Origin of the sequence: Microbacterium sp. NPDC057741, assembly GCF_042798735.1 — a bacterium.
Lineage (GTDB): Bacteria > Actinomycetota > Actinomycetes > Actinomycetales > Microbacteriaceae > Microbacterium.
In genome coordinates, this window is record NZ_JBHVJW010000005.1 from 221,026 (window position 1) to 277,390 (window position 56,365).

Genomic DNA, 56,365 nt, shown 5'->3' on the forward strand with positions numbered 1-56,365 from the left:
GGCCAGAACTTGGCGGCGACCTCGGGGATCTTCGCCCAGAAGGTGAGCAGGTCGCCCCACACGATGTCGCTCACCGCGACACCGGCGATCACGACGAGGATCGCGATGATGCCGCCGGAGACGTTGCGGACGCGGGCGGCGGTCCAGGGGCGACGCATCGCGGCGTCGACGCCTCCGTACCTCGTCTCGCTTCGCTCGCTCAGCACCCGATCTCCCGCTCCTCGCGTCCGTGTGAACAGCCGGACGAACACTCCCCGGCCCGCGTTCTCGCCCAGCATCGCGACGCGCACGGAGCTGGAGATGATCTCCATCACCACGCAGAGCAGGAAGATCACCAGGGCGATACCGAGGCCCAGGCCGTAGTTCAGCGACTTGAAGGCCTGCGACATGGCCATGCCGAGACCAGCGACGCCGACGTAGCCGAGCACGACCGAACCGCGCAGGTTGATGTCGTTGCGGTGCAGCACGGTGGCCACCCAGCTGGGCAGCACCTGCGGCAGGACACCCGAGAAGAACTCCTGCATCCGCGTTCCGCCTGCGGCGCGGATCGCGAGCCGCGGTCCCTCGTCGATCTGTTCGATCGCGTCGGCGAACATCTTCGAGATCATGCCGATCGAGTGGATGCCGATGGCGAGGATGCCGGGCAGCGTGCCGAGCGAGAACATCAGCACGAACACCATGGCCAGCACGACGTCGGGCAGTGCACGCGTGAAGACGCCGATGAAGCGGGCGATCGCGTGTGCGGTCCGGTTCGGCGTGGTGTTGGATGCCGCGAGGTAGGCGATCGGCACGGAGAGCACCGCTGCGAGCAGCGTTCCGGTCAGCACCAGTCCGACCGTGAGCACGGTGAGCTGCAGCAGCTCCTCGGCGGGCGGGAACTTCAGTCCGCCGACGCGCGCGAAGAAGTTCTGCGCGTTGCCCCAGCTGTCGGACAGTCCGGCGAACGAGATGTTCAGCTCGGCGAGAGATGCCACGGCGAGGCCTGCGATGACGAGCAGTGTGAGCGCGGCGGAGATGCGCTCCGGGCTGATGCGACGTCGAGGTGCGCGGGCGTCGATGTCGGCCGGCGGCGGGGTGGCGGGCCGCTGCACCCGTGGTGCGGTGAGCGTCATGCCACCGGCTCCGCGGCGAGCAGCTCGGTCTCGAGCGCGTTGAGCTCGGCGGTGGTGGTGGCGACGCGGCCGTAGATCTCCATGACCTTGGCCTTGTCGAGATGATCGGTCGTGGTGTCGAGCACGACCTCGCCGTGTCGCAGGCCGACGATGCGGTCGGCCCAGTCGATCGCGAGGTCCACCTGGTGCAGGCTGCACAGCACGGTGAGGCCGTCCTCGGCGGCGATCTCACGGATGAGTGCCATCACCTGCGAGCTCGATTCGGGGTCGAGCGAGGCGACGGGCTCGTCGGCGAGCAGCACCTCGGGGTTCTGCATGAGGGCGCGGGCGATGGCCACGCGCTGCTGCTGGCCGCCGGAGAGGGTGTCGGCGCGCTGGTAGGCGCGGTCGAGCAGGCCGACCCGGTCGAGGTGCCCGAGAGCGCGACGGCGGTGGGCGCGCGAATAGCTGAACAGTCCGAGCCGCGGTCCGCGGAGGCCGGCGAGCGATCCGGTCAGCACGTTCTCGAGCACGGTGAGTGAGCCCACCAGCTCGAACTGCTGGAAGATGAAGCCCACCCGGCTGCGCAGCCTGCGCAGGGCGCGTCCGCGCAGGCGGGTGACGTCCTGTCCGAGCACGTTCACACGGCCGGAGGTCGGCAGCTCGAGCGCGTCGAGGTGCCGCAGCAGCGTGGACTTGCCGGACCCCGAGAGGCCGAGCAGCACGACGATCTCGCCGCGGCCGACGCTGAGGTCGACGTCTGCCAGGGCGGTGGTCTGGTCGAAGCGCTTCGTGAGCGCCTCGATGCGGATGACCTGGTCGGTGTTCATGAGAAGTCTCCATTCCCGGCCGTCGAGCGAGCGACGAAGGAGTGAGACGAAACGTCTTCAGTAGAGGAGGACGCTTCGTCTCACTCCGTTCGCTCAACGGCCGACGGGCGTCAGCCCTGGCACTGGGTCGCGTTCGTCTTCTTGCAGATGTCGCGGATGACGTCGTAGTACTTGTCGTCGACCGGCTTGGTGGCGTAGAACGTCGCGCGGAAGGCATCCGAATCGGCGCTGGTGACGCCGGCGGCGATGATGTCGTCGATCGTGATCTCCGACAGCGATTCGGTGAGCGTCTTCTTCACGTCGTCGGGCAGCGCATCCGCGTAGACGAGCGGCGCGCCGGGCACCATGGTCTGGTCGATGACGGTCACCTTGTCGGACTTGGCGACCTCGCTGTCCTCGGCGAAGCCCGCCTCGCACTCCTTGCCCTCGCCGACCTTGGTGACGCTGACGTCGTGCTTGCCTGCGAAGACCGGGGTGACGTCCTTCTCAGGGTCGACGCCCGCCTCGAGCAGGTTGTAGGACGGGAAGAGGTAGCCCGAGGTGGAGGACGGGTCGACGAAGCAGACCTTCTTGCCCTTGAAGTCGGCGAGGCTCTTGATCGACGAGCCCTTGGGCACGATCGCCTGCGAGTAGTACCCGGGCTCCTGGCCCTCCTTGGTGACGATCGAGGAGATCGGGGTGAGCTTCGCGCCGTTGTTGGTGGCGGTGATGTAGGTGAAGCCCGAGAAGGAGGCGACGTCGACCTTGCCGGCGATCGCGGCCTCGATGAGTGCGGCGTAGTCGGTGGACTCGTGGTACTCCACCTTCTTGCCGGTCTCCTTGGCGATGTAGTCCATCAGCGGCTGATAGTTGGTCTCGGTGTCGACCGAGTCGGGCACGACGCCGAAGACGAGGGTGTTCGCGTCGACGGCGTAGCCGCCTTCCGCCTTGGGCTCTTCGGAGGAGCCGGTGGCACCGGCCGAGCCGGAACAGGCTGCGAGGCCGAGGGCGAGAGCCGCGGCACCGACCAGGGCGGGGAGAGCACGGAGCTTCATGAGGACCTTTCGGGTGTGTGTGGTGAAGGAACCGCGACCAACACTGACACCCGAATGCGCGAGAAATGTACCTATCTCGGCACTGTTCGCCGGTCGTTCACCCAAGATTTCCCGGGGTGAACATCCGCAGAACAGGGCTCCTGCGCACCGACCTGCGCAAGTAGTATGCCTATGTGTCCGAAGCTGTCTACCTGCGCATCGCAGAGGATCTGCGCGAGCGCATCGCCTCGGGTCAGTTGCGCCCCGGAGACGATGTGCCGACCGAGGCCGAGCTCGCCGACCGCTGGAACACCTCGCGCGGTCCGATCCGCAACGCCCTCGCCGCGCTGCGCGCCGAGGGCCTCGTCGAGACCACCCGCGGACGCCCGGCCAGGGTCGTCTCGAAGAAGGCGACGCAGGCCGTGGACATGTCGGTACCGTTCACGCGCTGGGCTCGCGATCTGGGTCTGCGACCCGGCGCGCAGACCCAAGAAGTGAGCCTGCGCCGTGCCGCCGACCTCGCCGAACCGCTCGGTGTGTCCCCCGACGATCAGATCGTCAGCGTGCTGCGGCTGCGACTCCTCGACGGCCGCTCGACCATGGTCGAGCGCCTGAACTACACCGAGGATGTCGGGCGTCTGCTGTTCCAGACCGACCTCGACGCGGTCTCGATCACCGAGTTCCTCGGCGACAACGGGCATCCGATCGTCGGCGTGCAGCACGAGATCGACGCGATCGCGGCGGACGAGAGGGATGCCGCGCTTCTGCGCGTGCCGCAGGGGTCGCCGATCCTGCGTCTGAGCCGCGTCTCGCGCGACGCGGAGGGCCGCATCTTCGAGGCATCCCAGGACCGCTACCTCGGCGACGTCGTGCGCTTCACCGTCTCCGGCTCCGGCATCTCCGCCGACGGCCAGTACCTGCGCGCGGTCGCAGGCTGAGGGGTCTCACACCGCGATCAGCGCCACTCCCGCCACGACCACGACGGATGCCCCGATCCGCCAGCCTGGCCGGCTCTCGCGCAGCACGAACGCGCCGAAGAGGCTGACCAGCACGACGCTCACCTCACGCAGCGGGGCGACCAGCGCGACAGGGGCGATCCTGATCGCCTGCAGCACGAGGATGTAGGCGAGAGGCGACAGCACGCCGAAGGCGATGATGCGCCGCCATTGCCTCCGCCACAGTGCACCCACCGCATCCCACCGCCGGCCGACCGCGACCGCGATCGTGAAGAACGGGATCTCGGCCGCGGCGCAGCCGACCATGAACGCCACCGGAGACAGGTGCCAGGTGCGCAGCGCGAAGGCATCCCAGATCGTGTACCCGGCGATCGCGACGCCGGTGAGCAGCCCGAAGACGAGCGCGGGGTCGAGACCGCGCCGACCCGTGGCAGGGCCCCGGTCGACCAGCCCGATCGCGACGACACCGGCGATCACCAGCAGCACGCCGACCAGGGCGATGGGCCCTGGCCGCTCCCCCAGCAGCAGCATCGCGATGATCACCGAGAGGAACGGGCCGGTGCCTCGCGCAGTCGCGTAGACCGTGGAGAGGTTGCCGGCCCGGTAGCCGCGCTGCAGCACCGTCATGTAGATCACATGGAGCACGCCCGAGACCCCGATGCCGAGCGCGATGCCTGCGACGTCGTCGGTGCCGAAACCACCGGTGAGCGGAATCGCGCCCGCCCAGATCACGGTGCTCGCGACCGCGCCCCACCACAGGAACGCGACGCCGGCACGACTCACGTCGTGCGCGATGATGTTCCACGCGGCGTGCACGACGGCCGCGGCGAGCGCCAGAGCGATGGCGATACCGGACATCCGAAGACCCTTCTGCCCGCCGCGGGCGCGACGAACGGGTCCTCCAGGCTTTTGTCCGTTCAGATGACGGTCCGCCGTTGGGCGGAAGACCGTGGCGCCGCTCGGACCAGGCGGGCGGATGCCCCGGAACCCTAGGCGCTGTCGAAGACCACCCTAGCCGTCACGATTACGATCGAAGGCATGCCCGTCTCTCCTGCCGCCCTCGCGCACGCCTCCGACCTCGCCGACTTCGTCGCCGCCTCCCCGTCGAGCTACCACGCGGCCGAAGAGGTCGCGCGCCGGCTCCAGGATGCCGGCTTCACCCGGCTGAACGAGGCGGATGCCTGGCCCGCGCAGCCCGGCGGGCGCTATGTCGTCGTGCGCGACGGCGCGGCCATCGCCTGGGTCGTGCCGACGGATGCCTCGGCCACCACGCCCACGCACATCCTCGGCGCGCACACCGACTCCCCCGGCTTCAAGCTGAAGCCCAAGCCGACCACCGGCGCCCGCGGCTGGCTGCAGGCCGGCGTCGAGGTCTACGGCGGTCCGCTGCTGAACTCGTGGCTGGACCGCGAGCTGCGCCTCGCCGGCCGTCTCGCCCTCTCCGACGGCCGCGTGGTGCTCGCCGACACCGGAGCGCTGCTGCGCCTGCCGCAGCTGGCGATCCACCTCGACCGCGGCGTCAACGACGGCCTCGCCCTCGACAAGCAGGTGAACACCCAGCCGGTGTGGGGCCTCGGCGACCCGGCAGACGCGGATCTGCTCGCCGAGCTCGCGGCATCCGCCGGCGTCGACCCCCGCGACATCCGCGGCTTCGACGCCGTCGTCGCCGACTCCGCGCGCGGCGCGGTGTTCGGCAAGGACGATGCGTTCTTCGCCAGCGGACGCCTCGACGACCTGGCATCCGTGCACGCCGGCGTCGTGGCGCTGCTCGCCGCCGCGGGCCCTTCGTCAGGCTCAGGAACCGGCTCGAACATCATCCCGGTGCTCGCCGCCTTCGACCACGAGGAGCTCGGCTCCGAGTCGCGCTCCGGCGCGGCCGGCCCGTTCCTCGAGGACGTCCTGGAGCGCGTCTACGAGCAGCTCGGCGCGGATGCCGCGGACCGGCGGCGCGCGTACGCCGCCTCGTGGCACCTGTCCAGCGACGTGGGGCACTCGGTGCACCCGAACTACTCGCAGCGGCACGACCCGGTGGTGCAGCCGCTGCTCGGCTCGGGCCCGATCCTGAAGATCAACGCCAACCAGCGCTATGCGACCGATGCCGTGGGCGCCGCCGCCTGGGCCTCGTGGTGCGAGGCATCCGGCGTCGCGTCGCAGGAGTTCGTGTCGAACAACGCCGTGCCCTGCGGGTCGACGATCGGGCCGATCACGGCGACGCGCCTCGGAATCCGCACGGTCGACATCGGCATCCCGATCCTGTCGATGCACTCGGCCCGCGAGCTCGCCGGCGTCAGCGACCTGCATGACCTGTCGCGCGTGGCGGAGGCGTTCTTCGCCGGCTGACGATCTGGCCGCAGGGCTCTGCGCGGTGCCAGGATGTGAGCATGACCGCAGAGAGCACCTCGACGTCGACGCTCATCGAGCGCACCGGGATCGAGATCATCCCCGAGTCCGATCGCACCGCCAAGCCGCGCGACCTCTTCTGGCCGTGGTTCGCGGCGAACGTCTCGGTGTTCGGCATGTCCTACGGCTCGTTCGTCCTGGGCTTCGGCATCTCGTTCTGGCAGGCGACGATCGTCTCGGTGATCGGCATCGTGGTGTCGTTCTTCCTGTGCGGGCTGATCGCGATCGCCGGCAAGCGCGGTTCGGCGCCGACCATGGTGCTGTCCCGGGCGGCGTTCGGAGTGCACGGGCAGAAGGTGCCCGGCATCGTCTCCTGGCTGACCTCCATCGGCTGGGAGACGTTCCTCGCGATCATGGCGGTGCTCGCCACGGCCACCGTCATCACCCAGCTCGGCGGCGACGGCGACAGCGTCGCGCTGAAGATCATCGCGACGATCATCGTGGCCGCCCTCATCGTCACGGCGTCCGTGCTCGGCTACCACACGATCATGAAGCTGCAGTCGGTGCTGACCTGGGTGACCGGCGTCGTCACGATCCTCTACATCATCCTCACCATCCCGCACATCGACTTCGCCGCGGCACTGTCGAAGCCCGACGGCAACATCGGCCAGGTCATCGGCGCTCTCGTCATGGTGATGACCGGCTTCGGCCTGGGCTGGATCAACATCGCTGCGGACTGGTCGCGCTACCAGAAGCGCACCGCGCCCGACGGTGCGATCATCTTCTGGAACACGTTCGGCGGCTCGATCGCACCGGTGATCCTGGTGATCTTCGGTCTGCTGCTCGCGGGCTCCGACGACAAGCTGTTCCTCGCCGTGCAGAACGACCCGATCGGCGCGCTCGCCACACTGCTGCCGATCTGGGTGCTCGTGCCGTTCCTCGTCACGGCGGTGCTCGCGCTGGTCTCCGGCGCCGTGCTCGGCATCTACTCGTCCGGGCTGACGCTGCTGAGCCTCGGCATCCGCATCCCGCGCCCCGCCGCCGCGGGCATCGACGGCGTGATCCTCACCATCGTCACCATCCTGGTGGTGTTCGGCGACGAGGGCTTCCTCGGCCCGTTCCAGTCCTTCCTCATCACGCTCGGCGTACCGCTGGCGGCTTGGGCGGGCATCCTCATCGCCGACATCCTGCGCCGCCACAGGGACTACGACGAGGACGCGCTGTTCGACGCGAACGGACGCTACGGCGCCTGGGACTGGACCTCGATCATCACGATGCTGGTCGCGTCGGTGATCGGCTGGGGCTTCGTCGTGAACAACTTCGCGGTAGACGCCTCGTGGAACAACTGGCAGGGCTACCTGCTGCCGCTGATCGGCGGCAAGGATGGCGCGTGGGCCTACGCGAACCTCGGAGTCTTCTTCGCGCTGGTGCTCTCGTTCCTGGTGACGTGGTTCGCGCGAGCGGCGAAGATCCGCCGCCAGGAGGCCGACGCGTGACCGCGGTTCCTGAGCGCCCTTCGTCACTTCGTCTCGCTTCGCTCGCTCAGCACGGCGCTCGCTCCGCTCACTCAGGACCCGGAGCACAGCGACGAGACGAAGGATGGCTGGTCGTCATCGACCCGCAGAACATCTTCGCGGCGCCCGATTCCGACTGGGGTTCGCCGTTCTTCGCGGAGGCCTTCGCGAACATCGGCCGGCTGGCCGGCGCGTTCGGCGAGAACGTCCTTGTCACCAGATGGATGCCGACGGCCGACCGCTCCACGGCCTGGGGCGACTACTTCGCGGCGTGGCCGTTCGCGGACAGACCGGCATCCGACCCGCTGTTCGACCTCGTCCCCGAGGCGCACGACCTGTCGCCGCATCCCACGCTCGACCTGCCGACATTCGGCAAGTGGGGGCCCGAGATCGAAGCGATCGTCGGGCGCGGCGCGCGCGTCGTCCTCACCGGCGTCTCGACCGACTGCTGCGTGCTCTCCACGGCTCTCGCCGCGGCGGATGCCGGGGCGCATGCCACGATCGCGGCGGACGCCTGCGCAGGCTCGACCGCTGACAACCACGCAGCGGCGCTGCACGTGATGGGGCTGTATCCGCCTCAGCTGACGGTCTCGGACACAGCGGCGGTGCTCGCGAGCCGTTAGGCATTTCATCATTGTGACGACCGTCGCAATCATGTTACTCTCGCGACATGGCTGATCAGCAGAACGAGCGCGACCTGGAAGAGGGGATCGTCACCGATCTCAAGGATCGGATGACCTACGGGTCGTACCTCGACCTCGACAGGCTGCTCGGGGCGCAGCATCCGGTCTCGGTGCCCGAGCACCACGACGAGATGCTGTTCATCATCCAGCACCAGACCACCGAGCTGTGGCTCAAGCTCGTGCTGCGCGAGCTCGATACCGCGCGGGTGCGCCTCGCCGAGGACGACCTGCGGTCGGCACTGAAGCACATCGCAAGGATCAAGCACATCCAGGAGGTGCTGACCCAGCAGTGGTCGGTGCTCGCCACGCTCACTCCCACCGAGTACGCCGAGTTCCGCGGCGAGCTGGGCAACTCCTCCGGCTTCCAGTCCGTGCAGTACCGCGCCGTCGAGTTCGCGCTCGGCAACAAGAACGAGAAGATGCTCGGCCTGTTCCGCGACCACCCCGAGAACCTGGCGATGCTCACCGCCGAGTTCGAGCGCCCGACCCTGTACGACGAGTTCCTGCGCTATGTCGCCCGACGCGGACTGCCGGTGCCGGCATCCATCCTGGAGCGCGACGTGCGCCTGCCGTACCGCGAGACTCCGGAGCTGGTTCCGGTGCTGCGCGACGTGTACGAGAACCCGAAGGAGCACTGGGAGCTCTACGAGGCCTGCGAGGAGCTCGTCGACGTCGAGGACAACTTCCAGTTCTGGCGCTTCCGGCACCTGCGCACGGTCACCCGCACCATCGGCATGAAGCGCGGCACCGGCGGATCGACCGGCGTCGACTTCCTGCAGCGGGCGCTGTCGCTGACCTTCTTCCCCGAGCTCTACACGGTGCGCACCGAGATCGGCAAGGACGAGCGGATCGGCCTGTGATCCACTCCGTCCGCTATCACCGCGACGGCGGGTCGCACGAGGGCTCGCTCGTCTCGGATGCCGCCGGCGTTCGACTGCGGGCGGAGCCGGCGCCCGCCGGATCGCCGCGGCTCGACGGCATCGTCACCGGTCGGTTCACCGATCATCACGTGCATCTCCAGCTCGTCGATCCCGCACTGCTGAGGACCTCCCGTCTGGGGCGGGTGGTGGACCTCGGCGCAGACCTCGCCTCGATTCGCGCGCTGTCCGCGCAGACCGATCCCGCTCTGTCCGGTGTCCCCGCTCCCCCGAAAGCCGTGTCCGCTGTCGCGACCGACACCGACGGGATCCCCGTGCCGACGGTCGCCCTCGACGGCGTCGCCGACGATCCCGACCGTCCTGCACCGGCATCCGCCGCGCCCTCGCCGGGACTGCCGCTTGCCGGGCGATGCGTGATCGACTTCGCCGGACCGTTCCTCACCGCACCCGGCGGTTATCCGTCCGACCGGACCTGGGCACCGAACGGCGCGGTCGTCGAGTTGCGCGACGCCGCCCATGCCGCTGCGGTCGTCGCCGAGCTGGCGGAGGCGGGAGCCGTCGCCCTGAAGGCCGTCGCGCACTCGGAGGCAGGCCCCGTGCTCGCCGACGATCTGATGCGCGTGCTCGCCGAGCTCGCCGACGAGCACCGGCTTCCGCTGATCGTGCACGCCGAGGGCCGAGGTCAGGCGCAGCGCGCCGCAGCGCTGGGGGCAACGGCGCTCGCGCATGCGCCGTTCACCGAGCGGTTGGACGACGACGAGATCGCCCGGCAGGCGGCGTCCGTCGCGTGGATCTCCACGATCACCGTCCACGACGAGGAGCACGGCGCGATCGCGCTCGACAACGTGCGCCGCTTCGTCGCAGCCGGCGGCACGCTGCTCTACGGCACCGACATGGGCAACGGGCCGACGCCGGTGGATCTGAACGCCTGCGAGGTCGCCGCTCTTCGTGAGGCGGGAGTCGAGGGCCTTCTGCTGCTGCGCGCTCTCGCGCCGCTCGATCCACTGACCCCTGGGGCGTCGCTGCTGCTCGTGCCCGAGGACGACCCCGCCTCCGCCCGCCTCCTGACCCGCACCGACCGGCCGAGCGACGTCGCCGCGCCGGCATCCGTCTGATCGAAGAAGAATCCGAGGACCGACATGACCGAATCCCCCGAGGACCTGCACCGCCGCGTCGCCGGGCTGTCCGCCCCCGACCTCGCCTCCGAGGCCGCCAGGCTCGATGCCGCCGACCCGCTTACGCACCACCTGGCCGCATTCGCGGAAGCGCCGGGAGTGACCGCCTATCTCGACGGCAACTCTCTGGGCCGGCCGCTCGCCGACATGCCCGAGAAGGTCGCGCAGTTCATCCGCGAGGACTGGGGCACCCGACTCATCCGATCCTGGGACGAGCAGTGGATGGAGCTGCCGATGCGCCTCGGAGACCGGATCGCATCCGTCGCGCTCGGCGCCGCCGAGGGCCAGACCGTGGTCGCCGACTCGACGAGCGTCATGCTGTACAAGCTGATCCGCGCGGCCGTCGCCGCGCGCCCCGGCCGTGACGAGATCGTCATCGAGGCGGGCAACTTCCCCACCGACCGGTTCATCGCCGCCGGCATCGCGGACGAGGTCGGCGCGACGCTGCGCTGGGTGCAGCCCGACGAGATCACCGGGGTGTCGGTCGACGACGTGCGCGCCGTCACCTCGGACCGCACCGCGCTGGTCGTGCTCAGCCACGTGGACTATCGCTCCGGTGCGCTGGCGGACATGCCGGGCATCACTGCGGCCGTGCACGAGGCGGGTGCGCTCATGCTGTGGGATCTGTGCCACTCCGTGGGCGTCGTGCCCATGCAGTTGGACGCCTGGGGCGTCGACCTCGCGGTCGGCTGCACCTACAAGTATCTGAACGGCGGGCCGGGCTCCCCCGCGTTCGGCTACGTGCGCAGTGAACTGCAGGGCTCGATCACCCAGCCGATCCACGGCTGGTGGAGTGCCGCCGACATCTTCGCGATGGGCCCTTCGTACCAGCCGGTACCCGGCATCCGGCAGCTGCTCAGCGGCACCCCGCCGGTGATGTCGATGCTCGGGATGCAGGGCATGCTCGACCTCATCGACGACGCCGGCATCGGCGCCGTGCGCGCGAAGTCGATCTCGCTGACCGACTTCGCGGTGCGCGCCTACGACGAACTGCTCGCGCCGCTGGGCGTGCGCCTGCTCAGCACGAGGGATGCCGCGGGCCGAGGCGGGCACATCACGATCGGCCACGACTCGTTCCAGCGCGTGACGCAGGAGCTGTGGGGGCAGGGCGTCATCCCCGACTTCCGCTTCCCCGACGGCATCCGCCTCGGTTTGTCGCCGCTGAGCACCTCGCACGAGGAGACGCTGCGCGGCGTCGTCGCCGTGCGCGACGCGCTGAACAGCGGTGACTGAGGTCAGCGTGTCCCGGGTCCTGAGCGAGCGAGGAACGAGCGAGACGAAGGACGTTCCTGTGCTCGATGACATCGATGCGCGGCCCGGCAGCACCACCTCGCTGCTGCGCACGACGATCGGACTGTACCTGCGCCGGCTGGACGGCGAGATCACGTCGGCCGCGCTGGTGCGGGTGGCCGGCGATCTCGGCATCCTCCCGGCTCCCGCTCGCACAGCGATCGCTCGCCTCAAGCAGAAGGGGCTGCTGCTGTCGCAGTCCGGCGGGTACGCCCTGAATCCCGCGGCGATCCGGATGCTCGAACGCGGCGACCGCCGCATCTTCGAGGTGCGCCGGATGCAGGCCGGAGCCCCATGGTGCCTGATCTCGGCGACCATCCCCGAGGCCCGGCGAGACCTGCGACACCAGCTGCGCCGGCGGTTGCAGTTCATCGGCGCGGGATCGGTCGCGCCGGGGCTGTGGATCGTCCCCTGGTATCTCGACGACGAGGTCGGCCAGCTGCTCGACGAGCTGGGTGCGCGGGAGTTCGCAACGCGCTTCCGCGCCGACGATCCTCGTCCGGCTGCGCCGCTGCCCGAGGCCGTCGCCGGATGGTGGGACCTCGACTCTCTCCGCGCCGAGCACCTGCGATTCCAGGCATCCGTCGACGCGCTGCCGGACGAGCCCTTCGCCGCCTATGTGCGACTGATCGACAGTTGGCGCGTGCTGCCGTACGTCGATCCGGGCCTGCCCGCCGAGCTGCTGCCGGCGGACTGGCCCGGCGAGCGCGGCTTCGCCGCCTTCGCCGACCTGTCCGCCCGCCTCGCCGCACCGGCGTGGCAGCACGTCCGCGCCGTGACCGCCTGAGACGAGTCTCCCCTCACGATGACCAGCTTTCGTCCACTGTCCATCGACCCCGAGAATCGCCGGGTCGGTCTGCACGGGCGATGGGTACGCTCGCTGCCACGCCCCGCTCTCGAGGTGCAGAATGAGACGTATGTCCATGTCCCCTGAGCTCATCGCGACCCTCTCGGTCGGCGTGACCATGGTGATCGGCATGTTCAGCGGCTTCGCCTGCATGATCCAGCGCATCGATCGTGGCGACGATCGGCTCGGGGCCTCGATCAACGCGCGCATCGACAGACTCGACGACCGAGTCGACAAGCTCGACAACCGGATCGACAAACTCGACAACCGGATCGACAAGCTCGACAACCGGATCGACAAGCTCGGCAACCGGATCGATGGCCTGACCCAGGAGCTCACCGAAGTCAAGATCACGATCGCACGGCTCGAGGGACCCCCGCCCCGGCTGGCGTTCACGCGCTGAGCCGGGACAGAGGCGCCTCGATTCAGCCGAGCTCGGCGATGAATGCGGCGACGTGCTCGCGCAGGCGCAGCATCCGCAGGTCGCGGGCGAGCTCGCGGTCGTAGCCCTCGTAGGCAAGCGGCGGCAGCCTGCGCACGTTCGCCGAGCAGCCGAAGTTCTCGCAGACCAGGGTGCCGATCGTGTTGCCGTTACGACCAGCCGCGCCGGCCTTGCGCGCCGAGAAGAACTGCACGTCGTTGCGGAGCGTCACGTCGTCGCACCAGGAGCACTGGGCGCGGCGCACGACCCGGTGCTCGGCGCGCTGCAGCAGCACGCCGATCGGGCGCTTGTCGATCTCGGCGACGATGTACGCCCGTTTGGGCATCTTCGGATCGAACCAGCCCAGGAAGTCCAGACCGGCGAAGTCGATCTCGTCGAAGTCGGCGGGCAGGGTGAGCGATGAGGCCTCTTTGCGGGAGGCGTTGAGGAAGGAGGCGCGGATGGCGCGCTCGTCGAGGGGAAGCATGAAGGTGCCTTCTATGAGATGAGGTGAATGGGTGCGATGGAGCACCGGTGACGGGAGTTCCGCCGCCGGCTGATCGTCAGCCTCTGCCGCCGGCGCGCGATGCGCCGACGACCACCTTCAAGAAATGCACCCGGAGAGTCTACGCCTCCCCACTAGGGTGAACGCATGACGCCGTCTGCTGGAACCGGGATGCCGCTGCGCGATTACCGCGTGCATCGCTATGTCAACGCGTTCTGTCCGCGGTGTCATGAGGAGAAGCCCGACCAGCCGCTGTCCGAGGTGCGCCGGCTTTCGGGCTGGCTGGCCGACCGCGACGGCACCGTGTGGCTCGAGCGCGGATGCCCCGAGCACGGCCTGATCTCGACGATGTACGACGAGAACGCCGAGATCCTCCGGTATCTCGAGCAGTGGACCGCGCCGACGAAGGTGCACACCCCCGACACCGCCGGCAACTTCAAGCCGGTGCCGCAGGCGTATGAGGACGGCCTGCCCGAGATGCAGACGCAGCACACCTGCATCCTGCTCGAGGACATCACCGACCACTGCAATCTGAAGTGCCCCACCTGCTTCGCCGAGTCGAGCCCTGCGATGGCCGCCGTCGCACCGCTGGCAGAGGTGCTGGCATCCGTGGATGCGAAGCTCAGCCGCGAGAACGACCGTATCGACGTGCTCATGCTGTCCGGCGGGGAGCCGACGCTGTATCCGTGGCTCGAGCAGCTCATCGAGCATCTGGTCGCCCGGCCGATCGTGCGCATCCTGCTGAACTCGAACGGCCTGCGCATCGCGAACGACGACGAGTTCGTCGGGTTCTTGAAGAAGCATCGCGAGCGCGTCGAGGTGTACCTGCAGTACGACGGCGAGGAGGCGGACTCGGTCGCCTTCCACCGCGGTGCCGACATCCGCCGCTTCAAGGAGCGGGCGCTCGAGCGCCTCGCGGATGCCGGGGTCTTCACCACGCTCACGATGACGGCGACCCTCGGCGTGAACGACCACGAGATCGGCGCGGTGATCCGCCGGGCGCAGGCCACGCCGTACGTCGGCGGGGTGACGATCCAGCCCGTGTTCGGATCGGGACGCTCGGCCGGCATCGATCCGGACGACCGGCTCACGCACACCGGGGTGCTCGCGCGCCTCGGCCCGCAGACCGACGGCGACATCACCTGGCAGGACCTCACGGCGCTGCCGTGCAGCCATCCGCACTGCTGCTCGGTCGGCTACTTCCTCAAGGACGACTCGGACGAGTGGAAGTCGCTGGTCGCCCTGATCGGCCACGAGCGGCTCAAGGAGTTCCTCGACCTGAACCCCGACCTGCTAGCGAACCGCATCGCGGATTCGAACGTGAACAAGGCGATCCGCGACGTGGTGAAGAGCTCGCTGCTCGATCTGCTCAGCGAGCAGTCGTCGCTCTCGCATCCGTCGATGGGCGACATCTGGCGCGACATCTGTGTGAACTGCGACCTGGGCATCGGCACGCTCGCGACACTCGCTGCTTCGCGGCTGCCAGGGCAGCACGGCCGCATGCGTGCGATGCTCGCCGAGCGAGTGCTGCGCATCACCGTCAAGCCGTTCATGGACATCAACACGATGATCGAGGAGCGGCTCACGCAGTGCTGCGTGCACGTGGCGACCGTGAACGAGCAGACGAACGCGCACCAGTGCGCGCCGTTCTGCGCGCTGCAGGCCTGGGCGCCGCTGAGCCGTACCCGCATCTCGACGGCGACAGGCCGTCCCGCCGAGTCGACGACCGACGTACGTCCGACCGGCGGGCGCACCCGATTGCCGGTCCTCGGACGCTGAGCGAGCGAAGCGAGACGAAGCGGATGACCCACGACTACAGCCACCTGAACCAGCGCGACCCGTCCGTGCCGGACGCGAAGCCGTTCGACCCGCTGCGGCTGTGCGTGTTCACGACGATCGCGCTGATCTCCTGCGTGCTCGGCCCGATCGCCGTGCTCGCCTTCGCGCTGATCGCGATCGCCGGGTACGCGAAGGCCCGCCGCGGCGGCCTGATGCGCTCGCGCTGCAAGCTCGGCGACACCCGGCTGGTGCTCGCGTACCTGTCGGTGATCGCCGTGGCCGCGGCCGTCGCGATCCCGTTCTGGGTGATGCTCTGGATGCGGATGCTGGGAGGCTGACGTGTTCCCGACCCTGCACGACATCGCACCGTGGCTGCCCCCGCTGGGCACCCACTCGGTGTTCGTCGCGCTGGGAATGCTCGCCGCCGGAGCGATCTTCCTGATCGAGCGGCGACGCCGTGGCATCACCGATCCTCGACTGGTCTACCTGGTGATGGGCGCGATGGTGGGCGCCGCGATCATGTCGCGCCTCGGCACCTGGGCGCAGCACCTCGACCCCTCGAAGAACCTCAGCCTGGGCGAGCAGCTGCTGCGCGGCAACGCCTCGGTGCTCTCGGCCATGGTCGGTGCCTGGCTGGGCGTGCACGTCGCGAAGAAGATCGTGAAGTACCCGGATCGCACCGGCGACCTGTTCGCCCCGGCCTTCGCGCTCGCGATGGTGATCGGACGGATCGGATGCCTGCTCACCGAGCGCCCCGGCACGCCGACCGGCGGCGACTGGGGCATCGTGCTCGATGCGGATGCCGCCGCACGAACCGGCTCGATCGCCGGCGTGCCGCTGCATCCGAGCTTCGTCTACGAGATCGTGTTCCAGGCTCTGGCGTTCGCGGTGCTGTGGTTCTGGCTGCGGCACCGCCCGATCGCCGCCGGCGAGACGCTGACGATCTACATCGCCGCCTATGCGGTGTTCCGGTTCTTCGTCGAGTTCGTCCGCGGAAACGACGTCGCCTGGATGGGGCTGACCCGGCCCCAGCTCTTCCTGCTGGTCACGATCCCGCTGCTCGCGGCGCGAATCGTCTGGATGCTGCGCAGCGGGCGCTTCCGCACCGCTGCGTCACCCTCTGAGGAGAGGACGGTGCCCGCATGAGCACGCCCGAGAACCCCACGCCCGATCCGGCCGCGCAACCACCCCAGCCGCCGCAGCCGCCCGCCTGGGAGGTGCAGCCGCCCGCCGGGCCCGCCCTGCCGCCGCCGGACCCGGCCCCACCGGCACAGCCGGACGCCCCGGCACCGCCGGCGCCCGATCCTGCGGCGTTCCCGCCGCCGTACGGTCAGCCCGCTCCCCCGTATCCGCAGCAGCCGTACCCGCAACCCGGATATCCGCCGCAGGCGCCCGAGGCGTACCCGGCGCAGGGCTACGCCGGCGGATATCCGCAACCCGGCCCGCCGCCGGCTCCGAGCAACACCGGCAAGATCGTCGGCATCACCTGTGGCTCGCTCGCCGCTCTGTTCTTCATCGCCGTCGCCGCAGGCTTCATCGTCATCATCGGCCCCTGCTTCGGTCTGTTCGGCGGGTATTGAGGGGGGGGGACGACGACGTGACCGACAAGCCCGGCGATCCGGACCAGCCCGACGAACCTGTCCCGCCGCCTACCGCGCCCGGCCCGGAACAGGCTCGTCCTCCGGAGACGCTCCGCCCCCTGGGCTGGGCCGGCGGCGCTCCGCCGCCCACCGGCGATCCCATGAGCCCAACGGAGAAGTCCGCCCCCGGCATCGGTGCCGGCGCCGGGATCGGATGCGGGCTTCACGTGATCGCCTTCGTGATCTGGCTCGCCCTCATCTCTGTGATCGCCTCCGGCGAGGCTTCGATCCTCACGTCGACCATCCCAGGCAGACTGGCACCGTTCCTCGTCGTCGCGGCGATCTCGCTCGGGCTGCTGATCCCCGCACGGACACGGCGGATGGGCGCCGGCATGACGATCGTCGCAGCGGCCTCCTGGCTCATCGTGATCGGCCCGTGCCTCGGGTTCCTCGGCTGAGGACAGCGAATGACGGGCGACGAGCACATGCCTTCGGAAGCACCAGCACGCCGGCATTCCGCCCTCCAGTTCTGGGCAGGCATCGCGATCGGCGTGCTGCTCCACCTCCCCGCCCTGATCTACGTGATGCGCGCCCCGAACGCCATGACCGCTGAGGGTCTCGGTTGGTCGCTGCTGCCGACAGCTGTCGCGGCAGCACTCGGCATCACGCTGCTGTTCTTCCGGGGGAAGCGGCCCGTCGGAGCCGGCGTGGTCACCGCGGCATCCGTGCTCTGGCTGATCTTCCTCGGGCCGTGCGTGGGCCTGCTGTTCATGTTCGGTACGTTCGACTGAATTGTTGCGCTCCGTTTCGCCCCTGATCGCGCGTTCCAGGAAGCGGACGTACTCTCGGTGAAACCGATCGTCAGGAGATCCACCGTGACCAGCCAGCACACCCGCCTTTCGCCCCTCGAGGTGCGTGAGCGTGCGGCGTGCATGTGCGACCACGGATTCGCCTGCTCCTCCTTCGCCCCAGGGCACGCTCTGCACCTGATCCAGGCCCGCATGGCGTCGGCGACGCCGCTGGGCTGGACGGACGCGATCGTGGTGGAGGCCGACCCGGCCTCCGGCATCCTGTCACTGCGGACGCTCGAGGGCGACCTGCATGTGATCTGGAACAGCGGCGGAGCCGCGCTCGAAGCACCGGCAGGCAGCCCGGTCGCACTGCATCGCGACTACGGCGTGCTGGCGTACGGCCGCGTACAGTTCAACGTCGCCGCCGTCTGATTCTCAGGCTCCGAACGGCCGCCCGTCCACGCGGGCCGCTTCGTATTCGACGTCGACGGTGCTGAGCACCTGCGCGAAGACGTCGGCGTGATCGACGCCGACGCCGGATGCCGCGGTGATGCCGGGGCCCTCCGCGCCGATCCACGCCGTCCGCTCGGCATCGGTGTCACCACCGTGGTGCCCCTCGTCGAGGTGCCCGTGGTCGGTGAGCACGATGATCGTCCAGTCCTCGTCGGCGCGCCCGGGACGGGCGTCGATCGCCGCGCGCAGCACGCCCAGCTGACGGTCGCAGGTCTCGATCGCGGCGCGGTAGCGCGGCGTCACACCCTCGGCGTGCCCCACGGCATCCGGCAGCACGAAGTACGCGAAGACGATGGTGTGATCGGCGGCGAGCAGCTCCTGAGCCGCCCGCCCGCACACCGCCTCGTCGATCGCGGCGATGCCTTCCAGCGACTCCAGCTGCCCCACGGGCGGACGGTAGCCGCCGGCGAAGAGCGGCCCGCCGGACATCCTCGTGAACAGCGGTGCCCACTCCCCCGCGGCGAACACGGTGGCGCCAGGGCGCGCGCTCCGGAACACCGTGAAGAAGTCGGGATGCTCGGCGAAGCGATTCGGGGCGAAGTCGTTGTCGATCACACCGTGCCGGTCGCTGTGCACGCCGGTCGCCATGGTCGACCACACCGGCCCCGAGATCGTCGGATCCTTCTCGTTCACCCGCACCGCGCGCACGAACCCCCGAGCCCCGAGCGCATCGAGATGGGGAGTTGCGGCCCGTCGCCGTTCGTCGTCGCGAACCCCGTCCCAGCCGACGACGAGCACGCGCGAGGTGCGCGGCCCGGTGGATGCGCTCATGCGGCCGGCTCGACCGGATGCTGCTGGATCCCGGCTCCGGCCGGTCCCTGACGGATGCCCAGCCGTTCGAGCACGGCTGCGGCGGCTGCCGCCCTGGCCTCGAACTCGGGCCACGATGACGACGACACCGACCAGGCCTTCTCCGCGACTGCGAGCAGACGCGGGAACAGCATGCCCTCGATGTCCTGCTCGGTGATCACGGTCTCGGTCCAGAGCGGCGCCTCGACGCCGAGGATCGCCTCGGCGGGGACGCCGTCCAGCACATCGGCCGGGTCCCAGGAGTAGGCCTGCTCGAGAGAGATCGCCGGCGCGGACCAGGTCAGGCCGACCGGGTGCTCGGCCGTGGGCTTCATGTCGAGATAGACCAGGTCCGAGGGCGACAGGATCACGCCTCCGAGTGCACCGAAGGTGCGCGCGTTGCGCTGCGACTCGGGCTCGACGCTGCGCCCCCAGTACTGGCCGACCGTGCCGGGCTCGAGGTCTTCGCCCTTGCCGGCCTCATGCCAGGCGATCGGCGTCTTGCCCTGCGCGGCGACCGCCCGAGTGGCACGCGCGAGGAAAGCGACGAACTGCGCCGCATCGGTCGCGAACGCCTCGTCCCCTCCGACGTGCACGTACTCGCCCGGCGTCTCCGCGGCGACCCGCGCGATCACCGTCTCGACGAAGCGATCGGTCTCCGCGGCGGTGAGGTCCAGCGTCGAGAACCCGACCTCCGTGCCCGTGTACGGCTCGGGGACGACGCCCGCCGGCGCGAGATCCGGGTATGCCACGAGTGCGGCGTTCGTGTGACCGGGCAGGTCGATCTCCGGCACGATCACGACGTGGTGCCGCTGGGCGTGGGCGACGATGCGGCGGTAGTCCTCGATCGTGAACGCCCCACCCGCTCCGCCGCCGACCTGGGTCGCCGCGCCGGAGCGCGTGAGTTCGGGCAGCTCGGGGATCTCGATCCGCCAGCCCTGGTCGTCGGTGAGGTGCAGGTGCAGCCGGTTGAACTTCAGCGCGGCGATGCGCTCGATGAGCCGCAGCACGACGTCGGCGTCGAAGAAGTGTCGTGAGACGTCGAGCATCACGCCGCGGTACCCGTACCGCGGCGCGTCCTCGACGCGGAGCGCGGGGATCTCTCCGCCGCCCGCGTGCACGAGCAGCTGGAACAGGGTCTGCAGACCGTTGTGCGCACCCTCCGCGTCGCCGGCGGTGATGACGATGCCGGCATCCACCGTCAGCGTGTACCCGCCGGCGGCCGGCCTGTCGGCGATGTCGATGACGACGTCTCCGGCGCGCGCCCCGCCCTCCGCGGCCCCGAGGTCCAGGCCTGTCGCGGCACGGATCACGCTCCGTGCCGAGTCACGGGACTCCGCGGAGAAGGCGATGATCCGCGACCGCGCGGTCAAGGCGGTCGCAGCGCCGTCGGTGCTGTCGATCATCGTCGGTGCAGGGATCAGGCCGGGGAGGGTGTCGGGCATTCTGTCATCTCTCTTCGTCGTGAGGTCTTGTCGGAGGGAGGGGCCGTCAGCCCTTGACCGCGCCGGCCGTCATGCCGGTCACCAGCTTGCGCTGGACGATCAGGAAGAACACGATCACGGGCACCGAGAACACCAGCGACGCGGCCATCTGCGAACCGTAGTCGGTGCCGGTCAACGGCGAGCTGAATGACGCCAGCCACACCGGCAGCGTGTACATCGACTGGTCCTTCATGAACGTGTACGCGTAGATGTAGTCGTTCCAAGCGGCCGAGAACGCGAAGACGCTGCTCGCGATCAGGCCTGGCACCATCAGCGGGAAGAGCACCGACCAGAGGATGCGCCAGGTCGAGGCGCCGTCCATCTGCGCGGCCTCCTCGAGCTCGACGGGGATGTTCATGAAGAAGCCGCGCAGCACCCAGATCGAGAACGGCAGCGCTGTGGCGATGTACGCGAGGATCAGCCCGCCGTACGTGCCGACCAGCCCCAGGTCGTTGTAGATGAGGAACGTCGGGATCAGCAGCGCGGTCGAGGGCAGCATCTGCACGACGAGGATCGCGACCATCATCCCGCGGCGCCCGCGGAACCGGAATCGGGTCAGAGCGGCCGCTGCGAAGAACGCGATCAGCACGGAGAAGAACACCGCGGCGACCACCACGATCACGCTGTTGCGCAGGTTCACGAGGAACGTGGTACCGACGAGCGCGGTCACGAAGTTCTGCAGGTCGATCGAGGTGGGCAGGAACACCGGAGGGGTGGTCATCACCTCGGAGCGCGGCTTGATCGCGGTGATGACCATCCAGTACACCGGGAAGGCCCAGACGACGGCGAAGATCCCGCCGACGATGTTGATGCCCCACCGCACCTTGCGGCGGCGACGCGGTCGCGAGACGGTGTGGTCGGTCACAGGTCCTCCCCGGAGCGGATCAGGTTGCGGATGTAGAGGGCGCTGAACAGCATCAGCAGCACGGATGTCACTATCGCCGCGGCCGAGCCGCGGCCGATGTCCATGCCGACGAACGCCATCTTGTAGGAGTAGATGCCGAGCGTGGTCGTCGCGCCATCGGGGCCGCCCTGCGAGACCAGCCAGATCTGGTTGAAGACGTTGAAGTCCCAGATGATCGAGAGCACGGTCATCAGCAGCAGAGTGGGCTTGAGGAACGGCACGACGACGTTCCAGTAGATGCGCCATTCGCCGGCACCGTCCAGGCGGGCGGCCTCGGCGTAGTCGGGCGACATCTGTGACTGCGCCGCGTAGAGCGTGACCGCGATGAAGGGCACGGCCTGCCAGACCACGAGCATCCAGATGCAGAAGAACGCGAGCGACGGATCCTGAGCCCAGTTGACGTTGGTCACGTCACCGAAGATCCGCAGCTTCGTGAGCAGCCAGTTGACCACTCCGTAGCCGGGCTGGAACAGCCACAGCCAGACCTGAGAGGAGGCCACGTTGGGCATCTCCCACGCCATGATCAGCACGATCGTGACGATGTAGCGCATGACTGTGCCGAGTCGGGTGAGCATGTTCGCCACGCCCATGCCGATCACGACGCTGCCTGCGACCATCGCCGCGGTGAACAGCAGCGTGCGCACCAGCGCCCACCAGAACTCCGGGTCGCTGAGGAGCCGGGTGTATTGGGCGAATCCGACCATGTCGAACTGGCCGGTGAACAGCGTGGACTGGTCGAAGTCGGTGAACGAGGTGAAGACCAGGAAGCCGATGGGCGTGGCGATCAGGGCGATCACCACGAGTCCGGCGGGTGTGAGCAGCCAGAACGGCGCCCCGCGCGACTTCATCCCGGTCGTCGCCTGCACACGCCGCGGGCGCTGTGGACGCCGCGGGCGCCGGGTGATCCCGGTGCCCGCGGCATCCACTGAGGATGCGGGTTGGGTCATGACGGTCATGCGGTCCCCTCGATCTCCGATTCCTCAGCCGTGCAGCGGTCTGTCACTTGCCGTTGAGCACCTGTTCGAGGCGCGCGTCGAACTGCTTCGACGCGTCCCCGATGCTCTTCGAGCCGACGGCGATGGTCTGGAAGAACTGCTCAGTGGCGTTCTCGCCCTCGAACGCTGCCCAGCGGGTCGCCGGGGGCGTGGAGCGCGAACGCAGAGCGGCGTCGAAGAAACCGGTCTGGATCTCGGGCAGGCCCTTCTCCTTGACGGCTTCGATGGCCTCTTGGCTGTTCGGGATCCACTTGTCCTTGCCGTAGATGAAGTCGACCGCGATGTCCTTGCTCGTCGCGATCTTGATCCACTCGCGAGCGAGCTCCTGGTTCTTGCTCTTCGACGCGATCGACCAGTCGCTGCCGCCCAGCAGCACCGGCTGGTTCTCGCCGGAGGCGCCCGGCATGGCGAAGGTGCCGACGTTGTCGGCGTTCAGTTCGGGGTTGATCTTCTCGATCGGCGTCAAGGCGGCGCCGATGCCGATGATCGCCGCGGCGTGGCCGTCCGCGAAGATCTGGTTCTGCTCTGGCTTGTCCGTCGCGAGGGTGCGGGAGCCCTTCGCCGAGTAGGTGTTCTGGAAGTCCTGGAACTCCTTCAGACCCGCCTGACTCGTCGGGCTGGACGTTTCGCCCTTCCAGGCGCCTTCCTTTCCTGTCGCGATCTCGCCACCGGCATCCCAGATGAACTGGTAGCCGACGAAGTCGGACTGTCCGGGCAGGTACAGCGGCGAGAAGTTCGGGTCGGGGTTCTTCGCGCGCAGCGCGTCGAGGTCCTTCTTCAGCTCATCGTAGGTGGTGGGCGCTGCCGTGATGCCGGCCTCCGCCCACATCTTCTTGTTGTAGATCACCGCGCGGGCGCCGGCGTACGCCGGGACGCCGTAGAGCTTGCCGTCGATGGTGGCGGGCTCTTCGAGACCCGCCAGCCAGGTCTGGCCCTGGCGCAGGTCGTCGGAGTACTCACTGAGGTCGACGATCGCGCCGCTCGCCGCGTAGGTCGGCACCAGCGTCGTGCCGATGTCGAGGGCATCCGGCGGCGTGCTGCCCGCCAGCGCCGTCGTGATCTTCGTCGTGATGTCGTCCCAGGTCTGCGCCTGCACGTCGACCTTCGCGCCGGTCTCCTTCTCGAACCTGTCGTTGATCGCCGCCAGGGTCTCGTCGGTGAACTCGCCCTGCATGACCCAGACCGTGATCTTGTCGCTGCCGGACCCCGACGACGAACCGCTGCCGCTGCCGCATGCGCTCAACGGAAGAAGCGCTGCCACCGCGATCGCCCCGATCGCCATTGCATACTTGCGTCGCACTCTGTCTCCTTTGCTCATCGTGCTCGCGGCACCTCGCCGCATCATCGACTGCGGTGTACGTTATCTTAACCGGTTCAGATGCGCCACTCGATGCAGCCGAACCACCACCGCTGACCTCTGAGGAGGAGGATTTCCGGTATGTCCACGACAGTTCCGCGCACGGTGCGGGTCGCGACGTTCAACATCCATCACGGAGCCGATCCTGCCGGCGTCGTGGACCTGGAGCGCACCGCACGGGCGATCGAAGAGCTCGACGCGGACGTCGTGCTGCTCCAGGAGGTCGACCGGAACTGGCAGCGCAGCGGCGGTGCGGATCAGGCGACCACCCTCGCCGAGCGTCTCGGCAGGCATCACGCCTTCGGCGCGGCGCTCGAGCTGCCCGCCGAGCAGCGCGGCACGGGCGCCAGGGAGTACGGGCAGCTGATCCTGTCCCGGCATCCGTTCTCCGCCGTGGGCCGGATGCCACTACCCAGCCAGGGGCGGAGCGAGCCGCGGATGCTGCTGCGCGCCGACATCGAGATCGACGGAACCGTCACGACCTTCGCCGTCGCGCACCTGGATGATGCGGATGCTGACACCCGGCTCCGCCAGGGCGAGGCAGTGCTCGACGAACTCGCCGACATCGAGGGAGTCGTGTTCGGCGGCGATCTGAACGAGGATGCCGATGGCCCCGCGCACCGGCTGCTGGCATCCGTCTGGACCGACGCCTGGCGAGCCGCCGGTGACGGACCGGGAACCACGTTCCTCGGCGATGACGCGGACCCCGAGCCCGCGCGGCTCGACCACCTGTTCTGCTCGGCAGCGCTGCGCTGCGCGGGGGCGCGGGTCGCCGTCAGAGCCGCCGGGGTCTCCGATCACCTTCCCCTCGTCGCGGAGTTCACGCGGTGATCACGCAGGGCGGCGCGTGCCGTATGGTGACTTCACAGTGAGTGCGCGACAGGGAGGCCGGATGGCGAAGCGGGTCACGATCGGGCAGCTCGCCGAGGAGCTCGGCCTGTCCAAGGCCGCAACCTCATATGCGCTGCGCGGCAGCGACCAGGTGAGCGCCGAGACCCAGCGACGCGCCAAGGAGCTCGCCGCCAAGCGCGGCTGGACCCCGAGCGCGGCGGCGCGAGCGCTGACTTCGCCGCTCGTCGGCGCGATCGGCGTGGTGATCCGGCGCGACCCCCGTCTGCTGGGCAACGAGCCCTTCTTCGTCGGCCTGATCGCCGGCATCGAGGAGGAGCTCGCCGACACCGACGATGTACTGGTGCTGCGCATGATCGGTGCGGACGGCGACCGCGAGGAGGAGATCTACCGCCGGTGGGGCGGCGAGCGCCGCGTGGACGGCGTGCTGCTCTTCGACGATCGCCTCGACGACCCGCGCCCCTCGCTGGTGCACGAGGCTGGCATGACCTCGGTCATGCTCACCAGCCGCGACCACGGAGACGGACAGGGCATCGTGCTGGACGACCCGCACGGCGACGCGCAGCTCATGCTGGACCACCTCGCCGCGCTGGGCCACCGCAGCGTGCTGCACCTGTCCGGGCCATCCGCCCTCGTGCACGAGACCGAACGACGCGCGGCGCTGAACCGCGTCGCGGCGGGGCACGGGATGTCGGTGACCTCGATGAGCACGGACTACGCGGCCGAGGAGGGCGAGGAGCTGCTCGCCCGGATGCTGCGTGAGAACCGGCCGCTCTCCGCGGTCGTCGCCTCGAACGACCTGCTGGCGGTGGGTGCAGCGAAGGCCCTCGAGGATGCCGGGCGCCACGACGTCGCGGTCGTCGCCTGGGATGACTCACTGCTGTGCAGCCTGCGCAGCCGCCCGCTCACCGCGCTCGCCCGCTTCCCCGAAGAGCGGGGACGACGCGGTACGAAACTGCTGCGCGAGATTCTGCGCGGTGGCGAGGGGCGCACCGTCGCCGCCGCGCCGAGCGAGCTGAGGGTGCGCGCCACGAGCACCCCCGCCCGCTGACCCCACCTCGTCAGGAACGAACGCGTTTCCGTCAGATGCTAGCCTGAACCGGTTCAGATCAACTTTCCGAACACCATCCACTGGAGGAACACGATGCGCCGCCCATCCCCGATGCTCACCACCGGCGAGCGCCCCGTCATCTGGCTGGGCGCGAACTTCTGGTCCAAGTCCGGCGGTCCGCGGATGTGGACGGCGTACGACGCCGACCTCGTGCGGGAGGAGCTGCGCGTGCTCGCCGAGCACGGTCTGAACATGACCAGGTCGTTCTTCTACTGGCCCGACTTCCAGCCCACGCCGTACACGCTGGACGAGGACTGCATCACCCGGTTCGCCGACTTCCTCGATGCGCACATCGAGGCGGGGATGACCACCGTGCCCACCTTCATCGTCGGGCACATGTCCGGCGAGAACTGGGATCCGGCCTGGCGCGAAGGCCGCGACCTGTACCGGGACTCCTGGTTCCTCGGTCGCCAGGCCTGGTACGTGCGCGAACTCACAGCGCGCTTCCACGCACATCCCGCGGTCACGGGCTGGCTGCTCAGCAACGAGGTGCCGATCTACGGCGGCGAAGCACCTCGCGAGGCGGTGCACGCCTGGGCCGACATCCTCATCGACGCGGTCCGTGCCGGCGGCGGCACCCAGCCCGTATCGGTCGGCGACGGCGCCTGGGGCATCGAGACCACCGGCAAGGACAACGGATTCGCGCTGGCCGATCTCGCGGAGCGCTCGGACTTCGTCGGCCCGCACGTGTACCGCATGGAGAACGACCAGATCCGGCAGAACCTCAAGTCGGCGTTCGTCACCGAGCTGTGCCACATCGGCGAGCGCCCCGTCGTCCTCGAGGAGTTCGGCGTCACCAGCGACTACGTCTCCCCCACCGGCGCAGCCGACTACTACCGCCAGCAGCTCTACAACACCCTGCTCGCCGGAGCCACGGGCTGGATCGCCTGGAACAACGCCGACTACGACGACCTGGCCACGCAGCGCCCCTATTCGCACCATCCCTTCGAGATGCACTTCGGCATCACCGATCGCACCGGCGCTCCGAAGCCTCCGCTGCTCGAGCTGCAGCGCTTCGCCGCCGACCTCGCCGCGATCGATGTCGCCGAAGTCGGCCGCGAAGACGCCGACGCCGCGATCGTGGTGCCCTCGCACCTGGCGGCGGACTATCCGTTCACCTACCTCGAGGAGCGGCAGACGATCGTCCGCACCACCGAGCAGGCGTACCTCGCCGCGCACGCCGCGCACCTTCCCGTCGCCCTGCTGCGCGAGCGCGAGGACGGCGGACTCGACGACGACGCGCGACTCTACCTGCTGCCTTCGATCAAGCAGCTCTGCGCGACCAGCTGGACGCAGCTCGGCGAACTGGCCGAAGGCGGCGCGACCGTCTACGCCTCGTACTGCGTCGGTGAGGCCGCCGAGCAGCGCGGGCCCTGGTGGGCGTACACCGAGGAGCTCTTCGGAGTGCGGCGCGAGAACGTCTACGGAATCGTCGAGCGCGTCTCGGACGAGGTCGTCGGCATCCGCTTCGTCGAGGACTTCGGCGGAATCGCCGCGGGCACCCGCCTCGAGGTGCGCGCGGGCGGCACCGAGCATTCCCGGGCCTACCTGCCCGTCACCCCGACCTCCGGCACCGTCGTCGCCATCGACGACCACGGCCGTCCCGCCCTCGTCGTGCAGGAGCGCGGCGCCGGCCGCCTCGTGCTCGGCACCTATCCGCTGGAGTACTTCGCCGCGGTGAACGCGCACGCCAACCCGGACGACACCTCGCGGCTGTATCGTGCGCTCGCCGACCTCGCCGGCATCCGTCCGGCCGTCGACCCGGGCGATCCGCGGGTCTTCGTCGACACGCTTCGTCACCGCGACGGCGGGCGGTTCGCCTTCTTCGTCAGCCAGCACGACACCGAGGTGTCGATCGAGCCGCGCTCGGAGCACCGGCTCGTCGCCCTCGACGGCGACGACGGTTCGCGGATCGACCTGCCGCCGTTCGGCGTCGCGATCCGGCGCATCATCACGGACTGACCGCGTGCGCCACCGGCCCTCTGGGCGATCAGGGGGCCGGTTCCGGCATCCGCCTCAGGATGCCGCCATCATCATCGAGTCGCGCATCGCCATGCACGCGTCCATGCAGGCCTTGCACGACTGAGCGCACATCCTGCAGACCTCGCTGTGGTTCGCGTGCTCCATGCACTTGTCCATGCAGTACTGACACATGGCGATGCAGGCGTCGAGCATCGCCATCATGACCGGCGACGTCATGCCCTGCATCCGCATCATGCCGCGCATCATGGTGTTGCACATGTCGGCGCAGTTCATGCAGGCCGGAGCACAGTCCATCATCTGCATCGAACAGACCGTGCACGCCTGCTCGCAGGCCGAGCATGCGTCCATACATGCCTGCATCACGGACATGTCCATCATCATGTCCATGTCGGCCATCTTCATGTCCTTGGACATCATGTCCATCATCATCGCGTCCATCTCGCCCGCACCCTTCTGCTCAGAATCGGCGGGCGACTCGTCCGCCTGACGCCAGGGTACGCCGACGGCTCGGCCACGTCGATGGTCGATTCCGGTCGATCCACGACGACGCTCCGGTCGCAATCGAGCACAGTCCTGAGCAGGAACACTGTGCCGGATTGCGACCGGAGCGTGGGGCGGAGCGATCAGCGGAGCTTCTTCTTGTAGATCGACACGGCGAAGGCGTAGGCGACGACGAGGATGCCGACCAGCCAGGCCAGTGCGATCCAGATCTCCGAGCCCACCGGCTGCCCGGCGAACAGCGCCCTGATCGTGTTCACGATCGACGTGACCGGCTGGTTCTCGGCGAACCAGGCCACCGGCCCCGGCATCGTCTCAGTCGGCACGAACGCCGAGCTGATGAACGGCAGGAAGATCAGCGGGTAGCTGAACGCACTCGCCCCATCCACCGTCTTCGCCGACAGCCCGGCGATGACTGCCAGCCAGGTCAGCGCCAGCGTGAACAGGATCAGGATGCCGGCGATGCCGAGCCACGCGCCGAACGATGCCCCGGTGCGGAAGCCCATGATGAACGCGACTCCGATGACGATCGCCACCGAGATGATGTTCGACACGAGCGAGGTCAGCACGTGGGCCCACAGCACGCTGGAGCGGGCGATCGGCATGGACTGGAACCGCTCGAAGATGCCGCCCTGCATGTCCAGGAACAGCCGGTACGCCGTGTACGCGATGCCGGAGGCGATCGTGATCAGCAGGATGCCGGGGAGCATGTAGTTGATGTACGACTCGTCGCTGCCGGTGTTGATGGCGCCACCGAGCACGTACACGAACAGCAGCATCAGCGCGATCGGGGTGACCGCCGTGGTGATGATGGTGTCGGGACTGCGCAGGATGTGCTTGAGCGACCGCCCGGTCAGCGTGCCGGTGTCGGCGATGACGTGACTGGTCATGATGCGTTCCCTTCTTCTGCCGGCTCCCCGACGAGCGCGAGGAAGACCTCTTCGAGCGTGGGCTGCTTCTCGACGTACTCGACGGTCGCCTGCGGAAGCAGGGCCTTGAGCTCGGCGAGCGTGCCGTTCTGGATGATGGTGCCCCTGTGCAGGATCGCGATGCGGTCGGCGAGCTGCTCGGCCTCATCGAGGTACTGAGTGGTCAGGAGCACGGTGGTGCCGTTCTGCGCGAGCTGCTTCACGGTCTGCCAGACCTCGATGCGGGCCTGCGGGTCGAGACCTGTGGTGGGCTCGTCGAGGAAGATGATCGGCGGGTTGCCGATCAGGCTCATCGCGATGTCGAGCCGGCGGCGCATGCCGCCGGAGTACTCGCCGGCCTTGCGGCCGCCGGCATCCGTGAGCGAGAACCTCGCGAGCATGTCGTCTGCGATCGCGCCGGGGTTCTTCAGGTGGCGCAGCTTGGCTACCAGCACGAGGTTCTCACGCCCGGTGAGCACCTCATCGACCGCCGCGAACTGCCCGGTCAGGCTGATCGCCTCGCGGACGTCGCCAGGAGCGGATGCCACGTCGAAGCCGTGCACGGACGCCGAACCGGCATCCGACTTCAGCAGCGTCGAGAGGATGCGCACCAGTGTCGTCTTGCCGGCTCCGTTCGAGCCCAGCAGGGCGAAGATGCTGCCGGCGGCGACGTCGAAATCGACGCCCTTCAGCACCTCGAGGTCCTTGAACGACTTGCGGATTCCCTTGACTTCGATGGCTGCGGTCATGATCGCTGTTCCTTGTCTGCGTCGTCGATCGCCTTCGCGAAGCGCGAGCGCTCCTTGTCGATCCATTCCTTGCCGGCGTACGCCTTGGCGAATGTCTCGGCGAAGTCGACCGGGTCGGACCCGACGATGTCCCGCACCGGGGTGCCGTCGGCGGCGGCCGCCTCCCAGAGGTCGGCCATGTCGGTGAACATCTGCATCAGGGTCTCGCCGTCAGTGATGCCACCGGCATACATGAGGTAACGGTGCATCGCGAGCGCCGACGCCCGGTACGGCTCCGGCAGCCCCTCGATGCGGGCCTTGTCCTGCTTGTACTGCTTCTTCTGCTCGAGCGATCCGGTGATCACTTCGATCCACTTGGCGGCCACGTCAGGCTCCTTCTTCGTTCGTCGCGTTGCTGTCTTCGGTGTGGAGCTGGGTGAGTCGGTCTGCGAGGAAGCTCCACGTCCTCCAGAACTCTTCGAGGCTCTGCCGGCCCTGCACATTCAGCGTGTAGACCTTGCGTGGCGGGCCCTTCTCGGACGGCACCTTCTCGACGTCGACCATGCCCCGCTGCTCGATCCGCACCAGCACCGCGTACACGGTGCCCTCGGCGATGTCGGCGAATCCGCGATCCCGCAGAGAAGCGGTGATCTCGTATCCGTAGGCGGGACGCTTCGCGAGGACCGCGAGGACGACGCCTTCCAGGACGCCCTTGAGCATCTCGGTCTCCTGCTTGCCCATCGGAACTCTCCCTTCAGTACTCGGTGTTGCTGACTACCAGTACAAAGTAACACTGAGTACTGGTACTTAGCAACACCGAATACCAAACTTTTTCCGAGCGTCCTCGGCCGGGCGTAGTCTCAGGCCCGTGGCATCCCTCACCGGCACCCAGCGACTGGTCGTCTCGATCGCCGTACTCGCATCGTTCGTGACGTTCCTCGACGGCACCGTCGTGAACGTCGCACTGCCCGCCATCAGCGAGGAGCTCGGGGGCGGCATCAGCACCCAGCAGTGGGTGGTCGACGCGTATCTGATCACGCTCAGCGCCCTCATCCTGCTGGCGGGTTCACTGTCCGACGCCTACGGGCGGGTGCTGATCATGCGCATCGGGCTGATCGCCTTCGGCGTGGCATCCGTCGCGGTCGCTGCCGTGCCCGATCCGCTCGTGCTGATCATCGCCCGCGCCGCGCAGGGCGCGGCCGGCGCCCTCCTGGTGCCGAGCTCACTGGCTCTGATCACGGCGACCATGCGCGGGCCCGTGCAGGCGCATGCGATCGGAGTATGGACGGCGTTCACGACAGGGGCTCAGCTCGTCGGGCCGCTGATGGGCGGACTGTTCGTCGATTTCCTCACCTGGCGGCTGGTGTTCCTCATCAACGTGCTGCCGATCGCAGTCACGCTCTACCTGCTGACGAGGCTCCGGCTGCCCGAGCACCCGCGCGGCACGACCGTGGACTGGTTCAGTGGCATCCTCTGCGCGGCGGGGCTGGGCGCGGTGGTGTTCGCACTGATCGAGCAGCCCCGACTGGGCTGGTCCTCCCCCGCGATCTGGCTCCCGCTCGTCGTGGGGATCGCGATGCTCGCAGGATTCCTGATCCGACAGGCACGGGTGCGGCATCCTCTTCTTCCTCTGGACATGTTCCGGGTGCGCAACTTCGGCTGGGGAAACCTCGCGACGCTGTTCATCTATGCAGCACTGTCGCTGAACGGCTTCGTCGTCGTGGTCTACCTGCAGCAGGGCGCGGGCCTGGGCGCGACCGAGGCGGGACTCGCGAGCCTGCCGATCACCATCCTGATGATCCTGCTCAGTTCGCGCGCGGGCGCCTGGGCCGGTAAGTACGGTCCGCGGATCTTCATGACGGCAGGTCCCATCCTGATGGGCCTTGGCGCACTGCTGCTGCTCACCGTCGGCATCGAGTTCAACTACTGGTGGCAGGTGCTGCCGTCGATGCTCGTGATGGGCCTCGGTCTGTCGATCACGGTGGCGCCGCTGACCGCCGCGATCCTCGGGTCGATCGACGAGAGCCGCAGCGGCATCGCCTCGGCGGTGAACAACGCCGTCTCCCGTGTCGCCGGACTGCTGGTGGTCGCGATGATCTCGACGATCGTCGGAGGGATGCTGGATCTCGCAGGGTTCCACAGCGCAGCGCTCGTGACCGCCGGGCTGATGATCGCCGGCGGGCTCGTCTCGTGGATCGGCATCAGGCGGAACCCCGTCGAGGCGGATGCTGCAGCGGAGGCCTGAGCGGAACGACAGAGGCCGGCGCACCCCTGCGGATGCGCCGGCCTCTTGTGAAGGTCAGTGCGCGATTCAGACCGGCTTGGTGTAGGTGTCGCTGCTGAAACCGGTGACGAAGTAGCCGATCGGGTTGAGCAGGAACAGCAGGAAGAACGAGAACGCGCCCCCGTGACCGAACGCGCGGCCGTTGCGGAGCGCGACGATGATCGCGATCACGATGTTCGCGATCGGGACGAAGAAGAGCAGCCCGAACCAGGCGGACAGCCCCGCGACCTTGACCAGCACGAACAGGTTCACGATCGGGATGATCGCGAGCCAGCCCGGGTACCCGGCCTTGGTGAACGTCTTCCAGTAGGCGGCGATCGAGGCGACCCAGTAGATCAGCGCGACGACCATGGCGAAGGCGCCGAACCCTGCGTAGACGCCCTGGTTGATCGGCTCCATGTCGGAGAAGAAAGTCATAGGGAGAGCATAGGGTGCCGCAGCCGATTCTGTGAACCACCTGAACGCACTCGGAGTCCTCTCACCGCCGCGCGACGAGCGACTCCTGCACCTGCCGGTACGCGATCTCGTCGAAGGCGACGATCCGGGCATCCTCGACCCGTGTCGGGGTGCCGAAGATCGTGTCGATCGCCGCCGAGATCGCATCGTCACGCGGCCACCCGTAGACGCCGGCGCTGATCAGGGGGAAAGCGATGCTGCGCACGCCGAGCTCGTCGGCGACCTCGAGCGCCCGCCGGTAGCAGGACTCGAGCAGCAGGCGGTCGCGCTGGCCGGCATTCCAGTTCGGACCGACCGTGTGCACCACCCATCGCGCGGGCAGGTCTCCGGCCGTCGTCCAGCCGGCATCGCCCGTCGCGAGCCCGTCCGGGAAGCGCCTGATGCAGTCCTCGAGAATGGCCGGCCCGCCGGCGCGGTGGATCGCGCCATCGACGCCACCGCCTCCGCGCATCGCGTTGTTCGCGGCGTTGACGATCGCGTCGACGTGCTGAGTGGTGATGTCGCCACGGACGGCGGTGACCTCCGGCATGCCTTCAGTGTCGCGCCGGCACGCCTGCCCGCGCCACCCCACGTCGACGGCCGGCCACCCAGCTCCCGCGCATGATCGCCATAGACTGGCGGCGCATGTCCGACATGACCGTATCCGCGCCGTCCCGCACCGTCTGGGGCGTCATCTGGCGCGTCGGCCTGTCCCTCGCGATCAGCGCGGTGATCTGGCTGACGATCGGCCTCCAAGCCGACGGCTTTCCGCTGCCGGTGCGGCTGTGGTTCTGGATAGGCGATCCGCTGCTCGGCCTCGCTTCGCTGCTCGGCGTGGTGCTGTTCGCCCGGCGGACGCCTGTGATCGTCGCCATCGCGACGGCGACCGCGGTGCTGCTCTCCGCGGTCGCGATCGGCCCGGCGCTGTGGGCGCTCGGCTCTGTGGCGACCCGCAGGCGCTGGCGCGAGATCGCGGTCGCCGGCGCGGTCGACCTCGTCGCCCTGCTGTTCATCGCACTGCCGTATCCACTCGATGACCAGGCGCTGCCCTGGTGGGGTCGCGCCATCGTGATGGCGCTCGGCCTCGGCGTCGTCGCCGCCACAGGCGTCGGGATGGGACAGCGCCGCGCCCTGCTGATCGGGCTGAGAGAGCGCGCGGAACAGGCCGAGCGGGAACAGGCCGCTCGTGCCGACGCCACCCGCGCCGAGGAGCGCAACCGCATCGCGCATGACATGCACGACGTGCTCGCGCATCGCATATCCCTTGTCGCGATGCACGCCTCGGCGCTCACCTTCCGCACCGACATCCCCGGGGAGGAGCGGGAGTCGGCGCTCACGACCATCGCTGAGAATGCCCGTCTTGCCCTCGACGAGCTCCGCGATGTCCTCGGTGTGCTGCGCACACCGACGGACGGGACACCGGACCCTCCGCAGCCGCAGCTCTCCGACATCAGCACGCTCGTCGATGAGACCAGGGCCGCCGGCATGTCCGTGGATCTCGTGGAGGCGATCGAGGGCGAGCCGCCCGCCGCTGCCGGCCAGACCGCGTACCGGGTCGTGCGCGAGGCGCTCACCAACGCGCGCAAACATGCACCAGGGGCATCCGTGACGGTGTCCGTCGCCGGCGAGCCGGGTGAGGGCATCGCGATCCGGGTGCGCAACCAGGCGTCCGCGCAGGCGTCCGGCCTGCCGGGCTCAGGACTCGGACTCGTCGCTATGAGGGAGCGCGTGGAGCGCACCGGCGGACGGATCCAGCACGGCGAGGCCGATGACGGCGCCTACGTGCTCAGCGCCTGGCTACCATGGGCGACGTGACCGAACCGCTGCGCATCGTGCTCGTCGACGACGACCCGCTGGTGCGCGCCGGGTTGACGATGATACTGGGCGCCGACCCCGGACTGTCAGTGGTGGCGCAGGCATCCGACGGCGCCGAGGGCGTCGACACGGTCCAGCGGGAGGCCCCCGACGTCGTCCTGATGGACATCCGGATGCCGATCATGGACGGCCTTGCCGCGACCGAGCAGATCCTGCGGATGCCGCATCCGCCGCGCGTCGTTCTGCTCACGACGTTCGACAACGACGACATGGTCGTGCGCGGACTCCGCACCGGAGCTGCCGGCTTCCTGCTCAAGGACACCCCGCCGCAGCAGCTCATCGACGCGGTGCGGTCCGCGGCATCCGGAGCCCCCGCCCTCTCGCCGCGCGTCGCCGCGACGCTGATCGCGGCGGCCACCGCCCCCGAGCGCACCCGCGACGAGGATGCCAGGACCGCTGCCCGTGCACAGCTGGAGCTGCTCACCGAGCGGGAGCACGAGGTCGCCGGCGGGGTGGGTCGCGGCCTGTCGAACGCGGAGATCGCCGCAGAGCTGTTCATGTCGATCGCCACGGTGAAGGCGCACGTCGGCCGCATCATGGCCAAGCTGTCGGCGGAGAACCGCGTGCAGCTCGCGCTGATCGTGCACGACGCCCAGTTGTAGACCTGGGTAGGGGGTCGGTGCAGACCCAGGGCTCTCCCGCCGTGGAACGCTCGGAACGACGATGGATACATGGTCAGCGGGACGCAGACCGGTTCACCTGAAAGGACATCGTCATGAACACCGACACGTCGACCCGATTCGCGGCTCTCGACTTCGCGCAGGAGCCCTCCTTCGCGTACAAGGCCGAGTCGGGGTGGCAGCGATTCTGGAACCGCGGCGGATGGTGGCGCGCGGTGCTGGTCGCCGTCGTGTATCTGGCGCTGTATCTCGGCGCCGGTCGGCTCACCAGCGCGCTGTTCGCCGACCGGATCGATCCGTCCGATCCGCTCGCCGATCCCGCCACCGTGTTCTTCGGAACGGCGCTGCCGATCCTGATCGGCTCCGTCATCCTGCTGGTCTTCGGCGCATCGCTGCGGTGGCTGCCCACTCTCTTCGGCCGTCAGCCGGTACGGGGCCGGGGCTGGATGTGGATCGCGCCGTTGGTGGTCGTCGCGACGGCGCTGCTGCGCTCCTTCGGCACGGACTTCAACCGGTTCTCTCTCGGCACCGTCCTGACGATCTTCGCGACCGGCGCCCTCATCGGCCTCGCCGAAGAGCTGCTCACCCGCGGCTTCGTCGTCGAGCTGCTGCGTCGCCACGGCTACACCGAGCGAGTCGTCATGCTGCTCTCGGCGCTGACCTTCGCGCTGCTGCACTCGGCCAACTTGCTCACCGGGCAGACGCTGGCGCAGGTGCTGCCGACCCTGGGCTTCACGTTCGTGTTCGGCATCGCCATGTACCTGACGATGCGCGTGACCGGCAGCATCGTGTGGGCGATCGTGCTGCACGCGATCACCGACCCGACGACCATGCTCGCGAGCGGTGGCATCGACAACATCGGTGCCCACGTCAGCACCCTCACCACGCTTTCGCAGGTGTCCCTGCCGATCTACGTCGTGCTCTCGATCGTCGCCCTGTTCCTCGTGAAGGGCCGGGTCAAGACCCAGGACGCCGTCCTCATCGCCTGACGATCACTGACCAGCGCTCCGCGGCCACTCCCACCCTCCCCAGGCCGCGGGGCGCTTCTTCATGTCCGTTCTGGTCTCGCAGACGGCGGATCGATCTGCAGATGGCTGTGGACACGCGGCCGCGTCGTCCGCCATCCGTCGAATGGTCCGCCATCCGCACCCCGCGCTCAGGCGCCGAACCGCTGCTGCAGGTCGGCGTAGCTCGCCACCCCGTCGAGGAACCCCAGGGTGCCGGACTCGTACAACTCCCGCCCGGCGGCCTCGACCGCGGAGAGCGCGACGCGGGCAAGGCTGCCGCCGACGCTCACCCGCTTCACGCCGAGCGAGACCAGGGTGGATGCGTCGATCACCGGCGTCGTCAGGCCCGCGACCATGTTCAGCGGCGCCGGGATCTCCCGGACCAATCGCGCGATCACGTCTGCATCCCGGACGCCGGGCACGAAGATGCAGTCCGCGCCGGCATCCAGATAGCGGGATGCCCGATCGAGGGTCTCCGTGAACGGGTCACCGGTGAAAGACGAGAAGTAGGTGTCGGTGCGGGCGTTCAGCACGAACGCCCCGGCGGGCGCAGCGTCACGCGCGGCCGCGATGCGTTCGGTCGCCTCGCTCGCGTCAAGGAGGTCGCCACCGGCGGCATCCTCGATATTCGCCCCGACGACCCCCAGCTCGAACGCGCGGGCGACCGTGTACCCGACGTCCTCGGGCCGGTTCCCGTACCCCGCCTCGAGGTCGGCCGTCACCGGCACCGACACGGATGCGACGATGTCGGCCAGCCGCTCGAACACCGCGTCAGGCCCCAGGGCGCCGCCGTCGGGCATCCCGGACGACCAGGCGATGCCCGCGCTGGTCGTCGCGATCGCGGGAAAGCCGATCCGTTCCAGGATGCGGGCGGACCCGGCATCCCACGCGTTCGGGATCGTGAATCCCGGCCCGCGGTGCAGTGCGATCAGCACGTCAGCCCGCGCGGACCTTCCGTCATCCTGCATGACGTCCATCGTCGGCCCCCAGTCGCCGGTAAGCCCCCTCGTCTATTCAGGTACCGTGCGGGGCCCGCGTCAAGAGCGGGGCCGCAGAACGCAGACGAGGCGCCCTGGAATCAGATCCCGGGGCGCCTCGGTCAGGATGGCGGAATCAGCTCGCAGCGGGCGCGGCCTCCGCCTTCTTCCTCGCGAGCTCGGGGTACGCACGGCCGCGGATGAAGATCAGGAGCACGCAGGCACCGATGATCAGCAGGATGGTCGCCGGCGCTGCCAGGGACAGGATCTGGTTCGTGTGCGGGCGCTCCGCGTCGATGCCGCCAGTGGCAAGGAAGTTCGTCGGATCGGTGAGTCCGTGCAGGACGATCGCCCAGACGATGCTGCCCGTCACCCGCATCGTGAGATACATCAGCACACCGAATGCGAACGTGTAGCCGATCGTGCTGCCGACCAGCTGCAGCGACTGACCCGAGAAGATGTTGCCGGAGTGCAGCAGCGCGAAGAACAGCGCCGACACGAAGGCGACGAGCCACTCATTGTGGCCTGCACGACGCATGATCTCGACGACGAGACCGCGGGTGAGCAGTTCTTCGGAGAGGCCGATGAAGAGGCCGCAGGCGAGGATCATGATGATCGTACCGACCGAGTACGCCGAGTAATCGGTGCCGATCAGGCGGATCACGATCGGGAGCAGCACGAGCACCACAGCGATCCACATCCACCACCGGCCGCGAACCGGCTGCTTCGTGAACAGCGGCTTCGGCAGCCAGCCGACCGACCACGAAAATGCGAGCAGGAGGACGGAGCCGACGATCACCGGCATACCGAACGTGAAGAGCGCGCTCAGGGGCGAAGCGAACGGCCCGTCCTTCGTGGCCGACTCCGCCACGCTTCCCCACAGCACGGGAATGACCTGGTAGAGCACGTCGTAGATGATGACCAGGATCAGTGCCTTCCACCAGGCGCCCTTGTTCCAGAACCGGCGCCAGCCATTCTCTGTGGTGGTAGTGATGTCGGACACGGTGCTCCCTCGCGGTTCAACGGAATCAGCGTCGAAAGAGTATCGCCAGGGATAGCCACCGGACGAGTGTTTCGCCCAGGGACTCAGGTGTTCACCCAGGTGATTTCCGTCCGTCAGAATGAGACGCACATGTATCCCTCGACCAAGTTCCGTCCACCGGCCTCCGGTCCGCATCCGATCGTGCGCGACGACGTGCTCGAGATGCTGCGCGTCGCTTCCGCCCGAGCGCTCGTGGTCCGCGCCCCGGCCGGATATGGCAAGACCACGGTCGTGTCCCAGTGGCTCCGGACCATGCCCGCCCACGGCCGGATCTGGGTCAGCCTCGACGCAGACGACAACGATCCCGCGGGGCTGTGGGGAGCGATCGCCTCCGCTGCGTCCCGCGCGGGTGCGTGCGACGAGTTCCCGGTGGACGCATCGGACGCCGGCGCTGTGCGCCGCTCGATCATCGTGCCCCTGATCGATGCGATCGCCGCGTCGCCCGCATCGTGGACTCTCGTTCTCGATGACGTCCACCTCGTCGCCCGTGAGGACACCACCGCGAGCCTGGACTGGTTCCTCGGGCGGATGCCCGAGAACCTGGTCGTCGTCCTGATCACCCGTGTCCCGCTCGACCTGCCCGCGCTGCAGCGTCTTCGCGCCCGTAGCGAGGTCGTCGACCTGCAGGTGGAGCAGCTGCGCCTGCTGCCTGCCCAGACAGCAGAACTGCTGCACGCCGCGGCAGGCCCGGAGGCAGCGGATCCGGCATTCGTGCAGGACATCACCGGCGGTTGGCCCGCCGCTGTGGCGCTCGTCGCGGCGGCGGTCTCACGCGGCCTGGCTCCGGCTCGTGTCGTGTCTCAGAGCCCCGATGATCCGACCGGCATCGGAGCGCTGATCGGCGAGGGCCTCGCCGGCGGCGACCCGGACGACGAAGACCTGCTGCGGGAACTCGCAGTCTTCGAGCGGTTCACCGCCGAGGTGCTCTCGGCCGTGCTGCAGGATGACCGGGCGTGGACCGTCGCCATGGATGTCGCGTCCCGCTCGGGTCTGATCGCAGCGCTGGACGATGACGGACGCTGGTGGCGCATGCATCACCTCGTGCGTGAACAGCTGCTGGCCGAGTACGGCCGAGCGGACCCCGCGGGTCGAAGGGCGCTGCACCGGCGCGCCGCCGGCTGGTTCGGGGAGCAGCAGGACATCGCCTCCACCGTGCACCACTTGCTCGGCGCCGAGGACTACGAGGCGATCGCCGACGTGCTCTTCAATGTGCACGCCACCTTCCTCGTCCCGCGGCAGGAGCTCGGGCTGAGCTGGCTGGACCGCATCCCGGCATCCGCGCTCGGCGAGGACCCGCGCCTGGCGTTCTGGGAAGCCTGGGCGACCGCCACCGGCGGCGACCGGGCTCGGCGCGACCGTGCGCTCGCGCGCGGCCGCCTCTCATCCGGTGCGCGCCCCGTCGCCCCGTTCCGCGACTGGGACGAGATAGAGGATTTCATCCGCGCCTCCGCCTGTTACGACGACGTCGGCGACGCGCGCCGCGCCGCTGGCCGCTTCCTCGCCGGCCACGACCCGGCATCGCCGTTCGCGGCGATCGTGCGCACCCGGCTGGCGACGATGCTGTATCTCGCAGGGCAGAACTCGGCGGCGCTCCGGGAGCTGGACGCGGTGGAGGAGATGCAGCCGCTCGCCCGCCCGCTGCAGCTGTTCGTACCGGCGTACCGTGCGCTGTGTCTGCTCGAGCTCGGCGACCTCGCCGGTGCGGCGACCGCGATCAAGCGATGCGCCGCCGCGCGGAAAGCCTTCGCGATCGGCATGGACCACGTCTACCTGCCGGCGGAGCAGGCTCTGGCCCGCTTCCAGATCGAGAACGGCGACCCGGCCGCCGGACGGGCGACCGCCGAGCAGGCGCTCGAAGTCGCCGCCCAGCACGATGACTCCGTTCTCGTCGTGCCCCACCTGCTCATCGAGACGGCGCGCGCCGATCTCGCGCTCGGGCACCCTGAACGCGCAGCTGTCACCCTGAATCAGGCCGCGCACGTCATCGGCGGGGCCGAGGATGCCGGAGCGCTGCCCGAGCGGATCGCCGCACTGCGTGCACGCACAGGCACTCTGCCGGCACCGTCTCGCATGCAGGAGGGGCTGAGCCGGCGGGAACTGGAGGTGCTGACGCTGCTGCCCACCGGGCTGAGCGCCGCGGAGATCGCCTCGGAGCTGTTCATCTCGGTGAACACCGCACGCACTCACATAAAGTCGATCCATCGCAAGCTCGACGTGACCAGCAGAGCGGATGCCGTGGCCACGGCCCGCCGGGCCGGACTCATCCTCGCCGAGCGCGCAGAGACGGGGCAGCCGGCATGACGGAGGAATCGACGACGACCGCTGCGCGCAGCATCCTGCGGCGCCTGCCGGTCACGCTGCTGTTCCTCGCCGCGCTGCTTGCAGCAGGAATCGCGTCTGGCGCGCTGTGGAGCCCGTTCCGCGACGGTCCGCTCTGGGACCACCTGGCATACGGCCTGCCGGCGCTCCAGGCCGGGCGCTGGTGGACGCCTCTGACCGGCACGTTCCTCGCCGCCCAGCCGTTCGGGTACCTGCTGCTCGTGCTCGGCGCGGCAGCCGTCGGCTTCCTGGAGTGGAAGCGCGGATGGCGCGTCGCTCTCGCCTACTTCGCCGGCGGCCAGCTGTTCGCAGTCCTCTCCACGGCGCTGCTGCTCTGGCTGCTCTCGTTCGCGTCCTCATGGCCATGGGCCCAGGCGCAGGCCGCGGCCCTGGATGTCGGACCGAGCGGAGGCCTGTATGCGTGCCTGGCCGCATCACTGGTGCTGCTCCCCGCGCCGTGGCGCAACCGCACCTGGCTTGCACTGCTCTCGTTCGTGTTCGTCGCGCTGCTGTTCTGGGGAACGGTCGAGGACCTCGAGCACGCCGCCGCTGTGCTTCTGGTCCTCGGCGTCGACCGGTCGCTGACGCTGCGACGCGCGACGGTGCGCGAACAGCGGTTGCTCGCGTTCTGGGCGCTGATCGTGCTGGTCGTGATCTCGACGATCGTCGACTACGTGCCCACCTCGGGGCCGTTCGGCGAGACCGTTCCCTCCGAGACGCTGCAGTGGAGCGTGCTGATCGACGCGATGGTCACACTGCTCGTGCTCAACGGACTGCGCCGCGGACGACGCTGGGCGTGGCTGCTGTCGCTGCTCTACGCCGCGCTGAACGTGCTGCTCGGCGCCCTGATCGTTCTCCTGCTGATGCTGTCCGCGGGAAGGGATCTCGAGGACCTGGGCCTGAACGCGCGGATGGCTGTGGCCACCAGCATCCTCTGGGTGCTGTTCCTGATCATGCTCGTGATCACCCGTCGCGCGTTCCGGTGGCGGCGCCGGCCGCCGCTCGGCGGGGGCACCGCACCCACCCGCGACGACGTGATCGCAGAGCTGCAGCAGCACGGCGGCGGGACGCTGTCGTGGATGGCGACCTGGGAGCCGAACGAGTACCTGCGCACGGCCGGCGGGATCGTGGCCTATCAGCGGCACAACGGGGTCGCGCTGGCCCTGGCCGACCCGATCGGGAATCCGTCCGACCGCGCGACAGCCGTGACAGAGTTCATCGAGCGCGCGGAGCGCGCGGGCACCACACCCTGCTTCTTCAGTGCGGACGACGCGACCCTCGCTGCCGTGCCGGAGGGCTGGCAGAGCCTGGTGGTCGCGGATGACACCATCGTCGACCTGCCAGGGCTGGAGTTCACCGGCAAGCGCTGGGGCGCCATCCGAACCGCGACCAACCGTGCGCAGCGCGAGGGCGTGACCTTCACCGTCTCCAGGCTGGTGGACGAGCGCTGGGGCGTGCGCGCACAGCTGCAGGCGATCTCCGAGCTGTGGGTGGGCGACAAGGACCTGCCCGAGATGCGGTTCACCCTCGGCACGCTCGCCGAGGCGGAGGACCCGCACGTGCGCGTCGCGATCGCCACCGCCGAGAACGGCGATGTGGACGGATTCCTGTCCTGGCTGCCGGTGTACGGCCGGGGCGGCGCCGTACGCGGCTGGACTCTCGACCTCATGCGGCGCCGCCCCGGCGGGTTCCCGCCGGTGATGGAGTACCTGATCGGGATGTCGGCGGCGACGTTCCGCGACGAGGGCGCTGAGATCCTCTCGCTGTCCGGGGCACCGCTGACGCACGACTACCCACCGGAGGCCGGTGCGATCGCCGCGCTCAGCACCCGGCTCTCGGATCTGCTCGAGCCGGTGTACGGGTTCAAGTCACTGCACCGGTTCAAGGAGAAGTTCCACCCCCGGTACGAGACCATGCATCTGCTGTACCGCGAGGCGGGCGACCTGCCCCGCATCGGCGTCGCCCTGACTCAGGCGTTCCTGCCCGGCGCGACGCTGCGCCAGTACGCCGCGGCCGGGATGGACCTCGTGAAGAGGGACGAGGACTGACCCGTGCCCCGCCTCGTCCTCATCAACGGAGCCCCGGGCTCAGGGAAATCGACGATCGCACAGCGGATGGCGGAGGAGCGACCCCTCGCGCTGGCTCTGGACATCGACCAGTTGAAGCACGCCCTCGGCCGCTGGGAACAAGACCCGATCGCATCGGGCCTGCAGGCCCGACGGCTCGCTCTGGCGGTCGTCGATGAGCAGATCGGGTCGGGGCACGACGTGTTCATCGGACAGTACCTGGCCCGCACAGAGTTCATCGAAGCGCTGCAGACGGCCGCCGAACGCCGCTCGGCGGAGTTCGACGAATTCGTCCTCGACGTGGACGAGGATGTGCTCGCGGAACGGCTGCGTGGCCGTGCGGCGACGCCGGGCCGCCCGGAACACACGGTCAACGCCCGCCTCGTCGACCCTTCGGATGCCTCGACTCTGGTCGCATCACTCAGCCCGCTGAAGCTGGCCCGCCCCGACGCGCGCTGGATCACCGGGAATGGGACGCCAGAGCAGACCACCGCCTCGATCGAAGCCGAGCTCAGCTGACCCTCAGAAGGGTGGTGGTGGTTCGGTCTGGAACCCGGTCGGGGTGGTGACCTGAACCGTCTTGTCGGGTCTGGTGCGGTACGCGAACCGCAGCCGGTGCCGGTGTTTGTGATCGGTCGGGCACAGCGGACGCAACTGGTCCAGATCGGTGGTCCCGCCGGAGGCCCAGGGCTTGTCGTGGTCGAATTCGGCATCCACTGCCAGACGGGTGCATCCGTCTCGGGAGCAGGTGCCGTGGTTCAGGATCAGCCAGTCCTTCTGCGCCCTGGTGGGCCGGTAGGAGCGCCGGTCCATGTCGACGACAACCCCCTTGATCGGGTCCGTGACGACGCGGTGGAAGCTCTTCGCGTTGAGAAAGATCTGCTTCGCGGTGAGCGGGTCGATCACATCGCCGCCGACGACGCGCGCCTGCTCGACCGGGACGGGCTGCCCGGCGAGCAACTGGATCGGAATCGTGACGAACACCTTCGTCTGCACCGGTGCGCTGGTGCCTTCCCCGCACAGCCAGTCCAGGAACAGGTCCGCACGGACCTGATCCCGTGACCTGCCGTCCCGCTCGGCCTTCTGCAGGTGTTTCGCCGTGGAGTTCAGACGCCGCATGGCGGCTTCGGCCCGGTGCGTGGGCACCAGCGCCGCCATCCATGACATGCCGTCCCCGGCCGGGGTCGACCGCACCTTCCGGTCGGCCATGGCCCGGGCGTGTCGGCGTGACGCCGCATCCCCCAGCACCGAGACCACGAACGTACGCACGCGACGGCGGAACGCGACCGGAGAACACCGCAGCACCCACTCCGCCGCACGCCGATCCAGCTCTGCGATCGCAGCATCGGCTGCGGTCCGTGTCTCTTCCGGGCAGCCGTCCGGGGCACGCAGCAACTGCGCCTCGCCGATCGTGTATTCGACCAGTCGCATCGGCGCGAACCCCGTCCGCGCCCGAGACCACAGCGTGGGCAGGAGACTCTTCGCAGTCCGCACGTTCGACACGTCAGCGAGCACCTGCTCCTCGGACGCCCGCAGTCGCAGGGCGAGGTCGGCGATCACGCCCCGCTCGGCCATGTCCGGATCCGCGCCGATCGCGTACACGTCCGGGCACCGGCGGGCGGTCTCGCAGACCTCCAGCATCCGCTCCATCCGCAACGCGGCCTGCCGATTCACCTCGAACTCGGCCACAGATACATCGTCGAGAAGGAACCCGAGCATCTCCGCAGCGGAGACCTCCACGGGCGCCTGTTCCTCGATGAGAGCCATGCACCCAGTTTAGAACATATCTTCGGCCTTTTCCAGACACTTTGCAAGTCAATTCTCGAAATTATCGGCGCACATCAATGCCCGCCCCGCCGCCGGCACACCCCCGCCGCAAGCTGCTCCAGCGCCTCGACCGTGATGTCCCAGCCCATGCACGCATCCGTCACGCTCTGCCCGCGAACGAGCCCTGCCGAACCTGCCGCCACGTCCAGCTTCTGCGCGCCGGCCACCAGGTTGCTCTCCATCATCACGCCCGCGATGGACCGTCCGTCCTCGGCGATCTGGGCGGCCAGTTCAGACACCACGACGGCCTGCCGCAGGTGATCCTTGCCGCTGTTGCCGTGGCTGGCGTCGATGATCAGCCGGTCGCACGCACCCGCCGCCGCCAGCCGCTGCGCGGCCCGCTCGACGTGGTCCTGGCCGTAGTTCGGGCCGTCGGCACCGCCGCGCAGGATCACCGACGTGTCGGGGTTCCCGGTCGTCGTCACCAGGCTCGCCCGCCCTTCGGCGTCGATCCCGAGGAAGGCCTGCGGAGCGGATGCCGCGACAGCGGCGTCCAGCGCCACCTGCAGCCCGCCGTCGGTGCCGTTCTTGAACCCGATCGGCATCGACAGGCCCGAGGCGAGCTGGCGGTGCAACTGGCTCTCGGTGGTGCGCGCCCCGATCGCGCCCCAGGTGACGAGGTCGGCGATGTACTGGGGGCTGATCATCTCGAGGAACTCCGTGGCGCACGGCATCCCGAGCGCCACCACATCACGCAGGAAACCGCGCGCCTGCCGCAGCCCGGCGGCGATGTCGTGGCTGCCGTCGAGATGCGGGTCGTTGATCAGTCCCTTCCAGCCCACGGTGGTGCGCGGCTTCTCGAAGTAGGTGCGCATCACGATCAGCAGATCGTCGCCGAGGCGCTCGGACTCGCGCACCAGCCGGGAGGCGTACTCGAGCCCGGCATCCGGGTCGTGGATCGAGCACGGCCCGACCACGACCAGCAGGCGGTCGTCCTCGCCGGACATGATCGCGCGCACATCTTGGCGGGTGCGCGCCACGAGCGCGGATGCGTCGTCACCCGCCGGATGCTCCGCTCCGACCTCCGCGGGCGTCGGGATCCTCGTGAAACCGGCGACGTGCAGATCGGAGGTGTGCAGATCGGAGGTGGCTTCGAGTGTGGGCATGGGTCCTGTCCTGTTCTGGGTGAATTCCGGACGGACCCCGAGAGCAGAGCCCGCCGAAAACGGCGAAAGGCAGAGCATTCGCTCTGCCTTTGTCGGCTCTGGAAGAGGTCGGTGCGCGCTAGATCTGCGCCGGCTCCTCCAGAGCCGACTCAAAATACGCATACCGACGGGTGTTCATGCGTGCAAACCTATCACCCCTGGCTACAGGCGCGGATCGATCGGGTCGGACTCCAGCGCGAGCACGCCGAACACCGCCTGATGCACGCGCCAGAGCGGCTCCCCGGCGGTGAAGCGGTGCAGCGCCTCGATGCCGAGCGCGTACTCGCGCGCGGCGAGCGAGCGCTTGTGGCCGGTGTCGCGCACGCGCAGCCGCGTCAGGTTCGCCGGCTCGAGATAGTCCGGACCGTAGATGATGCGCAGGTACTCCCGCCCGCGCACCTTCACGCCCGGCTGCACGAGTCCCTTCTCGGTACGGGTGAGATTGGCGAACGGCTTCACCACCATCCCCTCACCACCGCGAGCGGTGAGCTCCTCCCACCACGAGACGGCGGAAGCCACGGACTCAGCATCGTCGAGGTCGACCCGCCGTCGCCCCGTACTCGTGACCAGCTCGGGAGCGGCCGCCGCGAGGCGATCCGCGATGGACAGGTGCCAGCCGTGGTCGCGGGTCTCGAACGTCTCGCCGCCGGCAGCGAGCAACTGGAACGGCGCGAAGCGCACCTGGTCGGCGGCGCCGACGTAGCGCCGATACGCGTCTCGGAAGCCCGCCGCGTTCGCCCGCCGGCCCCATACCCGCTCTTCGAGTGCGGCGACGTCGACTCCGGATGCCGCAGCCGCGGCGAGCGCAGCCGAGGCGGCATTCGTCGCCGTCGTTCCGGCAGCCGCCACTGAGGCGTACAGGTCGCGGATCAGGTCTCCGGCCTTCAGCGACCAGGGCAGGATCTCACCGTCGAGGAGCACCCAATCGGCCTTGAGGTCGGCCCAGACCCCGGCACCCTCCAGTGCTCCATCCAGACCGCTCACGAAGGAGGTGTCGTCGTCGAAGAACGGGCGTCCCGTCCGGGTGTGCACGATCCCCCGCCACCCCTCGGGCGCGCCGAAGCGAGACGGGTCCCGTGTGATCAGGGCGACCGCGCGAGAGCCCATGTGCTTCTCCTCGCAGATCAGGTCGGTGACGCCCTGCCTGCGGAAGTACTCGAATGCCTCATCGGGATGCTCGAGGCTGCCTTCACGCTCGGAGGCGTTCGGCGGCGACATGGTCGGCGGCAGGTAGACCAGTCGACGAGGGTCGACGGCCCAGCGGCTCATGGTCTCGAGCCCGCCCGCGGACTGCGCCTCCTTGATGCCGACGCGTCCGTGCAGGCCGGTCTCGATGATCAGCTTGCCCTGGATGTCGTCCAGGTCGAGCACGCCCGCATCGCGCTCCGGCTCGGCGGCGATCAGCGGGCGCACCGGCTCGTACCAGACCTGCTCGGCGGGCACCTGCACGACCTCGCGCTCCGGGTAGCGCATGGCCGAGAGTGCGCCGCCGAACACGCATCCGGTGTCGAGGCAGGCGGTGTTGTTCACCCACTCGACCGTCGGCACCGGAGTGTGGCCGTAGAGCACCACGGCCGCGCCACGGTACTCCTGCGCCCACGGGTACCGCACCGGCAGGCCGTATTCATCTGTCTCGCCGGTGGTGTCGCCGTACAGCGCGAAGGCGCGCACCCGCCCGGACGCGCGTCCATGGTACTGCTCCTTCAGACCGGCGTGCGCGACGACCAGCTTGCCGTCGTCGAGCACGAGGTGCGAGACGAGCTCGTAGCAGAAGGCTGCCACCTGCTCCCGGAACTCCGCCGTCTCTCCGGCGAGCTGGGCGAGCGTCTCGGCCAGCCCGTGCGAGACCGTGACCTTCGCGCCGCGCAGCGCGCGCACGAGCTTGGCCTCGTGGTTGCCCGGCACAGCGAGGGCGTGGCCGGCCGCGACCATACCCATCGCGAGGCGCAGCACGCCGACGACATCAGGGCCGCGGTCGACGAGGTCGCCGAGGAAGACCACCCGCCGCCCCTCGGGATGCCGCGCGTCGATCGCGCCGCCCTGATCGTCGCGGACGATCTCGTAGCCGAGCCGGCCGAGCAGGGTCTCCAGCTCGCTGCGGCATCCGTGCACGTCGCCGATGACGTCGAAGGGACCGTGGTCGTCGCTGCGGTCGGTGAGCAGCCGCGTGCGCTCGACGGATGCGGCCTCCACGTCCTCCTCGGAGCGAAGGACGTGCACGGTGCGGAACCCCTCCTTGCCGAGGTGGCGCAGGCCACGGCGCAGCTGGTCGTTCTGTCGCTTGACCACACCGTCGGGGATGTGGCGGTCGTAGCGCTCCGCGTTGCGCGCGATGCTGACCGACATCGGCAGGTCGAACACGATCGCGACGGGCAGCACGTCGTGGGCACGGGCGAGCTCGACCAGCTTGCGGCGGGCCTCGGGCTGCACGCTCGTCGCGTCGACGACCGTCAGCAGGCCGGCATCCAGCCGCTTCGCCGCGACGTACTGCAGCGCGTCGAACGCCGAAGCGGTGACGGACTGATCGGACTCGTCGTTGCCGACGAGCCCGCGGAACATGTCGCTGGACAGGGTCTCGTAGGGGCCGAAGTGCTCGCGCGCGAAGGTGGACTTGCCCGACCCCGACGCGCCCACGAGCACGACGAGCGACAGCTGCGGGACGGTGAGGACGCTCATGCGGCGGCCTCCTTCCGGAACAGGGCGAGCTGGGTGGGGGCACCGTGTGCGGCATCCGCGGGGCCGACATCGCGGAACTCGACCGCGTAGCCGTGCCGGGTGGCGACCGCACCTGCCCACGCCTGGAACTGCGCCCGCGTCCACTCGAAACGGTGGTCGTCGTGCCGGAACGCCCCCGCTGCGAGCACGGGATAGAGCACGTTGTACTCGACGTTCGGCGTCGTCACGACGACGGACGCCGGCGCCGCGCCGGCGAACACCGCGTCCTCCAGAGCGTCCAGGCGGGAGGGCTCGACGTGCTCGATGACCTCCATCAGCACCATCGCGTCGAAGCCGCGCAGTCGCTCGTCTCGATAGACGACCGAACCGTGCAGCAGGTCGACGCGCTCGCGCTCGGCGTCGGATGCCTCGTCGAGATGCAGCGCGCGGGCGGCCTGCTCGAGCGCACGGTCCGAGACGTCCACGCCGACGATCTTCGTGAACGCGCGGTCTCTCTGCAGGCGGGTGAGCAGGGCGCCGGGGCCGCAGCCCATGTCGATGACCCGGTGAGCACCGGTATCCTGCAGCGCCGCGAGCACGGCGTCGGCGCGCTGCACGCGCAGCGGTGTCGCGCCCGGCGGGCGCTCGTCCCTCTCGACGGATGCGAGCAGCGAGCGCTGGTGCACGAGGTAGCGCGTGGTGATCAGCTCGCGCTCCGGATGCTCGGCGAGCCACCCCTCGCCGGCCCTCTCGAGCTTGGCGATCTCGTCGTCGCCGACCCAGTAGTGCTTGGCGTCGTCGAGCACGGGCAGCAGCACGTAGAGCTGCCGCAGCGCGTCTGCCAGGCGCACCTGCCCGGTCAGCACGACCGAGCTGTAGCGCGAGTCGCCCCAGTCCGGATGCTGCTCGTCGAGCGGGATCCGCCGCTCTGCGACCTCCCACCCGCAAGGCGCGAAGACGCGTCTGATCAGGTCGTCGCCGGTGCCGCGGGAGGAGACGACCGGGATCTCGATCCGCAGCGGGAGCGGCGCGGCAGCCAGCTCGGGGTAGCTGTCGCTGCGCCCGGTCATCGCCGTGCGGAACACGGTGCCGAGGGCGACGGCGAGCATGCTGGAGGCGACGTAGGGGCGGTCGTTGACGTAGTGGTCCAGCGAGCCGGCATCCCCGCGGAAGCGCCTGCTGCGCACCAAATCGATCGGGTCGACCTCGAGCAGCACTGCGACCGTGCAGCGCTCGGGCGTCGCCTCGGAGTAGAAGACGTGGATGTCGCCGACCGGCGCCCGGAAGGTCTGCAGCTTCGCCGGATGCTTGTGCAGCAGGTATCCGAGCGCGCTCGCGTCGACGCCGGAGCCGCGCTCAGGCTCGTAGGTCACCGTGACGAGCATCGTCGCCTCCCCGGGGTCTGCACAGTCGCCCGAGTCTACTGACCCCGCCCGCAACGGATGACCATGTCGTCCCGGGCGTGGCGCGGAGTGCGCCGGCCGGGGCATCCCCAGGTACTCCGACCGGCGTCACCGCGTCAGCCTCCCGCAGACACGGGCGGCTTCCTTCCCCCGCCGACCCCCAGGCCAGGCGAGGACGACCAGTTGCATTGCCGCCGTGGCTTCTCCCCCTGCCACGACACGGCGCCTGAATCGGGTGACGGAAGCGCCATGTCCAAGGGTCTCCCCCGGGTCGCCCGTGCGCCTCCGTGATCTCACGGAATTCTTCTACTGAGCGAAGCCGGGCGTCACTAGAATCAGCGATCAGGGGAACGACAGGCGGGGTTTGCCTGAAAGGCGGTGACGTCGGCGTGCGCACGGAACCCGATCGTGTCGCTGCGGCCCCTCCCGCGCGTCTCTTCTTCGGCAGGGCGAGTGAACTGCGCGTCCTGGCTGCGGGGCTGGATGCCGCCGAGTCCGCAGGCGGACGTATGATCGCCATCCTGGGCGAGGGCGGTATCGGCAAGAGCACGCTCATCGAGGAGGCCCTGCTGCGCTCGCGAACCACGAGGGCGGTGATGCGCGCGTCCGCGGATGTGATGGATCGGCGCCGCCCCTACGCCCTGCTGCTGGAGGCGTTCGGGCCGCTGCTCACCGCCGACGAGCGGAACATCGTCGATGACCGCAGCGCGCACGCCGTCGGCGAACGTCTGCTGGCGCTCATCGACGGTCTCGTGTCCACGCCGAGCGTGCTCGTGCTCGAGGATCTGCAGTGGGCCGACGACGCGTCGCTCGCTCTGCTCGCACGTCTCGACCGCACGCTGGAGCAGCTCCCGCTGCTGATCATCGCGTCACTCCGCACTCAGGCAAGTCACGAGATGGCCGCCGCGCTCGATCATCTGCTCAGTGCGTATGAGGAGCGCGATCTGCTGCAGCAGGTCGTCGTTCCGCCGCTGCCGGGCGAGATCTGCATCGTGCTCGCCGAGCGCCTCACCGGCGGTCGCGTCGACGGCACCCTCGCGCACTACGTCGAAGCGGCCGGAGGGAATCCGCTCTTCCTCACCGAGATGATCCGGTCGCTGCTGCGCGACGACGCGGTCACCATGCGGGCCGACGGTGGGGCCGTGCTGGCCGCGCCGGTCGGCCCCTCGCCCTCGCCCTCGCTGGCGATGGTGATGATGCGGCATCTGAGCCATCTCGGCACGGCCACCAGAGAGATGCTCACGACGGCGGCGCTGCTCGGCACCCGGTTCACCGTCACGCAACTCCGCGTCGTCATCGGCAAGCCGATGAGCACCCTCCTGCCGATGCTGCGTGAGACGTTCGCCGCCGGCTTTCTGGAGGAGGTCGCCGATGACACGCTCGGGTTCCGCCACGAGCTGATCCAAGAGGTGCTGCTGCTGGACCTCCCGGCCGCGGTGCGCGCCGAGCTGCAACGCGAGGTCGCCCTGCGGATGGACGCCGCGGGGTTCGCTCCCGCCACCGTCGCCGGGCACCTGCTGCGGGCTCCCGTCTCGCCGGAGGATGTCGACTGGACGCTGCGGCTCGCGCAGCGCACGGCTGTGGCCGCACCCGCCACCGCGATCGAACTGTGGGAGCGGGTCGCGAACAGCGTCGATCACGGCGACGAGCGGTATGTGCGGGCGACGGCCGGCCTGGCCCGTGCCGCGCTGAGCTCGGGTCGTGCCGCCGATGCGAGCGCTCTGGCCGATCAGGCACTGCGCGGCGAGGTGCCCGCAGATGTCCTGCCCGCGCTGACCCTGACTTACACGCACGCGCTGATGCAGCAGCATCGGCAGTCCGAATCACAGGAGCAGTCGGAGCAGTGGGGCGTCTCGGAGCTGCTCGAGCCGGCCGACCGGGCCGCGCACCTGGCATTCGCCGGGTGGCCTCGGCTGATGCTCGGAGACCTGGACGGTGCGAAGCGACTGGCGGCCGAGGGCGCCGCAGTCGCGGCAGAGGTCGGCAACCCTGCCGCGCAGGTGACCGCCCTCGCCCTGCACGGCCAGATCGCCGACTTCCAGGGTGACCTCGAGACCTCGATCGCGTCGCTCACGACGGCGGTCGGGATCGCCGACCGACATCTTTCGCTCGCTGCGGTCGAGGCGTTCCCGCACACGCTCCTCGCGCTGGCTCTCGCCGACGCCGGCCGCGCAGCCGAGGTCGTCCCCCTGTTGCAACGGGGCCTGCAGGTGTCGGAGGAGTTCGGATACCGAACCGGTGTGGTCGCCGCGCACGCCTTCGGAGCCCAGGCCATCAGCAGCACGGCCATCCTGTCCGACATCACCGCGGAACTCGACGCGCACGGTTCTCTGATCGGCTCCATGGACGTGCGCATGATCGGCCCTGTGCTGGGGCTGCGGGCCTGCACAGTGGCTCGGCAGCGCGGACCGGTGGCGGCGATCGAGTACTCCGACCTGCTCGATCCGGTGCCGGATCGGAGCATGTGGGCCGGCCGCGGCCGGTCGTGGATCTGGCGCGGGCTCAGCCAGCGCGACCGCGCCCGCGAGGACCACGCCGCAGCGCTGGACGTGCTCTGGGCGGGGTGGCAGGACTCCCTCGAGGCGGACATGCTCATGGAGTGCGCGGATCTCGGCCTTGATCTCGTGCTGCTCGCCCGACAGTACGCCGCCCTGCATCCGTCAGCGAGCCGGACCGCGATCGAACACGCGCACGAGGCATCCGACCTGCTCGCCGGACTCGCCGATCGCAACCCGGCCGTGACCCACCTGCGCGCCACGGCGCTGATCGTGCAGGGAGTGCTGGAGGGCTCGGACGCGATCCTCGAGGCGGAGCGGATGATGGCGACCACTCCGCGCAGGCTCGATCGCGCCCGGTTCGCCGAGGTGGCGGCCCGGTGGCTTCCGGCGCGGTCGAACGACCGGCGCCGGCTCGCGGAGGCTGCGCTGCGCGGCTACGCCGATGTCGGCGCCGACCACGAGGTCGCCAGAGCGAAGGCGGCGTTCCGGCACCTCGACATCCCGGTGATCTCGCAACCGCGCACGCGCCCGGCGTTCGGGTGGGAGGCGCTGACCCGCACGGAGGAGCGGGTGGCGGCTCAGGTGGCGACCGGCGCGACCAATCCGGAGATCGCACGCCGACTGAACGTCTCCCGTCGCACCGTCGAGACGCACGTGTCAAACATCCTCACCAAGCTCGGACTCCGGACCCGCACCGAGGTCGCCGTCTTCGTCGCCCGGCGGCTCGACGATGTCGGAGAGCACCGCTAGCAGGTCGATCCACCCGCGGAACGGCCGGCGCGCACCAGGACCCTCGACCCAGCCCTCGGGCGGGTCGGTCCCGTCCACCTGGATCTCTATGCGCACCCTGCCAGAGTCGCATCGCCGCATCCGAGGCGGATCCGTGAGATCACGGAACTTCGAGGCGCGGACGGGGACGTGGCACACTGAAGCGACCCCGCCCGAAGGAATCGCATGTCCGCACTGTTCTCCGCCAACCTGATCTGGACGATCGTCGCGCTCGCGGCTCTCGCGATCAACGTGCTCGCCCTCATCTACATCCCGCGCGGGCGCAAGCCCACGGCGGCGATGGCCTGGCTGCTGCTGATCTTCCTGGTGCCGTTCGTCGGCATGGGGCTGTACCTGCTGATCGGCAACTTCCGGCTGCCGAAGAAGCGGCAGGACGAGCAGGCGCGCATCACCGCGATGATCAAGGACGGGGCCGGTGACCACGTCGACGTCGATGCCCCGCGGTGGCTGCAGCGGGTCGCGATCCAGAACCACGCTTTGACCGGGCTGCCTGTCGTCGGGGAATCCTCCGCGGAACTGATCGACGACTACCAGGGCTCGATCGACGCCATGGCCGCCGCGATCGACACCGCCACGACGTACGTGCACGTCGAGTTCTACATCGCCGCTTGGGACGACACCACCCGCGGCTTCTTCGCGGCGATGGAGCGGGCCGTGCAGCGCGGCGTCTCCGTGCGCCTGCTCGCGGACTACATCGCGTCGCGCAAGATCCCGAAGTCGGAGGAGACCTTCGCCGAGCTGGACCGCATCGGCGTGAAGTGGTCGTGGATGCTGCCGTTCCGCCCGTTCAAGGGCGAGTACCAGCGCCCCGACCTGCGCAATCACCGCAAGCTCGTCGTCGTCGACGGCGCAGTCGGTTTCGTCGGCTCGCAGAACCTGATCTCGCGCGACTACAACGCCGAGAAGAACATCAAGCGCGGCCTGATGTGGCAGGAGCTCGTCTCGCGGGTCGAGGGCCCCGTCGTCGCTCAGGTCGATGCCGTGTTCCTCAGCGACTGGCTGATCGAGACCGGCGAAGACCTCTCTTCGGTCGAGCGGGTGCCGGTATCCGCTGTTCCCCAGCCGGCGGATGCCGGGCTGCACTGCCAGATGGTGCCCAGCGGCCCCGCCTACGGCACCGAGAACAACCTGCGGATGTTCCTCTCACTGATCCACGGGGCGACCGAGAAGGTCATCCTGACCAGCCCTTACTTCGTGCCGGACGAGGCGATGATCTACGCGATCACCACCGCCTGCCAGCGCGGCCTCGACGTGCAGCTGTTCGTGTCGGAACTGGGCGACCAGGGCATGGTCTACCACGCACAGCGCTCGTACTACGAGACTCTGCTCCGCGCGGGAGTGCGGATCTTCCTGTACCCGGCGCCGTACATCCTGCACGCGAAGCACTTCTCGATCGACGACGACATCGCCGTGATCGGGTCGAGCAACATGGACATCCGCTCGTTCAGCCTGAACTCCGAGATGTCGCTGCTGGTTCGCGGTGAGTCGTTCGTCGCACAGATGCGCGAGGTCGAGCAGAAGTACCGGGATGCCGGTCGCGAGCTCACCCTCGAGGAGTGGCTGCGCGAGCCCGCGAAGTCGACTTTCCTCGACGGTGTCTTCCGCCTGACGTCGGCGCTGAACTGAGCGACCGGCTCACTTGCCGAGCAGATCGGGGTGGGTGAGTCGCCACCACTCGTCGGGCTGGCCGATCGTGCCCTTCAGCCGGATGTCGGCGGAGGTCGTGTTCGGGCCGGCCTTCCAGGTGATGCTGCCGACGACCTCGCCGTCGATGTAGGTCTTCGGGGCGCTCAACTTCATGCTCACCTCGATCGGCGTGTCCGACCAGGTGAGGATCGAGGTGCCGGTCGGGATCACGAGCTGCGCCTCGTCGCCCCACGGCGTCTCGATGTGCCCGACCGGCTGACCCGCCTCGGCAACATCGATCCGGTGGAAGCCCTCGCGGATGCTCGCGAGCAGGGCCTTCACATTGTCGGCGACCGCGCCGTTGGTCGCGCCGCCCATGACCACCCCGACCACCGAGATCGGCTTGGAGATGCCGACATCCAGCGATGCGGTGTAGAGCAGATTCTGCGCGCCGGCCCCGAGGTTGCCGGTCTTCAGACCGGTGACGCCCTCGACGCCCAGCAGGCCGTTGGTGTTCGAGAAGCGGCCGAGCGACGGCACCTCTATCGAGGCCTTGCCGGCGAGCGCGGCGACCGTCGGATTCGCCGCCGCAAGCCGGCCCAGCGCGATGAGATCCGTCGGAGTGCTGGTGTTCTGCGGGCTGATGCCGGTCGGCTCCACGATCCGCGTGCTCTTCAGGCCGTGCCCCGCGAGCCATTTCCGCGCCGCGCTGAGGAACGCTCCGCGTGAGCCGAACGCCCAGGTGGCGACGGCGTCGGCGTAGTTGCTGGCCGACGGGATGAGCATCATGGCGATCGCGTCGCGCTCCGACATGGCGCTGCCGGTGGGCATCGCCGCGATGGTCGCACCCTGCACGTAGTACTGGTCGTACAGGTCGTGGTCCGCCTTGCTGAACCGGATCGTGGGGCCCGGGTCCTGGGCATTCGCGAGGGGTCTGCGTTCGAGTACGACGAGCGCGGTGATGAGCTTGCTGATGCTCGCCATCGGACGGGCGTCGTCGGTGCCGGTCTTCGCCCAGATGCCCGGCGTCTTGCCGAGGTACTCCTCGGCGCCGGAGATCGAGATCGCGGAGGTGCTCTCCGGCAGCGCGAGAGTCGCGGCCGCGGATGTCGGCGGCTCGGGCGTGTGCGAGGAGGTGACGGGCTCGGGCAGCGATGCGTTCAGCGCCCACCAGACATAGCCGCCGGCTGCGGCGAGCGCCAGGACGAGCACGATCGCCGTGACCAGTATGGCGACCCGCCCGCCCCTGCCACGGGCGGCACGGGCGGCCTCGGCCGGGCTCTGCGGCCCCTGGAAGAGGCCGGCGAGATCGGAGAGGTCGTCTGTCACGTCGTCGTGTGTCTTGATGGTCGCCCCCGGGCGTGAGATGTGATCTCATCATGCCTCACCCGGGCGATCCCGCAATCGCCTCTCGCCCTCGACCGGTGAAGACCGCTAGCTTATGCGCAGGGGACGGAATCGGAGGATGCGATGGCGCACGTGGTGGCGACAGGGGCCGGCAAGGTCATGATGGAGCGGCGGAACGACCCGACGCACGAGTACATTCTGAGACTCACAGGCAAGGAACGGCCACGCGTGCTGTTCGTGGGGACCGCGACCGGCGATGACCCCGCCTACATCCTCAGCTTCTACACGACCTACCACGCGGACCGGTGCGCACCTCACCACCTTCCGCTGTTCCACCGGGCGATCGACGACCTGGCCGGTTTCGTCAAGGGGTTCGATGTGATCCACGTCGGGGGTGGCAACACAGCGAACATGCTCGATGTCTGGCGCCGACAGGGTCTGGACGAGATCATGCGCGAGATGTGGGAGGACCCCGCATCGAACACCGTGTTCACCGGCGGCAGCGCCGGCGGGATCTGCTGGTTCGAGGGCGGCACCACCGACAGCTACGGTCCCACCCTGCAGGTGCTGCCGGAGGGGCTGGGATTCCTGCACGGCAGTTTCTGCCCGCACTACGACGCGGAGGATCAGCGACAGCC

The 56,365-nt window shown here is 69.1% G+C and carries 54 protein-coding genes (2 of these 54 running past the window's edge); 30 read left to right on the plus strand and 24 right to left on the minus strand.

What is annotated here, in order from left to right; genetic code table 11:
* The 3 genes from ACFVDO_RS16365 to ACFVDO_RS16375 form a co-directional block, all read right to left on the minus strand.
* Positions 1-1,112, minus strand: the 5' portion of a protein-coding gene (locus tag ACFVDO_RS16365) for a PhnE/PtxC family ABC transporter permease (RefSeq protein WP_378856654.1). 622 nt of this gene lie to the left of the window's left edge; the window shows 1,112 of its 1,734 coding nt (coding positions 1-1,112); it begins with the start codon at positions 1,110-1,112; its stop codon lies off the left edge, out of view.
* Positions 1,109-1,921: a phosphonate ABC transporter ATP-binding protein gene (gene phnC, locus ACFVDO_RS16370; protein WP_378856656.1), complete on the minus strand. Its 813-nt coding sequence runs from the start codon at positions 1,919-1,921 to the stop codon at positions 1,109-1,111. The genes ACFVDO_RS16365 and phnC overlap by 4 nt, the downstream gene beginning before the upstream one ends.
* A gap of 110 nt (positions 1,922-2,031) precedes the next feature.
* Complete coding sequence (locus ACFVDO_RS16375; protein WP_378856658.1) at positions 2,032-2,955, minus strand: phosphate/phosphite/phosphonate ABC transporter substrate-binding protein; 924 nt, start codon at positions 2,953-2,955, stop codon at positions 2,032-2,034.
* Between the two features lie 173 nt (positions 2,956-3,128).
* Between ACFVDO_RS16375 and ACFVDO_RS16380 the strand changes: the two genes are divergently transcribed.
* Positions 3,129-3,872 (plus strand): GntR family transcriptional regulator, encoded by a 744-nt coding sequence (locus ACFVDO_RS16380; RefSeq protein WP_378856660.1) that lies wholly within the window; start codon positions 3,129-3,131, stop codon positions 3,870-3,872.
* 6 nt (positions 3,873-3,878) lie between these two features.
* Here ACFVDO_RS16380 and ACFVDO_RS16385 read toward each other — a convergent pair whose 3' ends face one another.
* Entirely contained in the window at positions 3,879-4,748 is an 870-nt protein-coding gene (locus ACFVDO_RS16385) for an EamA family transporter (protein ID WP_378856662.1), read from the minus strand.
* A 180-nt stretch (positions 4,749-4,928) separates the two neighbouring features.
* Here ACFVDO_RS16385 and ACFVDO_RS16390 point away from each other — a divergent pair, with 180 nt between their 5' ends.
* The 8 genes from ACFVDO_RS16390 (at position 4,929) to ACFVDO_RS16425 (ending at position 13,020) form a co-directional block, all read left to right on the plus strand.
* On the plus strand, positions 4,929-6,230 hold the full coding sequence (locus tag ACFVDO_RS16390; protein ID WP_378856664.1) for a M18 family aminopeptidase: 1,302 nt from the start codon (positions 4,929-4,931) through the stop codon (positions 6,228-6,230).
* Between the two features lie 41 nt (positions 6,231-6,271).
* Complete coding sequence (locus tag ACFVDO_RS16395; RefSeq protein ID WP_378856666.1) at positions 6,272-7,726, plus strand: purine-cytosine permease family protein; 1,455 nt, start codon at positions 6,272-6,274, stop codon at positions 7,724-7,726.
* Between the two features lie 107 nt (positions 7,727-7,833).
* Positions 7,834-8,367 (plus strand): cysteine hydrolase family protein, encoded by a 534-nt coding sequence (locus ACFVDO_RS16400; protein WP_378856782.1) that lies wholly within the window; start codon positions 7,834-7,836, stop codon positions 8,365-8,367.
* 47 nt (positions 8,368-8,414) lie between these two features.
* Positions 8,415-9,287 (plus strand): tryptophan 2,3-dioxygenase, encoded by an 873-nt coding sequence (locus tag ACFVDO_RS16405; protein WP_378856668.1) that lies wholly within the window; start codon positions 8,415-8,417, stop codon positions 9,285-9,287.
* A complete protein-coding gene (locus tag ACFVDO_RS16410; protein ID WP_378856670.1) occupies positions 9,284-10,420 on the plus strand; it encodes a hypothetical protein in 1,137 nt (378 codons plus the stop codon). The genes ACFVDO_RS16405 and ACFVDO_RS16410 overlap by 4 nt, the downstream gene beginning before the upstream one ends.
* A 24-nt stretch (positions 10,421-10,444) precedes the next feature.
* Positions 10,445-11,713: a kynureninase gene (locus ACFVDO_RS16415; RefSeq protein WP_378856672.1), complete on the plus strand. Its 1,269-nt coding sequence runs from the start codon at positions 10,445-10,447 to the stop codon at positions 11,711-11,713.
* A 58-nt stretch (positions 11,714-11,771) separates the two neighbouring features.
* Entirely contained in the window at positions 11,772-12,557 is a 786-nt protein-coding gene (locus ACFVDO_RS16420) for a PaaX family transcriptional regulator C-terminal domain-containing protein (RefSeq protein ID WP_378856674.1), read from the plus strand.
* A gap of 130 nt (positions 12,558-12,687) precedes the next feature.
* Complete coding sequence (locus ACFVDO_RS16425) at positions 12,688-13,020, plus strand: coiled-coil domain-containing protein (protein ID WP_378856676.1); 333 nt, start codon at positions 12,688-12,690, stop codon at positions 13,018-13,020.
* A gap of 22 nt (positions 13,021-13,042) precedes the next feature.
* On the opposite strand, the gene ACFVDO_RS16430 is transcribed toward ACFVDO_RS16425, so the two are convergent.
* Positions 13,043-13,525, minus strand: coding sequence for an FBP domain-containing protein (locus ACFVDO_RS16430; RefSeq protein WP_378856678.1), 483 nt, complete (start codon positions 13,523-13,525; stop codon positions 13,043-13,045).
* 165 nt (positions 13,526-13,690) lie between these two features.
* Between ACFVDO_RS16430 and ACFVDO_RS16435 the strand changes: the two genes are divergently transcribed.
* The 7 genes from ACFVDO_RS16435 to ACFVDO_RS16465 all read left to right on the plus strand — a co-directional run bounded on the left by ACFVDO_RS16435 (position 13,691) and on the right by ACFVDO_RS16465 (position 18,125).
* Positions 13,691-15,322, plus strand: coding sequence for a radical SAM protein (locus tag ACFVDO_RS16435; RefSeq protein ID WP_378856680.1), 1,632 nt, complete (start codon positions 13,691-13,693; stop codon positions 15,320-15,322).
* Positions 15,323-15,345: 23 nt separating this feature from the next.
* Entirely contained in the window at positions 15,346-15,660 is a 315-nt protein-coding gene (locus tag ACFVDO_RS16440) for a hypothetical protein (RefSeq protein ID WP_378856682.1), read from the plus strand.
* Between the two features lies 1 nt (position 15,661).
* The gene (locus ACFVDO_RS16445; protein ID WP_378856684.1) at positions 15,662-16,468 is read left to right on the plus strand and encodes a prolipoprotein diacylglyceryl transferase; all 807 of its coding nucleotides are present in this window, start codon (positions 15,662-15,664) and stop codon (positions 16,466-16,468) included.
* The gene (locus ACFVDO_RS16450) at positions 16,465-16,902 is read left to right on the plus strand and encodes a hypothetical protein (RefSeq protein WP_378856686.1); all 438 of its coding nucleotides are present in this window, start codon (positions 16,465-16,467) and stop codon (positions 16,900-16,902) included. The genes ACFVDO_RS16445 and ACFVDO_RS16450 overlap by 4 nt, the downstream gene beginning before the upstream one ends.
* 161 nt (positions 16,903-17,063) lie before the next feature.
* Complete coding sequence (locus ACFVDO_RS16455; RefSeq protein ID WP_378856688.1) at positions 17,064-17,360, plus strand: hypothetical protein; 297 nt, start codon at positions 17,064-17,066, stop codon at positions 17,358-17,360.
* A gap of 9 nt (positions 17,361-17,369) precedes the next feature.
* Positions 17,370-17,693, plus strand: a complete 324-nt coding sequence (locus ACFVDO_RS16460) for a hypothetical protein (protein WP_378856690.1) — start codon at positions 17,370-17,372, stop codon at positions 17,691-17,693.
* Between the two features lie 84 nt (positions 17,694-17,777).
* Positions 17,778-18,125: a hypothetical protein gene (locus ACFVDO_RS16465; RefSeq protein ID WP_378856692.1), complete on the plus strand. Its 348-nt coding sequence runs from the start codon at positions 17,778-17,780 to the stop codon at positions 18,123-18,125.
* A gap of 3 nt (positions 18,126-18,128) precedes the next feature.
* On the opposite strand, the gene ACFVDO_RS16470 is transcribed toward ACFVDO_RS16465, so the two are convergent.
* From ACFVDO_RS16470 to ACFVDO_RS16490, 5 genes are read right to left on the minus strand one after another with little or no spacing between them, the layout of a single operon-like run.
* A complete protein-coding gene (locus tag ACFVDO_RS16470; RefSeq protein WP_378856694.1) occupies positions 18,129-18,977 on the minus strand; it encodes an alkaline phosphatase family protein in 849 nt (282 codons plus the stop codon).
* Positions 18,974-20,440, minus strand: coding sequence for a family 20 glycosylhydrolase (locus tag ACFVDO_RS16475; protein ID WP_378856696.1), 1,467 nt, complete (start codon positions 20,438-20,440; stop codon positions 18,974-18,976). Before ACFVDO_RS16475 ends, ACFVDO_RS16470 begins: the two co-directional genes overlap by 4 nt.
* A 46-nt stretch (positions 20,441-20,486) precedes the next feature.
* On the minus strand, positions 20,487-21,344 hold the full coding sequence (locus ACFVDO_RS16480) for a carbohydrate ABC transporter permease (protein WP_378856698.1): 858 nt from the start codon (positions 21,342-21,344) through the stop codon (positions 20,487-20,489).
* Positions 21,341-22,339 carry a carbohydrate ABC transporter permease gene (locus ACFVDO_RS16485; protein WP_378856700.1) on the minus strand — a complete coding sequence of 333 codons (999 nt, stop codon included), beginning with the start codon at positions 22,337-22,339 and terminating at the stop codon, positions 21,341-21,343. Before ACFVDO_RS16485 ends, ACFVDO_RS16480 begins: the two co-directional genes overlap by 4 nt.
* A gap of 43 nt (positions 22,340-22,382) precedes the next feature.
* Entirely contained in the window at positions 22,383-23,678 is a 1,296-nt protein-coding gene (locus ACFVDO_RS16490; RefSeq protein ID WP_378856702.1) for an extracellular solute-binding protein, read from the minus strand.
* A gap of 138 nt (positions 23,679-23,816) precedes the next feature.
* Between ACFVDO_RS16490 and ACFVDO_RS16495 the strand changes: the two genes are divergently transcribed.
* The 3 genes from ACFVDO_RS16495 (at position 23,817) to ACFVDO_RS16505 (ending at position 27,657) form a co-directional block, all read left to right on the plus strand.
* The gene (locus ACFVDO_RS16495; protein ID WP_378856704.1) at positions 23,817-24,566 is read left to right on the plus strand and encodes an endonuclease/exonuclease/phosphatase family protein; all 750 of its coding nucleotides are present in this window, start codon (positions 23,817-23,819) and stop codon (positions 24,564-24,566) included.
* 61 nt (positions 24,567-24,627) lie between these two features.
* Positions 24,628-25,635 (plus strand): LacI family DNA-binding transcriptional regulator, encoded by a 1,008-nt coding sequence (locus ACFVDO_RS16500; RefSeq protein ID WP_378856706.1) that lies wholly within the window; start codon positions 24,628-24,630, stop codon positions 25,633-25,635.
* Positions 25,636-25,728: 93 nt separating this feature from the next.
* Positions 25,729-27,657 (plus strand): cellulase family glycosylhydrolase, encoded by a 1,929-nt coding sequence (locus tag ACFVDO_RS16505; protein WP_378856708.1) that lies wholly within the window; start codon positions 25,729-25,731, stop codon positions 27,655-27,657.
* Positions 27,658-27,711: 54 nt separating this feature from the next.
* Here the strand turns inward: ACFVDO_RS16505 and ACFVDO_RS16510 are convergent, their stop codons facing one another.
* The gene (locus tag ACFVDO_RS16510) at positions 27,712-27,894 is read right to left on the minus strand and encodes a hypothetical protein (RefSeq protein WP_378856710.1); all 183 of its coding nucleotides are present in this window, start codon (positions 27,892-27,894) and stop codon (positions 27,712-27,714) included.
* On the opposite strand from ACFVDO_RS16510, the gene ACFVDO_RS16515 reads away from it, so the two are divergent.
* A complete protein-coding gene (locus ACFVDO_RS16515; protein WP_378856712.1) occupies positions 27,878-28,165 on the plus strand; it encodes a hypothetical protein in 288 nt (95 codons plus the stop codon). The genes ACFVDO_RS16510 and ACFVDO_RS16515 overlap by 17 nt on opposite strands.
* A gap of 136 nt (positions 28,166-28,301) precedes the next feature.
* Here ACFVDO_RS16515 and ACFVDO_RS16520 read toward each other — a convergent pair whose 3' ends face one another.
* From ACFVDO_RS16520 to ACFVDO_RS16535, 4 genes are read right to left on the minus strand one after another with little or no spacing between them, the layout of a single operon-like run.
* On the minus strand, positions 28,302-29,066 hold the full coding sequence (locus tag ACFVDO_RS16520) for an ABC transporter permease (protein WP_378856714.1): 765 nt from the start codon (positions 29,064-29,066) through the stop codon (positions 28,302-28,304).
* Positions 29,063-29,833, minus strand: coding sequence for an ABC transporter ATP-binding protein (locus ACFVDO_RS16525; protein WP_378856716.1), 771 nt, complete (start codon positions 29,831-29,833; stop codon positions 29,063-29,065). Before ACFVDO_RS16525 ends, ACFVDO_RS16520 begins: the two co-directional genes overlap by 4 nt.
* A complete protein-coding gene (locus ACFVDO_RS16530; protein WP_378856718.1) occupies positions 29,830-30,198 on the minus strand; it encodes a DUF1048 domain-containing protein in 369 nt (122 codons plus the stop codon). Before ACFVDO_RS16530 ends, ACFVDO_RS16525 begins: the two co-directional genes overlap by 4 nt.
* A gap of 1 nt (position 30,199) precedes the next feature.
* Positions 30,200-30,553: a PadR family transcriptional regulator gene (locus tag ACFVDO_RS16535; RefSeq protein ID WP_378856720.1), complete on the minus strand. Its 354-nt coding sequence runs from the start codon at positions 30,551-30,553 to the stop codon at positions 30,200-30,202.
* A 127-nt stretch (positions 30,554-30,680) separates the two neighbouring features.
* On the opposite strand from ACFVDO_RS16535, the gene ACFVDO_RS16540 reads away from it, so the two are divergent.
* Positions 30,681-32,057, plus strand: coding sequence for an MFS transporter (locus tag ACFVDO_RS16540; protein ID WP_378856722.1), 1,377 nt, complete (start codon positions 30,681-30,683; stop codon positions 32,055-32,057).
* 66 nt (positions 32,058-32,123) lie between these two features.
* On the opposite strand, the gene ACFVDO_RS16545 is transcribed toward ACFVDO_RS16540, so the two are convergent.
* Both ACFVDO_RS16545 and ACFVDO_RS16550 read right to left on the minus strand, forming a co-directional pair.
* Positions 32,124-32,513 carry a DUF5684 domain-containing protein gene (locus ACFVDO_RS16545; protein ID WP_378856724.1) on the minus strand — a complete coding sequence of 130 codons (390 nt, stop codon included), beginning with the start codon at positions 32,511-32,513 and terminating at the stop codon, positions 32,124-32,126.
* Between the two features lie 61 nt (positions 32,514-32,574).
* Positions 32,575-33,081, minus strand: a complete 507-nt coding sequence (locus tag ACFVDO_RS16550; protein WP_378856726.1) for an O-acetyl-ADP-ribose deacetylase — start codon at positions 33,079-33,081, stop codon at positions 32,575-32,577.
* A 95-nt stretch (positions 33,082-33,176) separates the two neighbouring features.
* Here ACFVDO_RS16550 and ACFVDO_RS16555 point away from each other — a divergent pair, with 95 nt between their 5' ends.
* The 3 genes from ACFVDO_RS16555 (at position 33,177) to ACFVDO_RS16565 (ending at position 36,015) form a co-directional block, all read left to right on the plus strand.
* Complete coding sequence (locus tag ACFVDO_RS16555) at positions 33,177-34,346, plus strand: sensor histidine kinase (protein ID WP_378856728.1); 1,170 nt, start codon at positions 33,177-33,179, stop codon at positions 34,344-34,346.
* Positions 34,334-35,008, plus strand: coding sequence for a response regulator (locus ACFVDO_RS16560; RefSeq protein WP_378856730.1), 675 nt, complete (start codon positions 34,334-34,336; stop codon positions 35,006-35,008). Before ACFVDO_RS16555 ends, ACFVDO_RS16560 begins: the two co-directional genes overlap by 13 nt.
* Before the next feature lie 113 nt (positions 35,009-35,121).
* Positions 35,122-36,015 (plus strand): CPBP family intramembrane glutamic endopeptidase, encoded by an 894-nt coding sequence (locus tag ACFVDO_RS16565; RefSeq protein WP_378856732.1) that lies wholly within the window; start codon positions 35,122-35,124, stop codon positions 36,013-36,015.
* 167 nt (positions 36,016-36,182) lie between these two features.
* On the opposite strand, the gene ACFVDO_RS16570 is transcribed toward ACFVDO_RS16565, so the two are convergent.
* Both ACFVDO_RS16570 and ACFVDO_RS16575 read right to left on the minus strand, forming a co-directional pair.
* The gene (locus ACFVDO_RS16570; protein ID WP_378886870.1) at positions 36,183-37,010 is read right to left on the minus strand and encodes an isocitrate lyase/phosphoenolpyruvate mutase family protein; all 828 of its coding nucleotides are present in this window, start codon (positions 37,008-37,010) and stop codon (positions 36,183-36,185) included.
* A gap of 136 nt (positions 37,011-37,146) precedes the next feature.
* On the minus strand, positions 37,147-38,013 hold the full coding sequence (locus ACFVDO_RS16575; RefSeq protein ID WP_378856736.1) for a CPBP family intramembrane glutamic endopeptidase: 867 nt from the start codon (positions 38,011-38,013) through the stop codon (positions 37,147-37,149).
* Positions 38,014-38,142: 129 nt separating this feature from the next.
* On the opposite strand from ACFVDO_RS16575, the gene ACFVDO_RS16580 reads away from it, so the two are divergent.
* From ACFVDO_RS16580 to ACFVDO_RS16590, 3 genes are read left to right on the plus strand one after another with little or no spacing between them, the layout of a single operon-like run.
* Positions 38,143-40,353: a LuxR C-terminal-related transcriptional regulator gene (locus ACFVDO_RS16580; RefSeq protein WP_378856738.1), complete on the plus strand. Its 2,211-nt coding sequence runs from the start codon at positions 38,143-38,145 to the stop codon at positions 40,351-40,353.
* Positions 40,350-42,419 (plus strand): bifunctional lysylphosphatidylglycerol flippase/synthetase MprF, encoded by a 2,070-nt coding sequence (locus tag ACFVDO_RS16585; RefSeq protein ID WP_378856740.1) that lies wholly within the window; start codon positions 40,350-40,352, stop codon positions 42,417-42,419. Before ACFVDO_RS16580 ends, ACFVDO_RS16585 begins: the two co-directional genes overlap by 4 nt.
* A gap of 3 nt (positions 42,420-42,422) precedes the next feature.
* Positions 42,423-42,956: an AAA family ATPase gene (locus tag ACFVDO_RS16590; protein ID WP_378856742.1), complete on the plus strand. Its 534-nt coding sequence runs from the start codon at positions 42,423-42,425 to the stop codon at positions 42,954-42,956.
* 3 nt (positions 42,957-42,959) lie between these two features.
* Here ACFVDO_RS16590 and ACFVDO_RS16595 read toward each other — a convergent pair whose 3' ends face one another.
* The 4 genes from ACFVDO_RS16595 to ACFVDO_RS16610 all read right to left on the minus strand — a co-directional run bounded on the left by ACFVDO_RS16595 (position 42,960) and on the right by ACFVDO_RS16610 (position 49,449).
* Positions 42,960-44,204 (minus strand): DUF222 domain-containing protein, encoded by a 1,245-nt coding sequence (locus ACFVDO_RS16595; RefSeq protein ID WP_378856744.1) that lies wholly within the window; start codon positions 44,202-44,204, stop codon positions 42,960-42,962.
* 74 nt (positions 44,205-44,278) lie between these two features.
* Positions 44,279-45,370 (minus strand): 3-deoxy-7-phosphoheptulonate synthase, encoded by a 1,092-nt coding sequence (locus ACFVDO_RS16600; RefSeq protein ID WP_378856746.1) that lies wholly within the window; start codon positions 45,368-45,370, stop codon positions 44,279-44,281.
* Between the two features lie 201 nt (positions 45,371-45,571).
* The gene (locus ACFVDO_RS16605; protein WP_378856748.1) at positions 45,572-48,085 is read right to left on the minus strand and encodes a polynucleotide kinase-phosphatase; all 2,514 of its coding nucleotides are present in this window, start codon (positions 48,083-48,085) and stop codon (positions 45,572-45,574) included.
* Positions 48,082-49,449 (minus strand): 3' terminal RNA ribose 2'-O-methyltransferase Hen1, encoded by a 1,368-nt coding sequence (locus ACFVDO_RS16610; RefSeq protein ID WP_378856750.1) that lies wholly within the window; start codon positions 49,447-49,449, stop codon positions 48,082-48,084. The genes ACFVDO_RS16605 and ACFVDO_RS16610 overlap by 4 nt, the downstream gene beginning before the upstream one ends.
* Before the next feature lie 407 nt (positions 49,450-49,856).
* On the opposite strand from ACFVDO_RS16610, the gene ACFVDO_RS16615 reads away from it, so the two are divergent.
* Positions 49,857-52,715 carry an ATP-binding protein gene (locus tag ACFVDO_RS16615; RefSeq protein WP_378856752.1) on the plus strand — a complete coding sequence of 953 codons (2,859 nt, stop codon included), beginning with the start codon at positions 49,857-49,859 and terminating at the stop codon, positions 52,713-52,715.
* Between the two features lie 204 nt (positions 52,716-52,919).
* Entirely contained in the window at positions 52,920-54,380 is a 1,461-nt protein-coding gene (cls, locus tag ACFVDO_RS16620) for a cardiolipin synthase (RefSeq protein ID WP_378856754.1), read from the plus strand.
* Positions 54,381-54,389: 9 nt separating this feature from the next.
* On the opposite strand, the gene ACFVDO_RS16625 is transcribed toward cls, so the two are convergent.
* The gene (locus tag ACFVDO_RS16625; protein ID WP_378856756.1) at positions 54,390-55,709 is read right to left on the minus strand and encodes a D-alanyl-D-alanine carboxypeptidase family protein; all 1,320 of its coding nucleotides are present in this window, start codon (positions 55,707-55,709) and stop codon (positions 54,390-54,392) included.
* A gap of 141 nt (positions 55,710-55,850) precedes the next feature.
* On the opposite strand from ACFVDO_RS16625, the gene ACFVDO_RS16630 reads away from it, so the two are divergent.
* Positions 55,851-56,365 carry the 5' portion of a Type 1 glutamine amidotransferase-like domain-containing protein gene (locus ACFVDO_RS16630; protein ID WP_378856758.1) on the plus strand. The gene runs 226 nt beyond the window's last position, so the window shows 515 of its 741 coding nt (coding positions 1-515); it begins with the start codon at positions 55,851-55,853; its stop codon lies off the right edge, out of view.

Bases quoted from the DNA above. Each gene is read 5' to 3' on its own strand.
- ACFVDO_RS16440 (WP_378856682.1), top strand. From the start codon at position 15,346: ATGACCCACGACTACAGCCACCTGAACCAGCGCGACCCGTCCGTGCCG.
- ACFVDO_RS16385 (WP_378856662.1), bottom strand. From the start codon at position 4,748: ATGTCCGGTATCGCCATCGCTCTGGCGCTCGCCGCGGCCGTCGTGCAC.
- ACFVDO_RS16550 (WP_378856726.1), bottom strand. From the start codon at position 33,081: ATGCCGGAGGTCACCGCCGTCCGTGGCGACATCACCACTCAGCACGTC.
- ACFVDO_RS16610 (WP_378856750.1), bottom strand. From the start codon at position 49,449: ATGCTCGTCACGGTGACCTACGAGCCTGAGCGCGGCTCCGGCGTCGAC.
- ACFVDO_RS16470 (WP_378856694.1), bottom strand. From the start codon at position 18,977: ATGAGCGCATCCACCGGGCCGCGCACCTCGCGCGTGCTCGTCGTCGGC.
- ACFVDO_RS16390 (WP_378856664.1), top strand. From the start codon at position 4,929: ATGCCCGTCTCTCCTGCCGCCCTCGCGCACGCCTCCGACCTCGCCGAC.
- phnC (WP_378856656.1), bottom strand. From the start codon at position 1,921: ATGAACACCGACCAGGTCATCCGCATCGAGGCGCTCACGAAGCGCTTC.
- ACFVDO_RS16525 (WP_378856716.1), bottom strand. From the start codon at position 29,833: ATGACCGCAGCCATCGAAGTCAAGGGAATCCGCAAGTCGTTCAAGGAC.
- ACFVDO_RS16435 (WP_378856680.1), top strand. From the start codon at position 13,691: ATGACGCCGTCTGCTGGAACCGGGATGCCGCTGCGCGATTACCGCGTG.
- cls (WP_378856754.1), top strand. From the start codon at position 52,920: ATGTCCGCACTGTTCTCCGCCAACCTGATCTGGACGATCGTCGCGCTC.
- ACFVDO_RS16585 (WP_378856740.1), top strand. From the start codon at position 40,350: ATGACGGAGGAATCGACGACGACCGCTGCGCGCAGCATCCTGCGGCGC.
- ACFVDO_RS16570 (WP_378886870.1), bottom strand. From the start codon at position 37,010: ATGGACGTCATGCAGGATGACGGAAGGTCCGCGCGGGCTGACGTGCTG.
- ACFVDO_RS16375 (WP_378856658.1), bottom strand. From the start codon at position 2,955: ATGAAGCTCCGTGCTCTCCCCGCCCTGGTCGGTGCCGCGGCTCTCGCC.
- ACFVDO_RS16535 (WP_378856720.1), bottom strand. From the start codon at position 30,553: ATGGGCAAGCAGGAGACCGAGATGCTCAAGGGCGTCCTGGAAGGCGTC.
- ACFVDO_RS16495 (WP_378856704.1), top strand. From the start codon at position 23,817: ATGTCCACGACAGTTCCGCGCACGGTGCGGGTCGCGACGTTCAACATC.
- ACFVDO_RS16415 (WP_378856672.1), top strand. From the start codon at position 10,445: ATGACCGAATCCCCCGAGGACCTGCACCGCCGCGTCGCCGGGCTGTCC.
- ACFVDO_RS16545 (WP_378856724.1), bottom strand. From the start codon at position 32,513: ATGACTTTCTTCTCCGACATGGAGCCGATCAACCAGGGCGTCTACGCA.
- ACFVDO_RS16475 (WP_378856696.1), bottom strand. From the start codon at position 20,440: ATGCCCGACACCCTCCCCGGCCTGATCCCTGCACCGACGATGATCGAC.
- ACFVDO_RS16605 (WP_378856748.1), bottom strand. From the start codon at position 48,085: ATGAGCGTCCTCACCGTCCCGCAGCTGTCGCTCGTCGTGCTCGTGGGC.
- ACFVDO_RS16455 (WP_378856688.1), top strand. From the start codon at position 17,064: ATGAGCCCAACGGAGAAGTCCGCCCCCGGCATCGGTGCCGGCGCCGGG.
- ACFVDO_RS16425 (WP_378856676.1), top strand. From the start codon at position 12,688: ATGTCCATGTCCCCTGAGCTCATCGCGACCCTCTCGGTCGGCGTGACC.
- ACFVDO_RS16555 (WP_378856728.1), top strand. From the start codon at position 33,177: ATGTCCGACATGACCGTATCCGCGCCGTCCCGCACCGTCTGGGGCGTC.
- ACFVDO_RS16395 (WP_378856666.1), top strand. From the start codon at position 6,272: ATGACCGCAGAGAGCACCTCGACGTCGACGCTCATCGAGCGCACCGGG.
- ACFVDO_RS16520 (WP_378856714.1), bottom strand. From the start codon at position 29,066: ATGACCAGTCACGTCATCGCCGACACCGGCACGCTGACCGGGCGGTCG.
- ACFVDO_RS16580 (WP_378856738.1), top strand. From the start codon at position 38,143: ATGTATCCCTCGACCAAGTTCCGTCCACCGGCCTCCGGTCCGCATCCG.
- ACFVDO_RS16515 (WP_378856712.1), top strand. From the start codon at position 27,878: ATGACCGGCGACGTCATGCCCTGCATCCGCATCATGCCGCGCATCATG.
- ACFVDO_RS16565 (WP_378856732.1), top strand. From the start codon at position 35,122: ATGAACACCGACACGTCGACCCGATTCGCGGCTCTCGACTTCGCGCAG.
- ACFVDO_RS16460 (WP_378856690.1), top strand. From the start codon at position 17,370: ATGACGGGCGACGAGCACATGCCTTCGGAAGCACCAGCACGCCGGCAT.
- ACFVDO_RS16600 (WP_378856746.1), bottom strand. From the start codon at position 45,370: ATGCCCACACTCGAAGCCACCTCCGATCTGCACACCTCCGATCTGCAC.
- ACFVDO_RS16500 (WP_378856706.1), top strand. From the start codon at position 24,628: ATGGCGAAGCGGGTCACGATCGGGCAGCTCGCCGAGGAGCTCGGCCTG.
- ACFVDO_RS16505 (WP_378856708.1), top strand. From the start codon at position 25,729: ATGCGCCGCCCATCCCCGATGCTCACCACCGGCGAGCGCCCCGTCATC.
- ACFVDO_RS16405 (WP_378856668.1), top strand. From the start codon at position 8,415: ATGGCTGATCAGCAGAACGAGCGCGACCTGGAAGAGGGGATCGTCACC.
- ACFVDO_RS16595 (WP_378856744.1), bottom strand. From the start codon at position 44,204: ATGGCTCTCATCGAGGAACAGGCGCCCGTGGAGGTCTCCGCTGCGGAG.
- ACFVDO_RS16485 (WP_378856700.1), bottom strand. From the start codon at position 22,339: ATGACCGTCATGACCCAACCCGCATCCTCAGTGGATGCCGCGGGCACC.
- ACFVDO_RS16510 (WP_378856710.1), bottom strand. From the start codon at position 27,894: ATGACGTCGCCGGTCATGATGGCGATGCTCGACGCCTGCATCGCCATG.
- ACFVDO_RS16430 (WP_378856678.1), bottom strand. From the start codon at position 13,525: ATGCTTCCCCTCGACGAGCGCGCCATCCGCGCCTCCTTCCTCAACGCC.
- ACFVDO_RS16450 (WP_378856686.1), top strand. From the start codon at position 16,465: ATGAGCACGCCCGAGAACCCCACGCCCGATCCGGCCGCGCAACCACCC.
- ACFVDO_RS16560 (WP_378856730.1), top strand. From the start codon at position 34,334: ATGGGCGACGTGACCGAACCGCTGCGCATCGTGCTCGTCGACGACGAC.